Here is a 55,821-nt window from a genome sequence, read left to right as displayed (position 1 = left end):
TGGAGTCGATCTTCAACTATCCGGGGCTCGCGAGCCTGATGGTCGACGCCGTGACGAACCGCGACATGCCGCTCGTGCAGGGCTGCGTGATGGTGTTCTGCGCCGCGTATCTGGTGCTCGTGCTGATCGCGGACCTCTGTCAAATCGTTTCCAACCCGAGGCTGCGTCAACGATGATCCGACCCGCCACTTCCCACGCCACCACCGTGCTCTACGCTGCCGCCGAGGGCGAAGAGCGGTCCGTGGCCGACCCCGTCAAGGACGCGCCGTGCGCGGCGCCCACGCCGCCGCGCGGGCCGTTGCGCAAGCTACTCGGACGTCTTTCCGTGCTTGGCCTGATCGGTCTCTCGATCGTCGTGTTCTGGCTCGGCGTCGCGTTCATCGGGCCGCTCGTGGCGCCCTACAAGGGCGGCGCCATCACCTCCACGGAGATCTTCGGCTCGTATAGCGCGGCGCACCTGCTCGGCACCGACTTCCTCGGCCGCGACATGCTGAGCCGCGTGCTCTACGGCACGCAGTACACGGTGGGCCTCGCGCTCGCCGCCACGCTGCTCGCGAGCGGCATCGGTACGTTCTTCGGACTCCTTGCGGCTGTCTCGGCGCGCTGGATCGACGAGGTGCTGTGCCGTCTGTTCGACGCGCTCATCTCGATCCCGAGCAAGGTGCTCGCACTCGTCGTGATCGCGGCGTTCGGCTCCTCGGTGCCCATGCTCATCACCGTCGCGGCGCTCGCCTATATTCCCGGCGCGTTTCGCATCTCGCGCTCGCTCGCCGTCAACCTGATGACGCTCGAATACGTGCAGGTCGCGAGGGCGCGCGGCGAAGGGCTCTTCTATATCGCCCGCGTGGAAGTGCTGCCGAACATGATCCATCCGATGCTCGCCGACTTCGGCCTGCGCTTCGTGTTCATCGTGCTGCTGCTCTCCGGCCTCTCGTTTCTCGGCCTCGGCGTGCAGCCGCCGGATGCGGACTGGGGCTCGCTCGTGCGCGAGAACATCGGCGGCCTCGCCGAAGGTGCGCCCGCTGTGCTGATGCCGGCCGTCGCGATCGCGACGCTCACCGTCGGCGTGAACCTGCTGATCGACAGTCTGCGCCGTCACGGCGGCGGCAAGCGTGGAGGCGGACAATGAGCATGATCGAAGTGGCGGGCCTGCGCGTGGTCGCGGGCACGGCGCCGGACCCGGTCGTCGAGATCGTCAAGGGCGTCGACTTCACGGTGAACCAGGGCGAGGTGCTCGCGCTGATCGGCGAGTCGGGCTCGGGCAAGACCACCATCGCGCTCGCGCTGCTCGGCCATGCGCGCAACGGCTGCACGATTGCGGGCGGCAGCGTGAAGATCGGCGGCACCGACGTGCTCGCGCTCGACGAGCGCGCACGCCGCGCACTGCGCGCGCGCACCGTCGCCTATGTCGCGCAGAGCGCGGCGGCCGGCTTCAACCCGGCGCGCACGATCATGGACCAGGTGTGCGAGCCTGCGCTGCTGCACCGGCTGATGTCGCCCGCGGCGGCGCGCGAGAAGGCGGTTGGCCTGTTTCGTGCGCTCGCGCTGCCTTCGCCCGAGACGATCGGCGCGCGCTATCCGCATCAGGTGTCGGGCGGCCAGTTGCAGCGGCTGATGGCCGCGATGGCGCTGATCACCGACCCCGCCGTGGTGGTGTTCGACGAGCCCACCACGGCGCTCGACGTGACCACGCAGATCGAGGTGCTCGCGGCCTTTCGCAAGGTGGTGCGCGAGCTGGGCACGACCGCGGTGTACGTCTCGCACGATCTTGCGGTGGTCGCGCAGATGGCCGATCGCATCGTTGTCCTGAATGGTGGTGAAGTGCGCGAGAACGGCACGACGCTCCAGGTGCTCGATGCGCCCGTGGATGACTACACGCGCGCGTTGCTGGCCGCGCGCCGCCACCCCGAGGCCGAACCGCCCGTGGCGAGCGCGGCCGCCGGGGTGCCGCTGCTCGAAGTGCGCCACCTCAACGCGGGCTACGGGCGCGTCGATGCGCACGGCGTGCCCGCCGTGCGCGTGCTGGAGGACGTGAGCCTGCGCATCGCGCGCGGCGGCGCGCTGGGCGTGATCGGCGAATCGGGGTCGGGCAAGACGACGCTCGCGCGCGTCGTGGCCGGGCTCAACGACCGCGCGCGCGGCGAGGTCCTGCTCGACGGCAAGCCGCTGCCCGCCACGCTCGGCGCGCGCACGCCCGAGCAGTACCGCCGCATCCAGATCGTGTTTCAGAACGCCGATACGGCGCTCAACCCGAGCCACACCATCGCCGACATTCTCGCGCGCCCGATGCGCTTCTATCACGGCCTGCGGGGCGCGGCCGCGCAAAAGCGCATGCTCGAATTGCTGGACCTCGTGAAGCTGCCCGCGGCGCTCGCGAAGCGTCAGCCCGGCGGCCTCTCGGGCGGACAGAAGCAGCGCGTGAACCTCGCCCGCGCGCTCGCCGCCGATCCTGCGCTGATTCTTTGCGACGAAGTGACCTCGGCGCTCGACACGGTGGTGGGGGCGGCCATTCTCGAGCTGCTCGCGGAGCTGCGGCGCGAGCTGGGCCTCTCGTACCTGTTCATCAGCCACGACATATCGACTGTGAAGGCGATATGCGACGACGTCGTCGTGCTGTACGCGGGCCAGTGCGTGGAAGCGGGGCAGCGCGAGGTGCTGGCGGCGCCGCCGCATCACCCTTACACAGGACTGCTCGTCGATTCGGTGCCGGCGTTGCAGCCGGGCTGGCTCGACGCGCGCCGCGCCGCCACGCTTGCCGCGTTGCCGCCGCTCGGACCGTCGGCGGACGTGCGCGAGCTGTGCGCGTTCCGCTCGCGCTGCCCGGTGCGCATCGACGGCGCCTGCAACGTCACGCCGCCCGCGCTGAAGCAGTTGCCTTCCGGCGCCCAGATTCTCTGCCATCACACCGTAGCGGAGCTGGAGCGCTTGCAGGCGGGCGCGGCAACCACGAGGGCCGCAGCATGAGCGCGCGCTTCGTGAGAGTGGCGGAGGCGGGGCGCCCGACCTTCGAGATCGTGATCGACGGCTGCGTCGCGCAAGCCGCCGAGGGCGACACGCTGATGGTCGCGCTGCTGGCGGCGCAGGACGCGCTGCGCGACTCGGAATTCGACGCGAGCCGGCGCGCGGGCTTCTGCCTGATGGGCGCCTGCCAGGACTGCTGGGTGTGGACCGTGCAGGGCGAGCGGCTGCGCGCCTGCACGACGGTGGCGGTGCCGGGCATGTCGATCGTCACGCGCACTGCGCTTGCCGGGGAGGGCGTATGGCCGCGCGCAAAGAGCTGAATGTGGGCGTGAGTGTGAGCATGAACGCGGACAGGCGCGTGATCGTCGTGGGCGCGGGGCCGGCGGGCGTGCGCGCGGCGCAGGCGCTGGTGCAGGCGGGGCTGCGCCCCACCGTCATCGACGAAGGGCGGCGCGACGGCGGACAGATCTACCGGCGTCAGCCCGAGGGCTTCAAGCGCAGCTACGAGACGCTCTACGGCACCGAGGCTGCGCGCGCGGCGGCGCTGCACCGCGACTTCGATGCGCTGCGCCCGCACATCGACTATCTGCCCGATACGCTGGTCTGGAACATCGGCCCGAAGGCCGTGCATCTCGCCAGCGGCACGCGCTACCGCGAGCTCGCCTTCGATGCGCTGATCGTGTGCAGCGGCGCGACCGACCGGCTCATGCCCGTGCCGGGCTGGGATTTCGCGGGCGCCTATAGCCTGGGCGGCGCGCAGGTCGCGCTGAAATCGCAGGGCTGCGCCATCGGCGCGCGCACCGTCATGATGGGGACCGGGCCGCTGCTCTATCTCGTCGCCGCGCAGTACGTGAAGGCCGGTGCGAGCGTGAGCGCGGTGCTCGATACGTCCACTTTCGGCCAGCGCGTGCGCGCGTTGCCGGACCTGCTGCAGATGCCGTCGACGCTGCGCAAGGGCGTCGCGCTGATGGGCGTGCTGCGCCGCGCCGGCGTGCCGGTGCATCGCGGCGTCACGCCGCTCGCCATCGAAGGCACGCCCGAGCACGGCGTGACGGGCGTGCGCGCGACGCTCGCCGACGGCAGCGCTTACCGCGCCGAATGCGATGCCGTGGCACTCGGCTATCACCTGCGCGCCGAGACGCAGCTGGCCGACCTCGCGGGCTGTGCGTTCGAGTTCGATCAGGCCGCCCGGCAATGGCTGCCCCAGGTCGACGAGGACGGCCGCAGCAGTGTGGCGGGCGTCTATCTGGCCGGCGACGGCGCGCGCGTGCGCGGCGCCGATGCGGCCGAGCGCGCGGGGCGCCTCGCGGCGCTGGCGGCGCTGCGGGATGCGGGTGTGGTGCTGTCCGGTGCGCGCGACGAGGCCGCGCGGCTGCGCCGCGAGCTCGCGCGCTACACGCGTTTCGCACAGGGCTTGCGCACGGCGTTTCCGTGGCCCGCGCAATTCGCGGCCACGTTGCCGGACCACGCGGTCGTGTGCCGTTGCGAGGCGATCACGGCGGGCGAGCTGCGCCGCGTCGTGCGCCAGATGGGCGCGTGCGAAGCCAATCGTGCGAAGGCGTTTTCGCGCGTGGGCATGGGACGCTGCCAGGGGCGTTTCTGCGCTCACGCCGGCGCCGAAGTGATCGCCGCCGAGGCGCGCGTGCCGCTCGAGGCCGTAGGCAGGCTGCGCGGGCAGGCGCCGGTCAAGCCGCTCACGATGGCGCTGGCCGACGCGGCGTGCGGCACGGACCCAACGCCTGGCTGTGCCAGCGAGACCGAACCGAGCGCTCGAACGCAAGCAGCGCCAACGCAACCACAGACGCAGACGCAAACGCCGCAATCGGGCAACTGCCGCGCACAGGAGTTCAGCGAATGACTGACCGGGCCGATGTGATCGTGATAGGAGGCGGCATCGTCGGGACCTCGGCGGCGTTCTTTCTGCGCCGCCGGCAACGCTCGGTGATCCTGCTCGAACGCGGCTTGACGGGGCAGCAGGCGAGCGGCGTGAACTTCGGCGGCGTCCGCCGCCAGGGGCGCGCGCTCTCGCAGCTCGCCATGTCCAATCGCGCGCTCGATGTCTGGTATCGCGCGCAAGCGCTGCTCGGCGAGGACGTCGAGTTCCTCCCTTCGGGCCATACGCGGGTTTGCTACCACGCACACGACGCGGAGTACTTTCATCGCTACGCCGCCGACGCGCGCGCGTATGGACTCGATCTCGAAGTGCTCGACGGCGCCGCGATGTTCCGGCGTCTGCCGTTCCTCGGCCCCGAGGTGCTGGCGGCCTCGATCTCGCCGCGCGACGGCCATGCCAACCCGCGTCTCGCCGCGCCCGCGTTCGGACGCGCCGCCGCGCGGCTCGGCGCGAGCCTCGTCGAGAATACCGAGATCGTGCGCGTCGAGAAGGAGGCGGGCGGCTTTCGCGTGGAGAGCGCGGCAGGCGCCGTCTGGCGCGCGGAGCAACTGCTCGTCTGCGCGGGGGCGTGGGCCGGCGCCTTGTCGGCGCAGTTCGGCGAACCGGTGCCGCTCGTGGCGCGCGGCCCGCAGATGGCCGTGACCGAGCCCGTGCCGTACCGCTTTGGCTCGTCGATGGGCGTCTACACCTCGATCAAGGAAGAGAGCGTGTACTTCCGGCAAGTCGCGCGTGGCAATCTCGTGCTCGGCGGCGGGCTCTCGGGTCCCGCCGACGTGAGCACGCGGCGGGCGAGCGTGCTGCCTGCGAACACGGTCGGGCAGCTTGCGCAGTTCCGGCGTTTCGTGCCGGCGCTGGCCACGCTGAACGTGATCCGCGTGTGGAGCGGCGTGGAGGGCTACCTGCCCGACGCGGAGCCCGTGATCGGCCCGAGCGTGACCACGCCGGGCCTCTTCTATGCGTTCGGCTTCAGCGGCTCGGGGTTCCAGATTGGCCCGGGGGTGGGCGAAACGCTGGCGGAACTGCTCGCTGTGGGCCGCACCGAGATCGCGCTCGACCCGTTCTCGATCGCGCGGTTCGGGCGCATGGCGCACCACGCGGTACCCGAAGCGGGCGTGAGCGCGTCGACGGCGAGCGAGGCTTGATCATGCGTGCCGCCAATGTCCCTGCTTCCACGCTGCGCGACGCGCTGGCGTATATCGAAGCGAATTTCGACAAGTCGCTGAGCCTGGCCGAGCTGGCCGAGGTGTCGGCGCTCAGCGTTTCCCGGTTTGCGACGGTCTTTCGCCAGCAGATCGGCCTGTCGCCGTACAAATACCTGTGTGGCGTACGCGTGCGCCGCGCGCAGTCGCTGTTGCTCGCGGGCGTGCCGGGCGCCGTGGTCGCCACCGAGGTGGGCTTCTTCGACCAGAGCCACCTCGCGCGCCATTTCAAGCGGGTTTGCGGCGTCACGCCCAGCACCTTTCTGCAGCAGGCGCGGATGCTCGAAGCCGCTTGAGCGGGCAAGCCGCGCTGCGCCAGTTCGTCTTGAACACGCTCCTTGGGCCGATGACCCGTCATGGAAGTTGCGCTAAGCTGTGGGCGCGACAACAGAAGGTCGCATTCCAGGCTCTCGCCGTCGCAATCTGGCAACAGCGCTTTCAAGGCGCCTGTTCAGATTCAGGCATTGCAGCAGTACGTCTTGCACTTATCCGGTAATCGTGAGGTCAACTGGTCAGGAGTGTGTCGTGAAGACAGCGAATATCAAAGACGTCGTCAATATCAGGGGCGAATTATTCGAGGGAGCGTACAGGAAACGCAAAATGAAGTCAGAAAACCTGTACTGCTGGTTCAATGAAAGAATGGTGCATTATCCGCACGCAAGTATTGAAATTTCCCAGCAGCATGAAGAGTGGGTGGACTTTCATGTCACGTTTTCGCTGACGAAGGAGAAGGGCGGCTGGGAGACCGGAACTGAAACCGCGTCCTATAGCGTATACGTGGTCATTGATAAAGAAACCGATCAGATTACGGTATCGCGAACCACCGATGTGAGCCGATGGAAGTTGAGTGGCGTGAATCCGGGCTTCAAGAGTTTTGCGGATTCCGAACGCAAAGCCCTGGAATTTGCCAAAGCGTTTTATAGCGCCGCTTTTCTGGGAACATAAACCGCACGGTTTTATCCATTCATCCCGTGCGCTTCGCTTTGCCGGACGCCAGACGTAATCGCCGGGCCGGGCGAGCATGCGGCAATACCGCATCGAAACGGGCAACGCGAGGCCGCGCAAGCGGCCTCGCCATTGGGATCAGCGCGCATTGTCCAGACGCTGCTCGATCTTGCCGAGGCGCACCACGGTCACGCCAGGGCGCAGTTGCCGCAGCGAGGGCATCACGAGGATGCAGTCGTCGTAGGGCGTGGTTACCGGCTCGCCGTCCGACCAGCCGATCACGGCCCCTGCCTTGGGGAACACTTCGAGGCCCGTGTACTCGCCCGCAAAACGGAAGTCCATGCTCTTCGCCACCACGGGCTCGGTCACGCGCACCACACACATTTGCGGCGGCAGCGGCTGACACCAGCCCGCGGGCAGGTCGGCTTCATCCACCACGCCCGAGAGCAGCAGAAAACGCGCGGTGGCGTCGCGCGCCACGGTCACGGCGCGCGCCTCCCAGTGCTGCCCGCATTCGATCAGGAGTGCGTTCTTTTCGCTCGACGGCTCGCCGAACCCTTCATAGTCGCGCATGCGCCGGCCTTCGGGATGGCCTTCGTCGCAAATGACGGTGGCTGGCGTGCCAAGCCGCGTGGACAGCTCGACGCCCTTGGCGAGCGGCCCCGCGACGATCAGCGGCGCGCTCTTCTCGTGCATCGAGTGCAGATCGAGCAGCAGGTCGACCTCGTCGATCACGCGACGCATCGCGCGGGCGCGGCGCAGTTCGCTCGAATCGCGTGAAAGGTCGTCGAGCGCCTGCGCGGTCCACACGCGGTTGAAGTCCTGATCGACGAAGCGCGCCGCATCGGGCTGCGCCGGGTCGAAGCGGCGATACGCATCCACGTTCGCGAACGCGAGCGTGAGCTTGCCGCGCCGCGCCCGCAGCCCCGCGCGCAACAGCGCATCGACAACGATGGCCCCGCATACCTCGTTGCCATGTGTGAGCGCGTTGATCATCACATGCGGCCCGGCTACGCCCGAGTCGAACGTATGCACGTAGGGAATGCCCGTCTCGCTGCGCTCGTGCACGGCGATGTCGGGAAACGCAATTTCGATCGGATAGTGGCTCATGCAAGTCCTCCCTGGCAGAGGTATTTGATGGACAGGTAGTCGTCGAGCCCGTACTTCGAGCCCTCGCGCCCGTAGCCCGATTCTTTCACACCGCCGAACGGCGCGGCCTCGCTCGCGAACGCGCCCTCGTTGATGCCGACGATGCCCGCTTCGAGCAGTCGCGCGACGCGCTCGATGCGGCGCATGTCCTCACTATAGAAGTACGCGGCAAGACCGTACGGGGTGTCGTTGGCGGCGCGAATCACCTCGGCTTCGTCATCGAAGCGAAAGAGCGGCACGACGGGGCCGAAGGTTTCCTCGCAACTCAGCATCATGGCGGAAGTCGCGTGCGCGAGCACGGTGGGCGCGTACCAGTTGGCGCCCAGCTCGCTCAAGCGCTTGCCGCCTGTGAGCACGCGGGCGCCGCGGCTCACGGCGTCGTCCACGTGGCGGGCGATCTTCTCGACCGCGCGCGCGTTGATCATCGGGCCGATCTGCGCGGCGGGGTCGGTGGCGGGCGCGACCTTGAGCGCGGCGACGCGCGTGGCGAGCCGGTCGGCGAAACGTTCGTAGACGCCCGACTGCACGTACACACGATTGGGGCACACGCAGGTTTGGCCGCCGTTGCGGAACTTCGCGGCCATGAGGCCCGCGACGGCCGCATCGAGATCGGCGTCGTCGAACACGATGAACGGCGCGTTGCCGCCCAGTTCGAGCGAGAGCTTCTTGAGCGTGGCCGCCGATTCCTTCGCGAGATATTTGCCCACGGGCGTCGATCCCGTGAAGGTGATCTTGCGCACGCGGCTGTCGGCGAGCCAGTCGGCGACGGCCGGCACCGTGCGCTCGCGCGACGCGCAGATGAGATTGAGCACGCCGGGCGGCACGCCCGCCTCGTGCGCGAGCAGGGCGAGCGCGAGCGCGGTGAGCGGCGTGTCCTCGGCGGGCTTGGCGACGACCGTGCAGCCTGCCGCGAGCGCCGGCGCGATCTTGCGCGCGATCATCGCGAGCGGGAAGTTCCAGGGCGTGATGGCCGCGACGATGCCGATGGGCTCCTTCACCGCGCTCATGCGTTTGCCGCGTTGCTGCTGCGGGATGAGGTCGCCGTAGATGCGCGTGGCCTCGTCGGCGAACCACGCGACATAGGACGCGCCATACAGCGCTTCGCCGCGGCCTTCGGGGACCGGCTTGCCCTGTTCGAGCGCGATCAGGCGGCCCAGTTCGCCGGCGTTCGCGACGATCAGCGCATGCCAGCGGCGCAGCACCGCGGCGCGATCGGCCGGGAGCGTGTCGCGCCAGGCGGGAAACGCGCGGGCCGCGGCATCGGTGGCGGCGCGCGCGTCGGCGGCGTCGCTGTCGGGCACCTCGGCGATCGTTGCGCCCGTGGCGGGATCGGTGACCGCAAAACGCCTGCCGTCCGCGGCGGCCACCCATTGTCCGTCGATGAAGTTGTCGTGGCGGATCAGTTCGGATAACTGATAAAGCGGGGTCATGTATCGGTTCCTTTCCGGCGCTGCCGGTGACGGGACGTGCGCAAGCCGGCGAGCGCAATGCATGCGCTCGGCCCGGCTGCGCAACGGCTGATCAGGAATGCGGGTGCTGCGAGAACAGCGTCTCGAGCGGATAGTGCGTCTTGATGAACGACGTCTTGATGATCACGTAGCTGAAGTACTTCTCGATGCCGATGTCGCGCTCGAGCAACCCCTCGACGATGCTCTGATAGTGGCTCACGCTGCGCGCGACGAACTTGAGCAGATAGTCGTAGCCGCCGCTCGCCAGATGGCATTCGAGCACCTCGTCCACTTCGCGGATCGCTTTCTCGAACTTGATGAAGTCCTCGCGCCGATGGTCGGCGAGCGTGACCTCGGTGAAGACCACCTGCACGTCGCCGAGCTTCTCCAGCTGGATATGCGCGCCGTAGCCGACGATATATCCCGCTTTCTCCAGACGCTTCACGCGGATCAGGCACGGGCTCGGCGAGAGCCCGACCGCGTCGGCCAGTTCGACATTCGTGATGCGCCCCCGCTTTTGCAGCTGCGAGAGGATGCGCAGATCGATTCGATCCAGCTTGAAGTCGTTGCTCATCGTGATGGGGGTGGCCCTGCATGTCGAGTGATCGAATGATGTTATCACGCGGCAACACGGATGCTGGCCCCATTCTTTGCGTTCAGCGCGGCGCGCACCTCGGCTTGGGCGAGCACCTCGTCGAGCGTCCGTTCGAGGCGCTCGAACAGCAGGTCGAACTCGCTCTCGGTGAACGACAGCGCGGGCGCGAAGCCGAGCACCCCGTCGCCGAACGCGCGAAACACGAGGCCGTTGCGATACGCGGCTGAGGCGATACGCTCGGGCAGGCCGAGCGATGCGTCGAAACGCTGCTTGCTCGCTTTGTCGGCCACGAGTTCGAGCGCGCCAAGGAGCCCGCGATGGCGCGCGTCGCCCACGAGCGGATGCGCCCGCAGCGCGTCGAGGCCCTGGGCGAAGCGCGGCGCACGCGCCACGCCGTTGGCGAGCAGGCCGCCTTCGTGATAGAGGCGCATCACTTCGAGACCGATCGCGGCGCTCACCGGGTGCGCCGAATACGTGTAGCCATGGCCGATCACGGCGGCCGGGTCGCCATCGGCGATGCCCTGATAGACGGCGTCGGACATCAGCACGGCGCCCATCGGCGCATAGCCTGCCGTGAGGCCCTTGGCGACGGTCATCAGATCCGGCTCGACCTGTTCCGCTGCGCAGGCGAACAGCGGGCCCGTGCGGCCGAAGCCCGTGATGACCTCGTCGGCGACGAACAGGATGTCGAGCTTGCGGCAGGTTTCGCGCATCGCTTTCAGCCAGCCGACGGGCGGCACGATCACGCCGCCCGAGCCCTGGATCGGTTCGCAGAAAAACGCGGCGACACGCTCGGCGCCGAGCTCATCCACTTTCGCAACGAGTGCCGCGACCGAGGCGGCGATCAGCGCCGCATCGTCTGCATACTCGCTGCGATACGCGTACGGCGAGGGAATGTGATGCTGCGTCGCGAGCGGCAGGTCGAAGTGCCGGTGGAACGCGGGCAGCGCCGTGAGCCCGGCGCCGCTGGACGACGAGCCGTGATAGCCGCGCTCCAGCGCGATGATGTGCTTCTTCGCGGGGCGCCCGCTTGCGTTGTAGTAGTGCGTGATGAAGCGCAGCGCGGAATCGACAGCGTCCGAGCCGCCGAGCGTGAAGTACACATGCTGCAGCGAGGCGGGGGAACGCTCGACGAGTTGCGCGGCTAGTTCGATCGCGGGCTCCGAGCCGAAGTGGAAGTAGCCGGTGGCGTAGGGCAGGCGGGCCATCTGGCGCGTGGCGGCCTCCACGATGCTGGCGTGCCCATAGCCGGTGTTCACGCACCAGAGGCCGGAAAACGCGTCGAGCAGTTCATGACCGTTGGCGTCGCGCAGGAAGACGCCCTGTGCGGTGTCGAGCACGGTCACGCCGCGCGCTTCGTGTGCGCGGTAGCTGACGACGGGATGGATCAGATGTTTGCGGTCGGCTTCGATGAGCGCGGCGTTATTCATGGTTCGATTCCCGGTGAAGGAAGGGCTTGAGGCGGTTCAGACCACTTAAGACCGTTTCATGCTACCGGGCGAGGGCCGCTGGAGGCTTCGTCAAATGCAGCGCCAAATAGCGCGATTGTGGCGTTTTGGCCGGCGGCCGCAGCATATTGTGCTGCGGTGTGGGCGGGCTTGATCGGCAAGCGGGCAATGCCGCGGGCAGCGCCCCGGTTCCGCGTGGGGCGCTTGCTCAGTAGCCGCGGGCGCGGTCGATCTGACCCAGCATCGGCAGACCGTCGCGATGGCGCCGGATGTTGTCGAGCACGACGTCGACAGCCGTTTCGGGCCGCGTCGCGCTCGCGATGTGCGGCGTGAGGCGCACGCGCGGATGCGTCCAGAACGGATGCGCCGGCGGCAGCGGTTCGGGGTCCGTGACGTCGAGGATCGCGTTGGCAATGTGGCCGCGCTCGAGCGCGTCGAGCAGCGCCTGCTGGTCGAGTTGCGAGCCGCGCCCGACGTTGATGAGCGATGCACCCCTGGGCAGCTTCGCGAGGCAGGCCGCGTCGATGAAGCCGCGCGTGGCGCTGGTGAGCGGCAACAGGCAAATGAGCATATCGGTGCGGGCGAGGAATGCGTCGAGCGATGCGGCCCCTGCGTAGCATTCGACACCCGGCAGGGTATGCGCCGAGCGGCTCCATCCGGCGCACGCGAAGCCGAACAGGCGCAGCCGTTCGAGCACGGCACTGCCCAGCATGCCGAGCCCCAGCACGCCCACGCGGCGCGACGCGGCGCTGCGCACCGGCAGTTCGCGCCAGACGCGCTGCTGCTGTTGCAGGGCGTAATCGAACAGGTCGCGGTGGATCGTCAGCACGGCTTGCGTCACATACTCGAGCATGCCTTCGACGATGCCGGGCTCGATCATGCGCACGACCGCGATGTGCTCCGGCACGCCCGAGAGATCGAACTGGTCGATGCCGGCGCCCACCGAGAAGATCACTTCGAGATTGGGCAGCGTGCGCGCGAGGTCCTCGGGCGGCTGCCATGCCGCGAGATAGCGCACGGCCGCGGGGTCGCCGATATCGGGCCACAGCCGCAACGGGATTGCCGGTGCCTTGTGCGCGAAAAGCTGCGCCCATTGCTTGCCGCGCTCGGGGTCGGCCTTATAGAGGAGTGTCATGACAGGGCGCCCCCAATCAGCCGAGTGCCTGGTTGACGATGGCGAACTGGAGCACGTCCGGGTCGCGCGCGGGTTCGCCGTTGCGCGCCATCTTCACGACGGTGTCCACGCGCGCGAGGCCGAGCGATTCGAGCCAGGGGCCGAGGCCCTGCTCGTCGGGCGTATCGATGCGCGTGAACGCGCCCGCGTTGGCCGCGAGCCGGTCGGCGATCAGCGCCTGGGCCCGCTGCGTTTGCAAGCCGCCTGCGCTGCTAACGGCGACAGGACCGATCGCGTGGCCGCGGCCGAACGGGCGCAGCAGCGCAAAGCCGAGCAGGGCTTCGGCATGCTCGCCGTCGCCGCCAGTGACCAGCGCGACGCCCTGCGCAATGTCGAGCAGCGGCAGCAGCAGCGTGCCGCGCTCCAGCCCGCTCGCACGCGAGGCGAGTGCGATGAGGCGCGGCGTATCGCGCGGTTCGAGCGGGCGCAGACGCTCGCCTGGTGGCGGCTCGACGCGCGGCGCGCGAAAATCGCTGTCTTGATGCTGGTGCAGCAGGCCGATTTTCCTGAAGCCGAGTTTTTCGTAGAGCGGCTGGCCGGCGGGCGTCGCGTGCAGCACGGTCATGCGCGGGCCGATTGCGTCGAGCAGGCGCTCCATCAGCATCCGGCCGATTCCGCGCCCTTGCTGGTCGGGCGCGACGATGACGAGGCCGAGCGTGGCGCCCTGGTCGCTCCAGGGCCAGTACAGCGCCGTGCCGACGAGGCGCTCGCCGTCCTTGACCACGAACCCCGCGCCCGTGCGGGCGGCAAGGCGCCAGTCGTCGGCGCGATGCGGCCAGCGGACTTCCAGGGACAACGCATGGGCGCCCTCGATATCGGCATCGGAGAAGGGCAGGCAGACAAGATTCGAAGACGCGGGCAGGGTGGACACGAAAGGGCTCCCAGGTCGAAGTTCGAAGGCTACTTTGACAGAGGGGCCTGGGCGTGGATAGGACGATCCTGTTGCGGAAAACGAAAGTGGCTCAGCGTGCCAATGTCCGTTTCAGGATTGCGAAAGATCGGCGCGCGTCCCATTTCCCTTCCACCGGGCACGGAGATCGCGTGCCTCGGGCCCGGGAAATAGCGCGTCCTCGCCGGACAGGATGGCCTCGACAATCATGTTGGCCACATCGTGCGGAGAAACCTTGGCGATGGGGAGCCCGGCGCTCATCGGGGTGTCCATGGGGCCGGGATACACGCCGATGACACGCACGCTGGACGGCCGCAATTCCTCGCGCATGCCTTCCGTGAGAGAGTGGGCCGCTGCCTTGGATACCGAGTACGACCCGCACGCGACCAGGTGGTCAATCGAAAGCACACTGAGGACATTGACGAACAGGCCTTCCTGCCGCGCTCTCATGAACGGTGCGAGCGCACGAGCGAGGCGCAAAGGGCCGAAGTAGTTGACTTCCATTTCCTCGCGCGCCGCGTGCTCGTCGCGGCAAAATAAAACGCTATCCGCACGGTTGACGCCGGCATTGTTGATCACGATGCTGGTGTCGCGAAGGCGCGGTATCGATGCATCGATACTGGCTGGATTGGCCAGATCCATCGATACCGGCACGACCGTGGAAGGCAGACCTTGTTCGGAGAGGCGACCCGGCGTTCGGGCAGCCGCATAGACCGTGCAGCCGAATCGGGCGAAGCTGCGGATCAGTTCCAACCCAAGCCCACCCGTGGCGCCGGTGACCAGGACGCTTCTGCCTTTGAAGAAGTTCAAATCTCGCGGGTCCATCCCATATCCTCTCAAGATCGTGCCTTACGGCCCTGCTGGCGGTGTCACGGTCACGCCCGCGTGACTCGGCGCCAATGTCAATCGACAGGTGACAGCGCCTAGCCCTTCACCGGTCGAGCCTCCTTTCTGGCCGCGCTCGTGCGGGAGAGCGCCTGGCCGGTCGTGTCCTCGAGGCTCCCACCGATAATGGCCTCCTGCGTGGTGTAGTAGAACGTCGCTGCGAGGCGCAGGCTGGCCGTGGTCTTCGCTTTCGCGGCTTCGGCATCCGCGTGCATGAAGGCCTCCAGGATGGCCCGATTGTTCTCGAGCGCAGCCTTCTGGACCTCCCTGTCGCGCAGCGTCGCCAGCCGAACCGCTTCGACATGGTCGCGAAGCCGGTCGATGGTCTGAACGAGGTGCGGATTCGGGACCATGCCGATCCACGCCGTGCGAAACGCCTCCGACGCCTCGATGAACCGAGCCGCGTCGTCTGACGCGTAGGCCTGCTCGGCCGCCGATATCGCGGAGCGCATCCGGCCCAGTCCTTCGAGCGTGGTGTGCCTGCAAGCCTCACTGGCGGCAGTGGGCTCGAGAAGCAGGCGGGTCTCGAAGATGTTCGCGATGTCGGTGGGCGTGAAGCGCCTCAAGATGAAGCCGCGGGCCGTGCCTTCCAGCAGGCCCTCGCTTTTCATCTGCAACAGCGCTTCCCGCACGGGCATGCGGGAGACGCCCAGCAAGGCCGCAATTTCATGGTCCACGAGTTTGTGCTCGAACGAGACCTCACCCTTACGGATCTGGTTGCGAACGTAGTGATAGACGCGTTCGCGGATGTTCTGCTTGGGTTCTTGACTCGCGGAGTCGACGGGGGTTTTCGTTGCCATAGTCAAAGGTGCATGGGTCGACGTTTTCGAAATTCTATCATGAGTGATCGTCAAATAGTATTCTATTTTTATATGCGTAACTTATTGATTTATAACGATAAAAACGCGTATATCAAAAATTTCTTGTGGGATGTCACGTAAACAGTATACTGTTCTCAACGGTGCCGCTGCCTCAGACCGCGAAGTGTGAGAACCATTGAATGGTCGTGTCCTCGCGAACTGTGCGGCGCCTGGGAGTGGACAAGCCTGGAGGAGTCAGTGATGAGTGGTACGACGATCAGCATTTCTGAACATGGCAACACAAGCTTTACCGGATACCTGGCGTTGCCGCCGTCCGGCAGCGGCCCCGGCCTGATCCTTTGTCAGGAGATTTTCGGCGTCAACGCGCACATCCGTGAAGTCGCCGAGCTCTACGCGCAAGAGGGTTATGTCGTGCTGGCCCCGGACTTCTTCTGGCGCCAGGCCGAGGGATGCGAGCTCGAAGCGGACGAAGCGGGCATGCTGAAGGCGATGGCGCTGGTGGAGGCGTTTCGCGACGACGAGGCGGTGGAGGATCTGCATGCGGCACTGGCCGTGCTGCGCGCAAGGCCCGAGGTCACGGGCGACTGTGGCGTGGTGGGCTTTTGTCTCGGAGGCAAGCTCGCGTATCTGGCCGCGGCGCACACGGACGCCGCCGTTTGCGTGGGATATTACGGCGTCGGCATCGAGCACCTCGTCGATCGCGCGCACGCGCTGCGCGGCAGGCTCGTGCTCCATTTCGCCGGCAACGACGCGCACTGTAACGAGGCCGCCCGTGCCACGATCTTCGCTGCGCTCGGACAGCGCGACAACGTCAGCCTGTATGTCTATCACGGCGTGGACCACGCCTTCGCGCGCTTCGGCAGTCCCCATTTCAACAAATCGGCCAGCACGCTTGCGCACGATCGCACCATCGGCGCATTACGGCGGGTGCTGGGACCGCACTATGATCTCGAAGCGCTGTGGGAACGGCATCTGCAACTCGAGTTCGAAACGCGCGACGCCGACGCGACGATGCAGACCATGGTCGCCGAGCCCTACGTCAATCATGTGCCAACCATGACGGGAGGCGTGGGCTACGCGTCGCTGCGGCGCTTCTACCAGCATCACTTCATTCACGCCAATCCGCCCGACACGCGGCAGATCCCGGTCTCGCGCACGGTCGGCGCGACGCAGATCGTCGACGAGATCCTGTTCTGTTTTACCCACACGCGCGAGATCGACTGGCTGCTGCCCGGTATCGCGCCGACTGGCCGCCAGGTCGAGATTCCGCTCGTGGGGATCGTGAAGTTTCGCGGCGACAAGCTTTGCCATGAACACATTTACTGGGACCAGGCGAGTGTGCTGGTGCAAATCGGGTTGATCGACGCGGGCGAGTTGCCGGTCGCCGGCATGGAAGCCGCGCGCAAGGTGATGGACGAAACGCTGCCCAGCAATACCCTGATGAATCGTTGGTCCGAAAGCGAAATGCTTTCGTCGTGATCTGATACCTGTCTTTTCGGACGTTCGGCGTTTCGTGCCTTGAATTCGTCCGAATTCATCTATTCATTTATTTAGTCATGCAAATGAAAATTTCAACGGACCCGACCCGGCCCGGTTTTTCCGACGTGGCGCCAGGATTACATGTACCGGCTTCACATCGCACGGTGCCCGCCTTGTTGAAGGCGCGTGCCTCGGCCATGGGCGAAGCACCGCTGTTTTCCGACAGGGCGACACAATGGTCCGGCGCCGACGCGCTCGAAGCGGCATCGCGCAGGGCTGGCGCATTGCAGGCGGCTGGCATCCGGCAGGGCGATCGCGTTGCGTTGATGTGCTCGAACCGGGTCGAATTTATGGAAATCGTGCTCGGCTGCGGGTGGCTCGGCGCAGTGGTCGTTCCGATCAATACCGCGTCGCGCGGCATGCAGTTGCAGCACATTCTTGCGAACTCGGGAGCCCGGCTGCTGGTCGCCGAATCGTCGTTGACCGGAGCGCTCGCCACCCTGGAACTGTCGGCGCTCGCCCTGGAGAACGTGTGGCTGATCGACGACGGCAAGGCCGCGGCATCGCTGCCGCTCGCCTGCGAGCCCATGCCGCCTCTCGCCGATGCGGTGGAGGCGTCGAACATCGGACCGGGCGATACGCTTGCGATCCTTTACACCTCCGGGACGTCCGGCCTCTCGAAGGGCGTGGTTTGTCCGCACGCACAGTTTTACTGGTGGGGTGTGTATGCGGCGTTGCACATTGGCATTACGCGCGCGGACATCCTCTACACCGTGCTTCCGCTGTTCCATACCAACGCATTGAACAGCTTCTTTCAGGCGCTGGTTTCGGGCGCTTCTCTGATTGTCGATACACGGTTTTCGGCGAGCCGATTTTTCTCCTCGCTGATCGAGACAGGCGCAACGGTGACCTATCTGCTTGGCGCGATGGTTCCCATCCTGCTTTCGAAGCCGCCGACTGACGCGGAGCGCGCGCACAAAGTCAGGATCGCATTGGCGCCAGGCGTCCCGGAGCAGTTTCTCAGCGACTTCACCGCGCGCAGCGGCATCGAGCTGCTTGAAGGATTTGGCTCCACGGAGACCAACTGTGTGCTGGGGCGTGGCCTCGCGGACCAGCGCCCGGGATGGATGGGGCGCGTCGCGGAGGGCTTCGAGGCGCTCGTCGTCGATGAACATGACCAGCCCGTTGCGGACGGGCAGCCGGGCGAACTGCTGTTGCGCGCGACCGAGCCTTACGCGTTTGCGACTGGTTATTTCGGCATGCCCGAGAAGACGGTCGAGGCGTGGAAAAACCTCTGGTTCCACACCGGCGATCGGGTCGTTCGCGATGCCGACGGATATTACAGGTTCGTGGACCGGCTAAAGGACGCGATCCGGCGCCGCGGCGAGAACATTTCGTCGTACGAGGTCGAACAGACCCTGCTCAGCCATCCGGACATCGAGACCGCCGCGGTGTACGCCGTGCGCTCGGAACTGGCAGAAGACGAAGTCATGGCCGCCGTCGTATTGAGAGCGGGTTCAACGTTGACTCCGGAGATGCTCGTAGCGCACTGCGAGCCGCGTCTCGCGTATTTCGCGATCCCGCGCTTCATCGAGTTCATGGTGGATTTGCCGAAGACGGAAAACGGCAAGATCCAGAAATACCGGTTGCGTGAGCGGGGTACCGGAATCGATACCTGGGACCGCGAGGCGGCGGGCTATCAATTGAAGCGGGCCTGATCGGGTGAGTCCAATCTGATGTCGGAACATTACAATGAGTAAGCCAAAAAACTTCGATGGCGCCGTGATTTCCGCCGCTGTCGAGATTCCGTACCGGCGGCGTCCCGAAGGTGTGACGACCGGCGGCCTGCTCGCTCAGGCCGTCGCGAAGGCGCTGGCGCAACTGGGCCTGCGGGCGTCGGACGTCGACGGGCTCGGTGTTGCTTCGTTTACGCTGGCTCCCGATCACGCCATCGACCTTGCGTGGCGCCTTGGCATCAGCCCGCGCTGGACGATGGACGACTGTCATGGTGGGGCAAGCGGGATCAATCTGCTTCAGCATGCGGTGCGAGCCGTGCAATCCGGCGATGCCTCTGTCGTGGTCCTCGTAGCGGGCGATCATTTCGGCCCCGGGGATTTCGCACAACTGACCGAGAACTACAACGCAACGACACGAAAGTACCTGCGTCCGCTGAATTTTTCGGGCCCCAACGCGGTCTTTGCGATGCTGACGTCGCGCCACATGCAGCGCCACGGTCTTGCCCGTCACGACTATGCGGAGATCGCGGTGGCGCAGCGTGCATGGGCGTCCGGGAATCCCGAAGCGGTGTATCGCGCGCCGCTCACGCTCGATGACTACCTGGGCGCACCGGTCGTCGCCGAGCCGCTATGCCGCTTCGACTGCGTTCCGGTGGTCTCCGGCGCGAATGCAATAGTCGTCATGGCGTCGGACGACCGGCGCACGCCGTTGAACGGGGTTCGCGTGACTGCCCTGGAAGCACGGCACAACCCCGACCATCAGCAGGCGGACGGCCTCACGACGGGCCTTGCCAATGTCGCCGGGCGACTGTGGGAGACGGCTGGGTTTGGCCCGGACGAAGTCGATGTGGTGTCTGTCTACGACGATTACCCGGCAATGGTCCTCATCCAGCTGGCAGACCTCGGATTCGCGCCATCCGGCGACATACGCGACTTGATCGAGCGGATCACCGGGCGAAAGCTGGCCGTGAATACATCGGGCGGTCAGCTCTCCGCGGGACAGGCGGGCGCCGCTGGCGGCATGCATGGTCTCGTAGAGGCAATCAGGCAGCTTCGCGGCGAGGCGGCGGGGCGCCAGATCGAAGGCGCGCGCTCGGCCGTGGTGAGTGGCTACGGGATGGTCGAATATCGCTACGGCATGTGCGCGAATGCCGTCGTCATGGAGCGCATCCAATGACTTTTCACGTTTATCAATGCGCCGATTGTCAATTGACGCTCTTTCCCGAGCGCTACATGTGCCCGGCGTGCGGCGGAATGCATTGGCGCGATATAGAAGCCGGTGTCGGGACGATCGAACAGATCACGCGCCTCTTCAGTCGCGCTGAAACACCGGGAAACGAGCCGCTCGTACTGGCCACGGTACGCACCGAACCCGAAGCCTGGGTTGTCGCGCAGCTCGAAGGGACGATGGCACGAGGCGAACGTGTTCGCTTGCGGGTGCTCGACGACGGAAAAGTGATGGCTGTGCGGGCCTGACCTGCGGATTTCACCGCACCGCCGATATCGGGCCGACGAGGCTCACGCAATTCACTACGGTTGAGAAATGGGATCGATCGACGATCCGAAGGACTGTCATATGATTAGTACTCCATCATTCATAGCCGCGGCGATCCAGGCTGCGCCGGTGTATTTGAACACGCAGGCGACCATCGAAAAGGCGGTCAGGCTCATTCATGAGGCGGCCGCTAATGGGGCGCGTCTGATCGCGTTTCCGGAGGTGTTCGTTCCCGGCTACCCCTACTGGAGCTGGATGATGTCTCCAGTCAAGGGCAGCGCGTGGTTCGAGCGACTGGTGCGGCAGTCGATCACGGTGCCGGGTCCGGAAGTCGACGCGCTTTGCGAGGCGGCACGGCAAGCGAACGCGTACGTTGTCATCGGGGTCAACGAGCGCCCGTCGCACAGCCTGGGCACGCTGTACAACACCATTCTGACCATTGGTTCGGACGGCCGGCTGCTGGGGCGGCACCGCAAGCTCGTCCCGACCTGGGCCGAGAAGCTCACGTGGGGGAACGGCGACGCGAGCGGCCTGACGGTGCATCAAACGGAGATTGGCCCGCTCGGCGCGCTCGCATGCGGCGAAAACACCAATACGCTCGCCCGCTTCAGCCTGCTGGCACAGGGCGAACTGATTCATGTCGCCAGCTATATCGCGCTGCCGGTCGCGCCGCCCGACTATGACATGGCCGAGGCCATCAAGGTACGGGCGATGGCGCATAGCTTCGAAGGGAAAGTCTTCACGATTGTCTCGTGCTCGACCGTGTCGGAAGAGATCGTTGCTGCGATGGAAGCCGAATGCGATGAGGCCAGGTCGCTTCTCACGCGCCGCAATAGCGCGTTTTCGGGCGTGATCGGGCCCGACGGGCGCGTCGTCGGAAACCCGCTGATCGACGAAGAGGGCATCGTCTATGCCGAAGTGGACCTGGCGCGCTGCATCCAGCCAAAGCAGATGCACGACATCGTCGGGCACTACAACCGCTTCGATATTTTCGATCTGCGTGTCAATGCGAGCGAGCAGCCGCCCCTGCAAATCAGCAGGCCGTCGCAGGCACGCGCTGACCAGCCGGCTTCGAAAACCGAGGACACCACGGCCGCGGGTTTGCGCTGCACGGATCCATCCTTTTGACGATCGAGGAGACCTTCATGCGAGACGACGTTATTGGCCGCGCGAACGTACAGGACACGCCTGAGATCGTGCAGTACTACGCGGAACTGGCGCAGTACGACGCGGGTGCGCTGTGGACGGTGGCAAACGACATCGAGCCTTGGGAGCCGCGCTCGTCCTCCGTGCCGACGCTGTGGCGGTACCGGGATCTGCGCGATCTCGTGATCCGCTCGGCCGAACTCGTGACACCCGAAAAGGCAGGGCGGCGGGTCGTGATGCTGACCAATCCCAACCGGAAGGACGTGAGCGCATGCGTCGGATGGCTTTACTCGGGCCTGCAGGTGATGCGCCCCGGGGAGGAGGCGTCGGCACACCGTCATTCGGCTTCCGCGCTGCGCTTCATCATGGAAGGCAGCGGTGCCTATACCGTGGTCGACGGGCACAAGATTCCGCTCGGCGCGCGAGATTTCGTGCTCACGCCGAACGGCACCTGGCACCAGCACGGTGTGCGCGCGGACGGGGGCTGGTGCATCTGGCAGGACGGCCTCGACATCCCCTTGATCAATGCCCTCGAAGCGAACTTCTACGAAGTCCATCCGCAGCGCTTTCAGGAGGTGACGAAGCCCATCGACGACTCGGCCAAGACCTATGGCGGCCCAGGCGTGTTGCCCGTGAATCAGGTATGGGCAAAGCCCTACTCGCCGTTGTTCAAGTATCAGTGGGACGCCACCTACGAAGCCTTGCAACGGTACGCGAGTGTTAGCGACGCTTCGCCTTTTGACGGCGCGATGCTGCAATTCGTGAACCCCGTCACCGGCAAAGACGTCATGCCGACAATCGGCGCGGCGATGCAGATGCTGCGTCCTGGCGAGAAGACCCAGGCTCACCGGCATACCGGAAGTGTGATGTATCAGGTGGCGAAAGGACGAGGCCACTCGATCATCGCGGGGCGCCGTTTCGACTGGGAGGAGCGCGACATATTCTGCGTGCCTTCGTGGGCGCTGCACGAGCATGCGAACGCGTCGGATACCGAGGACGCCTGTCTCTTTTCGTTCAACGACTTGCCGGTCATCCGTTCGCTGGGCCTCTATCGCGAGGAAGCATACACGGACAACGGCGGACATCAGGCCGAGTGCTGACCACCAGCGTGGCAGACAAATACCGAGTCCTCAAAGGACCACGCAACCGTAATCGGAGAGCAATGTGAAGTTGATCACCTATCGTAATCGGGACCTCGAGACGCGCCTCGGCGCGATTGTGGGGAATCTGGCCATTGATCTCGAAAAGCTGGGCGAGGCTCACGGCCTGGCGATACCGGGCAGCATGCTGGCGTTTATCGACGCATCGCCCACTGCGTTGAAGCAATGCGCCGCCTTGATCGCCGAGACGGGCGATGCGTGGCCGTTGGGTGTGGCGACGCCGCTCGAGAATGTGAAGTTGCTGGCACCCATTCCGCGTCCTCGCAAGAACATTTTCGGCATCGGTCTGAACTACGTGGAGCACGTGGCAGAGTCGTCGCGTTCGCTCGATACGTCCTCCGATTTGCCCAAACAGCCCGTCATTTTCTCGAAGCCGCCGACGACGGTGATCGGCTATGGCGACGCGATCCAGCACAACGCCAAGATCACGAAGCAGCTCGATTGGGAGGCGGAACTCGCGGTCGTCATCGGCAAGACTGCTACGCGGATCGACGAGGACGACGCAATGTCCCATGTGTTCGGCTACTGCGTCCTGAACGACATCAGCGCGCGCGATTGCCGCCGTGCAGGGCAGTGGATTTTCTCGAAAGGTCAGGATACCTATGCGCCGATGGGGCCGTGCATCGTGACAGCCGACGAGATTCCCGATCCCCACAACCTGGCGATCTGGTTGAGCGTCAACGGCGTGGAAAAGCAGAAGTCCAACACGCGCCACATGCTGTTCAAGGTGCCTCAGCTGATCGCGGATATCAGTTCTGGCATCACGCTGGAACCGGGCGACATCATCGCCACGGGGACACCGTCAGGGGTGGGCGCCGGAAGAACGCCTCAGGAATGGTTGAAGCCAGGCGATGTGGTGGAGCTGGGTGTCGAGGGGATTGGCACGTTGCGCAACCCCGTTGTCGCGATCTGAGAGGTTTGACATGTCTATCACAGAGAAGCCGCGCGCAATGCGCATCGGTCAGATCGTGCCGAGCTCGAATACGACGATGGAAACCGAAATTCCCGCCATGTTGCGTGCGCGGGAGTCGATCCTTCCGGAGCGCTTCACGTTTCACTCGAGCCGGATGCGGATGAAGCATGTCACGAAGGCGGAGCTGGAGCGCATGGATGCGGATTCGGACCGCTGCGCGGATGAGCTCTCCGATGCACGCATGGACGTGATCGGCTATGCGTGTCTCGTCGCGATCATGAGCATGGGCCATGGCTATCACCGCCAATCCGAACAGCGGCTTCAGCAGCGCACCGTTCTGAATGGTGGACCCGCTCCGCTCGTCACCAGTGCAGGGGCGCTCATCGACGGACTCACGGCGATGAAGGCGCGGCGCATCTCGATCATCTGTCCGTACATGAAGCCGCTGACCAGACTGGTGGTCGACTACATCGAAAACGAGGGCTTCGAAGTCCACGACTATTGCGCGCTGGAAATTCCGGACAACCTGGAAGTCGGTGCGCGCGATCCCATGGCACTTGTCGAGATCTACAAAAAGGTTTCCCTGTCGAATATCGACGCGCTCGTCTTGTCCGCATGCGTACAGATGCCGTCTCTGGCGGCGATCCCGGTCGTGCAGGGCGCCTCGGGCATACCGGTGGTGTCGGCTGCGGCCTGTACGACCTGGCAAATGCTCAAGAAACTGGGGCTCGCAACGAAAGTCCCCGGCGCCGGAGCGTTGTTATCCGGAGACTATTGACAGCACGCATCGAGCAACGCGCGAAGACATCCGAAAAGCGAGCAGGTCAATCGAATGATCGATGCTCGCATTCAACCACCTCGTCTGCGACATCGAGGAGACAACCTTGAACTCAAGTACATCTATTTCGGCCGCGGGTAGCGATGCCGAAGTATCGGAATCGACTTTACGGCGCACGGTCATCACTTCCGTAGTGGGACAGGCACTGGAGTGGTACGACTTCTTCCTCTACGGCACAGCCTCGGCACTGGTGTTCGGGGAATTCTTCTTTCCAATCGGCAAGGATCCCCTTATTGGCACGATGCTGTCATTCGGCGGATTCCTCGTGGGCTTCATGGCGAGGCCGATTGGCGGGATTGTCTGTGGGCACCTCGGCGACCGCATCGGCCGCAAGCGGGTTCTGATCCTGACGCTGCTCATCATGGGCACCGCGACGTTTCTCATGGGCCTGCTGCCGACTTACAACCACATTGGCATCTGGGCGCCGGTGCTGCTGCTCGCGTTGCGCGTCGTTCAGGGCCTGGCTGCGGGAGGCGAGTGGAGCGGCAGCATCCTCATCATCAGCGAGAGCGTGGCGCCTTCGCGGCGTGGCTTCCTCTCCGCATGGAGCCCCGGTGGGGCGACGACGGGGTTCGTGCTGTCGTCGGCCGCGTTCCTGCTGGCAAGGATGCTGCCCCATGACGATTTCGTGCAGTGGGGCTGGCGGCTGCCGTTTCTTGGCAGTGTCGTCATTGTCGGGCTCGGGTACTACGTGCGCCGGCGGATTCCGGAAAGCGCCGAGTTCGTCAAGCTCGAAAGTTCGAACGCCCGGGTCCGGATGCCGGTGCTCGAAGTGCTGCGTCACCATCCCAAAGAATTGCTGATGGTATTCGGCCTGCGCTTCGGCGAAGGTGGCGCTTCTTATGTGCTCTTTGCGTTCTCGCTGGCGTATGGAAAGTTCATGGGCCTGCCGGGCAACCTGTTGCTGATGGCCTTGACGGTCTCGATGGTGTTGATGATTCCGTTTTCGCTGTGGTTCGGTTACTTGTCGGACCGGGTCGGGCGACGCCCCATTTATCTGGTGGGCGCAATCGGCATCATGGCCGTGGCGTTTCCGTTCTTCTTCATGCTGCAGTCCGGGAATACAGCGTTGATCGTGACGGCCTATGTGCTCTCGACGAGTGTTGCGATCGGCGCGCTCGAAGGCGCTCAGCCCGCCTATATGTCGGAGCTCTTCGCAGCAGATGTGCGCTACTCGGGCTTGGGGGTGGGACGTGAAATCGCGTCGGTGCTGGGTGCCGGCCTCGCGCCGATGCTGTCGACAGGATTGCTTGCCCACTATCGGAGCCCGTGGCCGGTTGCTGCGTATCTGTTCCTGCTGGGCTTGAGCATTGTTATCGCGTTGAGGTTCACGCCGGAAACCTTGCCTCGGCACCTGCGCGCCGGTGGAGCACGGCGATGAACGACATCGTTTCGCGCCTCGAACACGATCTGGAGCAGGGCGAAATCCTGGACGGGAATCGCCGCTACCTGCTGATGCGCCCGGACGTGCTGATGGGGATGCTTCGTGGTCTCGACGAGACGACCCGTGCAGCGGTCTTGAAGAGCTTCACGCGCGCCGCGTATGAAAACGGCGGCCGGAGCATCGAGGCCTACGCGAGGGACGCCGATGGGCGGGCCCTGCTTGACGTGGTCTGCGAGACTTCCGCGGGCCTTGGGTGGGGAAAGTGGGACGCCGAACTCGAGCGCGACGGCCTGCGGCTGACGGTGCGCAACAGCCCGTTTGCCTGGGGGTATGGCGTGGCGTCGTGTCCGGTGTGTGCGCCTGTCGTAGGCATAGTGCAGTCAGTGGCGAAGCAGATCCTGGGCAGTCCCGTCGTGGCCGAAGAGGTCGCGTGTGGCGCGATGTCGGGACGGGCCTGCGAATTCGTTGCGTACCGGGAAGACCGGAGTCTGGAGGGCAATCTGAAATGAGACCGTCATTTTCATTCCGTCATGATCCGGAGGCGATCCGGACGCTGTTCGACGACGATCGCGTCCATCGCGACGTCTATCTCAACGACGAACTCTTTCAGCTCGAATGCGAACGCCTGTTCGCGCGGTCATGGGTCTATGTCGGACACGAGAGCCAGGTGCCGGGCGCCGGAGACTTCATCACCACGTCGGTTGCCGGCCAGCCGCTGGTCATGATCAGACAGGCCGACGGCACGGTCCGCACACTGCTCAATCGCTGCGCACACAAAGGCGCGATGCTGGTATCCGCGCCTTCAGGCAATGTCGGGAAATTTTTCAAGTGCCCCTATCACGCATGGACCTACCGCACGGATGGCAAACCGCTCGCGGTGCCATTGCGCGCAGGCTATGAGGGGACCCGGCTCGCCGCGTGCGAGAACTCACGTGGACTCGAAAGCGTCGCCACGGCAACGTATCGTGGCTTTGTATTTGCCCGGCTGGCGCGCGATGGCATCGCTTTCGAGGATTACTTCGGCGATATGCTGGGCGTGCTCGACAATCTCGCTGACCGGTCGCCAAGCGGCGAACTGCGAATTGCCGGTGGCGTCTTTCGCAGCGTGATGAACTGCAACTGGAAGATGTACCTCGAGAATGTGATCGACGCGGTGCATCCGATCTCGACGCATGCGTCGGCCTGGCAGACCGCGCGCGACATCGCGCAGGAGTGGGCGCACGACGAGCCGAAGCCTATGGAACTGGAGCAACTGCTCCCGTTCGGATCGAGCTATGACTTCTATCAGCAGGCGGGTGCGCGCATCTTTCCAAACGGCCACTGCATTCTGGGCACGCGATCCAGCATCCATACCGGGCAGGGCATGCCCGCGGACTACCGCGACGCGTTGGTGAAGGCACACGGAGAATCGCGCGTATCGGAGATCCTCGCCTTTACACCCCAGAATTCCGTGCTGTTCCCGACGCTCGCGATCAAGAGCACGCCGCAAACCATGCGGGTGATCCGGCCGCTCGCGGTCAACCGCACGCTGGTCGAGATCTTCGCGCTGGAACCGGTTGGCGCGCCGGCGGAGCTATTGCAACGCACCCTGTCATACAACCGGCTCGTCTTCTCGCCGATGTCGGTTGTGGCCCACGACGACATTCAGGTATTCGAAACGATGCAGGCGGCGTTGGCGGCGCGAGGCAATCCCTGGGTCAGTCTGCATCGGGAATGCCGGGGGGACGAGAGCCGGGGTGCGCCCGCGGACGTCAGCGGCAACGACGAGGTCTTGATGCGCAATCTCTATCGTTCGTGGGTCGAATTGATGGGACAGCGGACGGGTGAAGAAGACGAAACGGCGCGGGAGCAATGCGATGAACTGTCATGACGAAGCGACACTCGAGCTGATCGTAGAGGAAATCCGGTCGTTGACGCCCGAAATCCAGTCCTACCGGCTGGTGCTGCCGGACCGTTCTGCGCTCCCACCGTTTGCGGCCGGTGCGCACATCCGGGTGCGTGTCTTTCCAGACGGCTGCGCGCAGTGGCGACACTATTCGCTCGTGAACTTCGAGACCGATCCCACGGCAACGACAGACCCGCGAAGTTATGACATCGCCGTGAAGCGGGAAGACGGCGGGAAAGGCGGATCGCGATGGATGCATGAGCGGGTCCAGGAGGGGGACCGGCTGGTGGTCGCGCCGCCCGTCAACGGGTTTGGTCTCGATCCAGAGGGGGAGGCCGTTCTGATCGCGGGCGGAATTGGCATCACGCCTATCGCTTCGATGACTGCCGCACTGGCAGGCGCAGGGCGGAAGTTTCAGTTGCACTACAGCGGACGCAGCCGATCGAGCATGCCATTTATCGACGAACTGTCCGCATTGGCAGACACGCGGCTCGCGCTCCAGTACGACGACGTTCCAGAGACGCGCCTGGATCTCGCACGCGTACTGGACGCGACAAATCCGGCCGCATCGCTGTATGTCTGCGGCCCGAAGGGCATGGTCGACGCGGCCATCGGCTTCGCGATCCAGCGTGGCTGGGCGCGCAGTCGAATTCATGTCGAGCTGTTTTCGGAAACCGGGCCAGACGCAGCCGACACGGCATTCGAAGTGGAACTGCGCCAATCGAACCGGGTGCTGCAGGTCCGGCCCGACAAGACGATTCTGGACACGCTGCTCGAAGCGGGACTGGACCCCCTCTATGACTGCAGGCGAGGTGAGTGCGGGGTTTGCCAGACAGCGGTCATTGAGGGTGACGTCGATCACCGGGACTACTGCCTGAGTGAGGCCGAAAGGCGCTCAGGGCGTGTCATGCAGATTTGCGTCTCAAGGGCGCGTCAAGGCCGGCTGGTCCTTGACCTGTAGAGTCGTTGCGCGACGCGGCGCATCTCCGATGGCGCGGCAGTCGCGGCACACGAGGGGCATGATTAGTTTGAGGATACAAGCATGAAAAGTATCGATTCGATGCGCGATGCGGTGATTGAATTCATCTACGAAGAGGCGCGGCTGCTGGATGAGAAGCGCTTTGACGAGTGGTACGAGCGCTTTGCGACGGGTGGCGTGTACTGGATGCCGATGGTGCCGGGGCAATCGGATGCGGCCAACCACGCCGCGCTCATGTACGAAGATCTTGTGATGCTAAGGCTTCGGATTGAGCGGTTGAAGCAGCCTCATGCCCATTCACAACAGCCGGCGAGCCGCTGTCTGCATGTCATGCAGCGGCCCTTCGTCAACCTGCCCGAAGAGGGCGGCGAGGGAATCTATCGGGCGCATACCCCGATGATCTACAGCGAGACGCGTGGTGGCGAGCAGTGGATATACGCGGCCACGGCGAGTCATGAACTGATTCTGGAAAACGGGGGCTTGAGGATCCTTGCGAAGCGGGTCGAACTGCTCAATTGTGATGCCCCTCTGCCTGCCATTCAGCTATTTCCGTGATCACAGCTGCCTCGCCGCCCGACGTTTCGGGGTGAAAGACTCGATCTGTCGAGCTCATCCCGATTCTATAAAGTTAGGATAACGATATTTATTCAACGGTTTAAGCATAAGGAGACATGGCAATGAACTATAAACTGGCAAGCCTGATTGTCCTTTCGACCATCACGGCGGAAGCACACGCTCAAAGCTCCGTCACGCTATACGGCATCATCGCGACGGGCATCGAGTATGTCAGCAATGAAGGCGGCCATAGCGCCGTAGCCATGGTGTCGGGGGCGAACCAGAACAATCGCTGGGGATTGCGTATTGTTGAAGACCTGGGCGGGGGATTGAAGGCGGTCGCGACACTGGAGAACGGTTTCAGCAGCACGACCGGCGAGTTGGGGCAAGGCGGGCGGATGTTTGGGCGTCAGGCGTTCGTCGGTCTGTCCAGCACCCAATACGGTACCTTGACGGCCGGCCGCCAGTATGACGTGCTGTTCGACTACCTGGACCGGATTGAACCGCAGGCATTGGGGCCCGGCCTTGGAACGAGCGTCGGGAGCAACGACAATGTCGAAGGCAACTTCAGGTACAACAATTCGATCAAGTACCGCTCGCCCAACTTCTTTGGCCTGGAATTCGAGGCCCTGTATGCCTTTTCCAACAAGGCCGGCGCCTTCCAGCAAAACCGGGCGTTCAGCACCGGAATCAACTATGCCAAAGGCCCCGTGCAGTTCGCGGTGGCTTATCTGGACCTCGACTATCCGGGTGACGTTCTCAACGCATCGGGGGCCGTCACCGACGACTATTCGGGCGCACCCTTTGCGCTCTTCCATTCGAGTCCGTTGAACAGTCAGGTGGGGGTCCGGCGTCAACGGGTCCTCGCAACCGGGGGCGAATACGATTTTGGCCGCGTGCAACTCGCTGGCATGTATTCAAATGTCCAATATTCGTATCTGGATCACACCAGCCTGCACCTGAATAACGCGGACGCAATCGCGGTCTACGACGTGACGCCCGCGTTGTTCGTTTCCGCTGCTTATCTTTATACGAACGGCGTGTATGGCGGGATCGTCGCCAGTTCACACTGGAATACGGTGCAGGCAGCGATCGACTATTTCCTGAGCAAGCGAACCGATGTCTATCTGTACGCGGACTATATCCGCGCCTCGGGACCGCTGGCGGAGGCGGTAACGTTCCTGAACGCGCCGTCGAGTTCGAATAACCAGACGGCGGTCCTGGCGGGTATACGGCATAAGTTTTAAGGTCCGGCCCATGCGCAGACCGACGTGGACCAGGGTTCCTGTTTTACAGGAGCATTGCCGTTCATTGCTCGATTTGCCGGTTCCAGCGCGAATCCCACTGCGCGCGATGCTCGTTGATCACGTTCCAGTCCACCACCGTCACCTTCTTCACGAGCTGGTCGAGATTGCCGAGGCTCTTTTGCATGTCCGGCGGCATCGTGGCGTTCTGGTTGGTGGGGATCTGCTTGCCGGCGGAAGCGGCCTTGCTCTGCGCGGGCGCGGAGAGCAAGAACTGCGCGAGCTTTTGCGCGAGCTGCGGATCGGGATTGTTCTTCACGACGCACAGATCGACGAGCAGCAGCACGGCGCCCTCTTTCGGGTTCGCGTAAGCGACGGGCAAGCCCTTGTCCTTCAGGTCGCCAACGGCCGTGGGCGTGAGCGGGAAGAGTCCGGCCTCGCCGGTCTGGATCATCTCCGAGAGCTTGGCCGAGTTCGGAATGTATTCGACGACGTTCGGCCCCACCGTGCTCGCCCATTTGGTGAAGCCGGGCTCGACATTGTTCTCGCTGCCGCCCATCAGGCGGTTGATGGCGAGAAAGCCGTGCAGCCCGAAGGTGCTGCTGGAGGCCGACTGGAACACCACCTTGCCCTTGTACTTCGGGTTCGTGAAATCGAGCCACGAGGTCGGCGGCGCCCAGCCTTTCTCGGCGAACAGCTTCGTGTTGTAGCCAATGCCGGTCATGCCGAGCTGCACGCCCGCGCCGATGTCGCCCTTCATGCGCGCGAACGGATACAGCTCCTTGAGCACCGGCGAATCGTCGAGCTTTTCGCACACGCCCATGTTCACCGCGCGTGCCATCACGCCGTCGTCGAGGAAGACTACGTGCAGCTGTGGGCTGTTGCGGTTGGCGAGCAGCTTCGCGAGCACGTCGGAGGATGTGCCCGGCACGACCACCACCTTGACGTTGTTGGCTTTCTCGAAGTCGGGCAGGACCTGGCTCGTGTAAGCCTTCTCCATCGGGCCGCCGTTCATGCCGATATAGATCGTTTTCGTTTGCGCCGAGGCGCACGCGGAGAAGCCGAGGGCGACGAGTGCAGCCAGCGAGGCCAAAGTGCGGGTGAATTTCATCGTATGGACTCCTTTATTTGATTGAGACGGCGGCATGAACAGGGGACTGGGTGAAGCGGCCGATCGAAAATGCTTCGATGGGCGTGCTCGTCGCGCCTTCCGTGACGAGCTCGGCGAGGACTTCGCCCACACCCGGTGCAAGCAGAAATCCGCCACCTGAAAAGCCGAAAGCGTGCACGAGGCGCGGCGTGGTATGGCTGGGACCGATGATGGGGTTGCTGTCCGGCGTTTCGCCTTCCACACCGCTCCACGTGCGAATGAGCAGGGCATCGCGCAATCCGGGCAACAGCGCACAGGCATCGCGCATGACGGCGCGCGTGGTATCGGTGGAGGGCTGCGCGTATTCGCCGTCGCCGTGTCCACGGCCGCCGCCGATCACGCAGTTTCCGCGCTCGACCTGGCGCGCGTAGACGCCGCCGCCATACACGCCCAGGTTGTGCTCGATGAAGCGCGGCAGGGGCTCGGTCACCCACATGTTCGGATAGATCGGCTTCATCGGCACGGTCTCGCCAAAGCTGCGCGCAACCGTGTCGGCCCAGGCGCCCGCGGAATTGATGAGCCAGTCGGCGCTGATACGCTCGTGGCCCGCGCGCATCTGGAAGCGGCGGCCGTCGAAGCTCAGGTCGGCGAGCTCGGTCTGCTCCTGCACGTGCGCGCCCGCGCGCCGCGCCGCCGCCGCGAAGCCGGGTGAGACGAGGCGCGGATTCGCATGGCCATCGCTCGCGCAGAGCGACCCGCCTATCGCGGCCTTGCCGAGCCACGGGTAGCGGCGGCGAAACGCGTCGCCGCTCATGACCTGGGACTCGACGCCGTATTCGCGCGCCATCTTCGACCATGCGTGAAGCGCCTCGATGTCGCTGTCACGGCGCGCGAGCCGCAAATGCCCCGAAACGACGAATTCCCCGTCGATGCCAATGAGCTCGGGCAGCCGGCTCCAGACGCGCCGCGCCCGCACCGCGAGCGGCAGCTGCTCCGCGGGACGGCCCTGGGTGCGCACCCCGCCGTAGTTCACGCCGCTCGCCTGGGCACCGCAAAAGCGCCGCTCGAACAGGCCGACGCTCAGGCCCTTGCGCGCGAGCGCGAGCGCCGCCGATGCGCCAACGAGCCCGCCGCCCGCAATCACAACCTGAAAGTGGCGCGTGTCACTCATCGTGGGCTTCCTCTTCGATGACCTGAACGCCGTCTTCGAACAGCATCGGCGAAATTGGAATCGGCTTGATGGGCGCCTGGCTGCGCAGGCGTCCCACCTCGTGCAGCGGCTTGCCGGTTTCCTCACTCAGCAGCGCCATGGCCGCTTCGCCGCACATGCGCCCCTGGCAGCGCCCCATGCCGATGCGCGTGAGCGCCTTCAGGCGATTGACTTCGCTCGCCAGGCCACTGCGGATGCAACTGCGCAAGGTGCCGGCGTTGACTTCCTCGCAGCGGCAAACGGTCAGTTCGTCGGGCCAACTGGCGGCACAGTGGGCGGGCGGCGCGAACGCCTGCTCAATGCCCTCGCGAAAGCGCGCGATGCGCGCGAGCCGTTTCTCGATCGTCGCGGCGTCGGGCGCATGGCCCGGATAGGCCGAATGGACATCGTGCGGCGGCGCAGCGATCCCGAGGTCTTCGAGCACCGCGAGCGCGGCACGGCGGCCCGCGAGCTCGGCGGCGTCGGCGCCCGCGATGCCCGCGCCGTCGCCCGCGAGATAGACGCCTTCGACCGAACTGCGCCCCGCCGCGTCGCGCTCGGGCAGCCAGCAGCGGTTGAGCGCGTCGAAGGCGAAGCGGCAGCCCGCGAGATCGGCGAGCTGCGTTTCGGGCCGCAAGCCATAACCGAGAGCCACGGCATCGCACGCGAGGGTCTGTTCGATACCGTCGTCCGGGCGCCAGCGTAGGGCTTGCACGGCATGGTCGCCTTCGATCGCCGCGAGCGACACGCCGCGCTCGATGCGTACCCCATGCGCCTTGAGCCAGGCGACGTAGTAGACGCCCTTGGCGAAGGTGCCCGGCTGATTGAGCAGCTTTGGCGCGGCGGCGGCCTGGCGCGCGAAAGGGCTCGTATCCAGCACGGCCGCCACCTGCGCGCCCGCTTTCGCGTACTGGTAAGCGACGAGATAGAGCAGCGGCCCGGTGCCTGCGAGCACGGTGCGCTGACCGATTGCGCAGCCCTGCGCCTTCAGCGCGACCTGCGCGCCGCCGAGGGTGTAGACGCCGGGCAGCGTCCAGCCGGGCAGCGGCACGATGCGATCCGTCGCGCCGCTCGCAATGATCAGCTGCGACCACCGCACGCTGGCCTCGCGGCCCTCGCGCAGGGTGTCGAGCCGCCCGGCCTCGCACGACCAGGCGAGCGTGTCGGGGCGATAGTCGATCTTCGGCACGAGTTCGGCCATGGCCTTGTGGACCGCATCGGCTTTGCTGGCTTCGAAGCCGTAGAGCTCGGCCTTCGTGCGTGAGAAGCCGGCGCCGGCGGCGGGCTGGCGATAGATCTGGCCGCCCCAGCGGGCGTTTTCGTCGATCACGGTGGGGCGCAGCCCCGCGGCCACGAGCGTTTGCGCGGCGCGAATGCCGGCCGGTCCCGCGCCAACGATGACGATGCAAGGAGGCTTCGTGCTCATCGGGCATCTCCGCCGGTAGCTTCGGCATCCTGACTGAATCGGGTCAGTACGCGCATGCCCTCGCGCAGCGGCGTCGAACAGGCGCGCAGCCGGGTGCCGCCCTCGCTTTGGACCCAGCAGTCCTGGCACGCGCCGATCAGGCAGAAGCCCGCGCGCGGCGCGCCGCTGAATTCGCTGTGACGCACGTGCCGCTGGTGGGTGAGGATCGCGGTGAGCAGCGAGTCGCCCGCAAGCGCTTCGACCTCGACGCCATCGAGCACGAAGCAAACGCGTGCGCGTGCGGTTTCGGCAACGCGGACGAACTGGGCAGGGGGAGGCGGCGTGAAGGTGCTCATGACGGGGCGGCAAAGAATCGGGGCTGAATTCAGGAGGATTGCGGGCGGCGTTCAGTGCTGCCCGATCAGGATGCGGTTGAGCCCGTAGACGCGATCGAGCAGCAGCATCGCGCCTGCGGTGATGAAGATGACGAGCGCGGAGACGGACGCCATCATCGGATCGATCGATTCGGTCGCGTACATGTACATGCGCACGGGCAGCGTGACGGTTTGCGGCGAGGTGATGAAGATCGACATCGTCAGTTCATCGAAACTGTTGATGAAGGCGAGCAGCCAGCCGCCCGTGATGCCCGGCACGATCATCGGCAGCGTGATGCGGCGAAACGTGGTCCACGCGTTTGCGCCGAGCGAGGAAGCCGCATGCTCGATGCTGCGGTCGAGCCCGCTCACCGAAGCGAGCACGAGCCGCATCACGAAAGGCGTGATGATGATCATGTGCGCGAGGATCAGCCATGCGAACGAACCCGTTGCGCCGATCAGCGCGAAGAAGCGCAGCAGCGCGATGCCGAGCACGAGCCCCGGAATCACGAGGGGGGACAGCAGCAGCGCGTTCAGGAAGCCGCGCCCGGGAAAGCGTGCGCGGCCAATCGCGAGACCCGCGGGCAGCGCGACGACGAGCGAGAGCGTGGCGGAAGCGAAGGCGAGCTTCAGGCTGTTGAAGAACGCGGTGATGAAGTCCGGATAATCGAGGATCGCGCGGAACCAGCGCAGCGAGAAGCCGTGCGTGGGCAGCGTCAAGGTTTCGTCGGGCGTGAAGGCCACCAGAACGACGATGACGAGCGGCGCCAGCACGAACAGGATGACGAGACTATGGAACGTAAGGGCGAGCAGTCCGTTTTTGCGCATGATGAATGACCTGACGAATTCCTGGGGCCGGGCGATGCAAAGGGGCGCGTGGCCTTAGCCCATGCTGCGGGCGTAGCGCCGTTCGAGCACGCGGTAGTAGGTGAGCATCACCACGAGATTGGCGACGAGCAGCAGCACCGCGATCGTCGCGCCGAGCGGCCAGTTCATCGAGCTCAGGAACTGGTCGTAGACGGCGGTGGCCGCCACCTTCAGGCGCCGCCCGCCGAGCAGGCCGGGAATCGCGAACGCGCTCGCCGAGAGGCCGAACACCATGAGGCTGCCCGAGAGAATGCCTGGCATCAGTTGCGGCAGCACGATGCGGCGCAGGGTGGTGAAGGGCGATGCCATGAGCGAGAGTGCGGCGTTTTCGGTTTGCGGATCGAGCCGCTGCAGCGCGGTCCACACCGGAATCACCATGAACGGCAGCATCACGTGCACGAGCGCGATGACGATGGCGAAGGTCGTGTATTCGAGCTTGAAGGGGCCCGCGCCGAACAGGCCAAAGAACTGGTTCACGAGGCCGTTCATGTTGAGCAGCATGCTCCAGCCAAACGCGCGCACCACGACCGAGACGAGCAGCGGCGCGAGGATCGCGAGCAGGAAGAGCGAGCGCCACGGGTCGCGCATGCGCGAGAGGATATAGGCCTCGGGCGTGCCGATCACGACGCACAGCAACGTGGTGAGCGCCGCAATGCCAAAGGTGCGCAGGAAGATCGTATGAAAGTACGAGGAGCCGAGCACCTCTATGTAGTTGTGCAGATCGAAGGCGGCGATGGGGCCGCTCATGGGATCGAAGCGGTAGAACGTGAGCGCGAACGTCATCGCGAGCGGCACGAGCACGAGCGCGGAGAACAGCAGCAGCGCGGGCGCGCTCATGAGCCACAGCGGGACATAGCCGTGCCAGCCGGCGCGCACCGTGGCGCGCGGCGCATGCTGCGAAGCGGGGAGCGTGCTAGACACGGGCGGCCTCCCGCTGAATGAAGCGGATGGCGTCGCTATGCCAGTCGATGCCCACCTGGTCGCCCTCGGCAAGCGGCTCCTTGCCCTCGTTCTGGCAGCACACGAGCATCTCGCCGGCGCGGCTGTCGAGCCGGTAGAGCCACTGGCTGCCGAGGAAGAAACGGCTCGTCACGCGGCCCGAGAGACGCCCGGAGCCGTTTGCGCACAGCTTGAGCTTTTCCGGGCGGATACACAGCGTGATGGCGTCCCCCACGCCGGCCGCGCGCCCGCGCTCGGGCAACTGCGCCGTCGTGCCGGTTTCCGCGAGGTCGTTGCCGAGATCGACGCGTATCGTATCGCCCTCGCGCGCGACGATGCGGCCCGCGAGCATGTTGGCCTTGCCGATGAACTGCGAAACGAAGTCGTTCTCAGGACGCTCGTAGGCACGATACGGTGTATCGACCTGGGTAATGCGGCCGTTTTCCATGACGACGACACGGTCGCTGATCGAAAGGGCTTCGGACTGGTCGTGCGTGACCATCAGCGTGGTCGTGCCGATCTTGCGCTGGATCGCACGCAACTCGAACTGCATGTCTTCGCGCAGCTTGGCGTCGAGATTCGACATCGGTTCGTCGAGCAGCAGCACGGGCGGCGCAATCACGATCGCGCGCGCGATGGCCACGCGCTGGCGCTGGCCGCCTGACAGCTCGCGCGGGAAGCGGTGCGCGTAAGCGTCGAGGCGTACGAGCGAAAGTGCCTCGCGAATGCGCTCCCGGCGCTGCGCCTTGCCGATGCCACGCATCTCGAGGCCGAAGCTCACGTTCTGCTCGACGCTCATGTGCGGGAAGAGCGCATAGCTCTGGAACACGATGCCGAGGCCGCGCTTGTTCGGGGGCATGTGCGTGATGTCGCGGCCGTCGAGCGTGATGCGGCCGCGCGTGGTTTCCACGAAGCCCGCAATCATCTGCAGCGTCGTGGTTTTGCCGCAGCCCGAGGGGCCGAGCAGCGAGACGAACTCGCCTTGCTCCACCGACAGGTTGATCCCGGTGACCGCCTGCAGGTCGCCGAACGATTTCGAAACATCGGTCAAGGTGAGGAACGACATGGTCTGGCCTTCCAGTGCTTTGAGTGCCTGGGGTGCGCGGGCACCCGCTGAATCGCTTGCCTTGCATGGCATGAGGGCGACTCTAGCCAACCAAATTTTTGGTCGTCAATTTAAAATTCCATCAAGCGAGAGAAATTTGGCATATATTCCGTCAAATGGAATCCTTTGATGTCTTCGAGCCGGAATCATTTCATCAGGTGATCTTGGGGAAACCCCTGAATACGCCGATCCGACCACGCCGGCTTGCGCCTCTGCGTCGATCCGGGCGGCAGAGGCATCCATCTGAGGATTCGTCAGGTATTCCGCTGAATGGAATAAATTGAGGGAAACGTGAGCGTTATGGAAGAGAAAAACGGAACGCAGGGAGACGAAGCGCGCGGCGCTGGCGTATTGCAGCGCGCATTCGCGGTCATCCGGGCGCTGAGCGAGGGCGAGGCGCAAGGCAGCCGCGTGACGACGCTCGCCAAGGCCGTGGGTCTCACGCAGGCTACGGTGCATCGCCTGCTGCAGGGACTGATTGCCGAGGGCGTGGTCGAGCAGGACGAGGGCACGAAGCGGTACCGCCTGAGCGTGGACTTCTTTGCGCTGGCGGCGCAGGCAGGCAACCCGAGCGGCATGCGCTCGCTGTGCCGCCCCGCGCTGCTGCGCCTGTGCGCGAGCCTCGGCGACACGATCTTTCTGCTCGTGAAGAGCAGCTTCGACGCGGTATGCCTCGACATGTGCGAAGGGCCGTTTCCGATCCGCTCGTTCACGGGAGACATCGGCGGGCGCGTGGCGCTGGGCGTGGGCCAGGGCAGCCTCGCGATCCTCGCGTTCCAGCCCGAGGCGGAGCGCGAGGAGATCATCCGGTTCAACGTGCCGCGCCTGCGCGGCTATGGCGTGCTCGACGAGGTCTATCTGCGCACGGAGATCGAGCGCGTGCGCAAGCTCGGTTATGCGGGGCGCAATACCGGCGTGCTCGAGGGCATGGCGGGCGTGGCGGTGCCGATTTTCGACCGCAATGGCTGCGCAGTCGCGGCGCTGAGCGTCGGCACGCTGGCGGCGCGCCTGACCGAGGACCGCTTGCCGACGGTGGTCGAACTGCTCAAGCGTCAAGCGGAGCTCATCGGCCCGCAGACCAATCCATTCGACGTGGCGGTGCGCCGTCCCATGCACGGGCTCACGCGCGCCATGACGACGCAGCCGTTGGCGTAAGGGTCACTGGGACGAACCTGGTTGATGTGACCGGATTGCTCGCGCGATCTTTCGCGCAGGTTGCACATCAGCGCGGAAGCTGTTTGAGTTCCGGGCATAACGTGGCGATGCGCGCGTCCAGGCTTGCGCGCGACGGCACGGGGCGTCCGGCGCCGGCGAACTGCTGCTGGATCTGCGCCGCGTGCTGGCTCACGGACCAGCAGGCCGCGACACGCAGCAATTCGACCTGACATGCGTCGTCGAGCACGTAGTCGGTCGGCAGGTTGCGCACGTCCTTCAGCAGATCGGCGTGCGTCCAGGTCTTCTGGCACGTGCCGCCTCGCGCAACCGGATCGGGGGTGGTGACGTTGATGCTCAAGCTGTCCGCATCGAGGTCCGTGTGGCTCATCGAAACGATCGTGACGCGCGAGAGCAGGTCGTTTGTGGGCGGCGCGGCGACCTTCTTGTTCTTTTCCGGCGTCGCGCGGCGCTGCGCGAGACTCCACAGGTCGCGCCGATACAGGTTCGCGCGCACCTCCTGGATGTCCGGGAGGCGTCCGGGATCGGCGGCAAGCGTCGTGAGCGGACGGCGGCTATCGGCGATCGTGTCGCCGTCGGCGTTGAAGGGCTTGCTCGCGTCGATCTCGACGATCAGCGCGCGACGTTGCGGCCTGTCCGGCGCCACGATCAGCTTGTGCAGGAAGAGCTGCATGATCGATTCGATGCCGCTGTTGTCCGTGATGCCGCCGTCGATGAAATGCAGATAGCCCTTTTCGCCGCTCACCCGATACGCCACGGGTCCCACTACGACGGGAAAGGCACCCGAGAGCGCGACCGCTTGCGCAAGATGGATCGTGCCGGATTCGACCGTCTTCACGCCGCCGGCGATGGCGATCCAGTCGAAGCCTTCGGGCGTCAAGGGATCGGAGGCATCGCAGCTGGTGAGCGAGGCGAGCTCGCTGGCGCGCATATGCTCGCCCTCGGGCGCGAGCACGTCGCGGATCAGCTTCTCGGTGTCGACGCAGAAGCTGCTGCGCGGGATCGTCGTCATCACGAAGCGGTGGCCCGTGTCGTAGTGCGTCGTGTTGAAAATCAGGTAGGGGTGGTGCTGGCGGGATTCCAGCTCGTTCAGATCGGCAAACGTGATGTCGTGCAGAAAGGCCGCGTCGATCGCACTCGATAGCCGCTGGGCGTTCGAGGCGCTGAACGCCGATCCCTCGCCGCCTACCAGCGCGTCGCGCCGCCAGTCGTGATTCATCATCACGTGCCAGGCCGTGAAGAAGGCGTTTATCTGCTGCGCGGTTTGCCGGTCCGTCTCGTTGGGTGGGGACTTCACGAGCACATCGAAATCTTGTGGCGCGGCAACGGGATACCCGACGCCGAAGTACGCGTTAGCGAAGCTCCCGCCCGAGACGCTGGAAAGATAGCCGATGGTCCCGAGAAAGCTGCTGACGCCGGTGCCGGACGGCGCGTCGACCGGCAGCGATCCAAACAGGTCGAGGACATACGACGCGAAGATCGCCGACCGGTTGCCCCCGCCCGAGAGTCCCACGCCAACGAGGGGATCGCTCGCGGCCAATGCGTGTGCGTGGACGGTATCGCTGGTTGCCTCGTACTGCGTGAGGCCCGGCGTGAGCTCCGGCGTGCCGCATCCGGAGACAAGCGCGATCACGATGCCCGCAAGTCCCGCCCATTGTTGCAGCCGACGGTACGCGTTCATGGTTGCTCTCCATTGGCCTGCACGCTCGCGGATGGCGCGCCGCCGCAGAACGTCATCACCTGTTGCGCGAGGGCCTGGGTCGTATTGCCGACCGTATCGATGCGGGCCAGCTTGCCATCGAGTTGCGGCGCTGATATGCATGCGCTGGCTGGATATAGCTCGCTCACGCACGCGGTCGACGTGCTTTCCGGAGTATTGCTTCGGATGGCTAATTTAATATGTTTGATGACGTTGTTGAAACGAAGACTTAAAGAATTAAGGAATCTGCTTTCCTCATTCTTTTTATCTGCGGAATTTCGCCGACGCAAATCCCCTTTGTGCGTTTGCGCACATACGCAGCCTTGCGCCCGGATTTGACCGCTATTTCGACTACTTCGCGTAGATGGGCATCGACACGGCCGCCGCCGAGCCGGACGGCGGGCGACAACGTCGCCGCCCCGGCGGTTGCGATGGACGCCGAAGCGCCCGTGGAAGGAGAGGGGTGATGCCTTACTGCGGCAAAGTTTCGGGGAAAACCGGTTCGCCGAGGTTGAGCATCAGCCGGTTCGCCCATGCGAAGATCGACACCGAGTGGATCAGGTCGAGGATCTCCGCGTCGTCGAGACCGGCATCGCGCAGCGCGCGAAGCTGCGTGGCGTCGACCGTCCCCGGTTGCTCGGTAAGCGCGATCGAGAATGCTACGATCGCGCGTTCGCGTTCAGTCGTGCCGGCGCTGCGCGGCTCGTCGAACACCTGCCGGATCACGTCGTTGCGCTTCGCGAGTTGCTCGAAGCGCTGCGCGTGCACCGAGGCACAGTACACACACCCGTTGATACGCGAAACGACCGTGGTCGACAGCTCGCGCTCCGCGCGCGGCAGCCCGCCGGGTGCATACATGATCGCGTTGAATGCGGCCGAGCGCTGCCTGAGAATTTCGGGCTGATGCACGAGAAACAGGTAGTAGTCCGAGACTTTGGCCTTGGGGTGGCTTTCCTCGAGCACGGCGATCTGCTCCGGCGTCGCGTGTTCGAGGTCGACCACGTCGAGCCAGGCATCCCAATCGAGCGATTCGTTGGTGAAGCCGTGCGAGCGGATAAGGTCGGTCATGTCGTCGTCTCCAGTTGATGCAACGCCTGCAGGCCCGCGACGACGCGCGTCTGGTAGGAGAGAAATGCAATCAGCTGCGCGAGCACGACCACGGCGGGCGTCGTCAGCCCGGCGGCGGGCAGCGTTTGCAGCGCGGCCTGGTCGCCGGCCACCGGGTTCTCGATCAGCGTGCGCGTGAACGTGAGGATCGCGCGCAGCCGCCTGTCGGCGATAGTGGCGATATCGTCGGGCGTGCCGGTTTCGACCGCCGCGCGCGCAGCGGCGTCGACGCCATGCCGTTCGAGCGCTTCGCGATAGTGCGCGAAGAGTGTGGCCGACGGCGTGAGCCGGCTCGCGTAGCACGCAACGAGCAGCCGTTCCGCGAGTGTCAGCCCTTCGATTGCGGGGTCGAATAGCGCGTCATGGCTCTGCTGGGTCGCCACCGCGACTTTGTCGCGCCGCTGCCGCAGCGCGTGCGTGGCCGAGCCGGGCGTGAGCCCGGCAAGGCGATCGATCAGATCGGCGCTCTCGCCGTCAACGGTCTGTGTCATGAGTATCCCCGGAACGTGAATCGGAAGAGGGCGCGCAGGCCGCTGGCACGTCCCGCGCGGCACGCGCGGCTTGCGTGGCGACGGCGCGCGCAAGAAAGGCCTGCACCGCGGCCCATGACTGTTCGTCGGCGCGCGCGTTCGCAGCGGGCTCGCCGCCGCCGGTGCTGACCCGGCCCGACACGGGATGCGCGTAGACGAGCTGGGTGGTCGGCACATAGGGGAACACGATTGCATGCCCCGCGTGCTCGAAATCGAGATGCTCGACCGGATGCGGATGACCGTGCGCCGCGAGCCGCTCGGCGACCATGCGCGAGTAGCGGCTCGACGGCCACGACCCGTCGTCCCCGGCCGAGAGCAGCATCACCGGCCCGCGAATGCGCTCGACGCGGATGCGCGCGCGCTCGACCGCGTCCGGATCGTCGAGCGCGGTGAGCATCGCGCGGGCGTGCCGGTGGGGCGGGGGGCCTTCGTCGTACGGCGCCCAGCTCGCGGTGCGGTTGTTCTCCCAGATGTGTGGCAGCGGCTTGCCGTTCAGCAGCCAGGTCGGGCCTTCGCGGCCGGTGGCCGGATCGGCCGCGTTCTGCGCGCTGTGCACGAGCGCGCTCGGCACGTAGCCGACAACGGCCGACACGAGGTCCGGGAAAGTCGCGCCGAGCAGCAGCACGAGTTCGCCGCCGCGCGATTGTCCGGACAGCGCGACGAAATCGTGCGCGGGACGCACCGTGTCGCGCAGCCAGCGCAGGCCGTGCTCGAAATATTCGAGCGGCGTGTTCGAGATGTAGTCCGGCAGGCCCGGCGCCTTGAAGTAGCCGAGCGCGAAGGCCGCATAGCCGCGCGAGGCATAGAGCGCCGCGCGCGGCTCGTTGATGCCGCCGCCCGAGCCGTTGAGCACCATGACGGCAGGATGCGGTCCCTCGCCGGGCGGCAGATAGAGCGTGCCGACGAGACCCTGCTCGCGGATCTCGCGGCGCGTCACGCCCTCGGCCGCGAGCCGCTGCGTGAATCGTGCGGACACCGAAGCGTCGCCGACGCTCGCGCTCAGCGTCGTCACGAGCGGGGCGGTGACCGGCGCCGGGAACACGTCGCGGCTCTTGCCGTCGACGGGCGTCTGCGACCACACGAGTCCGAGCGCCGAGACCTCCGCGTAGCTGCCCGATACCGGCGCGTCGCGCGACAGGTCGACCACGCCGTCCGCGTCGGCGACAAAGGTCGCGTCGGCATGCCAGAGCGCGCCGTGCGCGCGCTCGGTGCGGCTCGCGATCGTCACGCGCGCGCCGGCGGGCGCACCGTGCAGCACGATGCGGCGCGGCACGTCGATCAACGCGTCGGCGGGCATGACGCTGAGCGAGAGTGCGGGTGCGCCGCTCATTGGCCGACCTGCGTGACCTGCATCGCGACGGTGCGGTCGCTCGTGTACGGCGACACCTTCAGGCCTTTGCGCGCGGCCCACACGTTCTGATAGTGAAACAGCGGAATCACGCCGACGTCGTTCGTCACGAGCTCGACCGAGTGGCGCAGGATCGCCTCACGCTTGCCCGGGTCGAACTCTTCGGTCGCCGCGTCGAGCGCCTGATCGACGGCCGGATTGCTGTAATGCCCCCAGTTCGACGCGCCGAGTCCCTTCTTTGCGTCGACGGTGGCGAGCACGTTCACGAGCGCATAGCTGGCCTCGCCGGTGCCGTTGCCCCATGCGAGCATCGACATCGCATACTCGTTCTTGTCCGCGCGGCTCGCGTAGATCGACCACGGCACCACATCCACCTGCGTCTTCACGCCGATGCGCATCCAGAACTGCGCGACCGCCTGAGCGGTTTCCGGCCCTTGCGGATAGCGGTCGTTCGGCACGTGCATCACGAGCTTGAAGCCGTTCGGGTAGCCCGCCTCGGCAAGCAGCTTTTTGGCCTGCGCCGCGTCGAACGGAATGTCCTTCACGGCCGGGTCATAGCCGAACGTGTTCTTCGGCATCCACTGGTTCGCGACGCTCGCCGTGCCCTGCATGATGCGCGTGACGATCGCGTCGCGGTTGATCGCGAGCGACAGCGCGCGGCGCACGCGCACGTCGAGCAGCGGGTTTTTCGGCAACGGCTTGCCGTCGTTGTCGGTGATGTCGGGATTCGGGCCGTCGCGGAAGCTCGGCTGCAGCAGCATCACGCGCAGGCCCGGATACGGATAGACGGTCACGTTCGGCGCCTGCTTCAGGCGCGCAATATCGAGCGCCGAGACCTTGTCGATCACGTCGACGTCGCCCGCGAGCAGCGCGGCCGTGCGCGCGGCCGCGTTGTTCACGTAGCGGTAGTCGACCTTTGCCCAGAGCGGCTTGCCGTCCCAGTACTGGTCGTTGCGGATCATCTCGACGCGGTCGCCCGGCGTGTACGACACGAACTTGTACGGCCCGGTGCCGATCATCGCGCGGCCCGAGTTGTAGTCGTCGGTCGTCGACTTCTCGCCGATGTGCTTGCTGACGATATGGACCGACGCGAGGTTCAGCGGCAGGTCGGGGTTCGGGATAGTCGTCTTGATGACGAGCGTGAGCGGATCGGGCGCGCTGATCGAGTCGATCGTGCGCAGATAGCCGGCGAACGTCGCGACGCTGCCCGGCACATTGCGCGCGCGCTGGTAGGAGAAGATCACGTCGGCGGCGGTGAACGGCGTGCCGTCCTGCCATTTCACGTTCGGGCGCAGCTTGAACTCCCAGGTCTTCGCGTCGAGCGGCTTCCAGCTCACCGCGAGGCCGGGCTGCAGCTTGTTCCACTTGTTCTCGACGAGCAGGTCCCAGAAGTGCAGATCGTCCGAGCGGTCGCCTGCATGGTTGTTGAGCTGCGGGTCGAGCGACGACAGCGGGTCGGCGAATGCGATGCGCAGCGTCTGCGCATCGGCGGCCATGCCGGCCGACAGCAGCACCGCGGCGACGGATGACAGCAGGAGACGTTTCATGTCGGAGGATCCTGTGAAAGGGGAGTGCCGGTTTGTCGAAAAGGGGGAGATCAAGCTGCGTCGTTCAGATGGCATGCGCTCAGGTGGCGGACCGCGATGCCGCGCAGCGTCGGCGCCTCGGTCTTGCAGCGCGGCATCGCGTGCGGGCAGCGTGGATGGAAATGGCAGCCGGACGGCGGCGCGAGCGGGCTCGGCAACTCGCCGTTCAGGGCGGCGAAGGTCTTGTGGCGCACGTCGATGCGTGGAATCTCGGCGAGCAGCGCCCGCGTATACGGATGATTCGGGTGCCGAAATATTTCGTCGGCAGGCGCGCTCTCGACAATGCGCCCGAGATACATGATGACGACACGATCGGACAGATGCTCGACCACGCCGAGATCGTGGCTGATGAAGACGTAAGTGAGATTGAGCTGCTCGCGCAGATCCATGAAGAGATTCAGGATCTGCGCCTGGATCGACACGTCGAGCGCGGCGACGGCTTCGTCGCACACGAGCAGCTCGGGCTGCACCGCGAGCGCGCGGGCGATGCCGATGCGCTGCCGCTGCCCGCCGCTGAACTGGTGCGGATAGCGGTCGCGCAGCGCGGGATCGAGCCCGGCGCGCTCGAGTTGCGCGCTCACGTAGTCGTCGAAGCCCGCGCGGTCGGTGAGGCCGTGCACGCGCGCGCCTTCGCCGACGATGCGATCGATGCGCAGGCGTGGATTGAGGCTCGCATAGGGGTCCTGAAAGATCATCTGGGTCTTCAGGCGCGCGGCCCGCCGCTCGGCGGCGGACAGCGTCTCGGCGCGGCGGCCCGCCAGCCGGACCTCGCCTTCCGAGGGGGCGAGCAGGCCTGCGAGCAGCCGGCCGAGCGTCGATTTTCCGCACCCCGATTCGCCGACGAGGCCGATCACTTCGCCGCGCTGCACGGCGAGATCGACCTGGTCGATCGCGTGCACGACGGCGGGCGGGTGGGCGAGCCCCACGCGTTCGAGCAGCCGCGCCGCGGGGTTCGTGCGGCGCTCGCCGAAGCGCTTGCTCACGCGGTTCAGCGCGACGAGCGGCGGTGCCGCGTCGGCCGCATGGCCGCGAGGCGTCGCCGGGACAGCGGGCGCGGGGGAGGCGAGGGGCGCGCCGGAATGGCCGCGGGGCGTGCTCATGCGGCCTCCCTGGCGAGCTGGGCGGCGCCCGGATGGAAGCAGCGGACGAAGCGGCCAGGCTGCGTCTCGGTCAATTCGGGGCGCACGCCGCAGGCCGCGCTCGCATGCGCGCAGCGCGGCGCGAACGCGCAGCCGGCCGGCATCGCGAGCAGGTTCGGCGTCATCCCGGGAATCTGGCGCAGCCGTTCGCCGCGCTGGTTCAGACTCGGCAGGCTCGCGATCAACCCGACCGTATACGGGTGCTGTGGCGCGTCGAGGACCGCATCGACAGCACCGTGCTCGACGATCCGGCCCGCGTACATCACCGCGAGCTCATCGGCGAGCCCGGCGACGACGGACAGGTCGTGCGTGATCCAGATCAGCGCGGTGCGATGCTCGCGCACGAGCTTCTGCACCTCGCAGAGGATCTGCGCCTGGATCGTCACGTCGAGCGCGGTGGTCGGCTCGTCCGCGATGATGAGATCGGGGCGGTGCAGCATGGCAATCGCGATCGCCACGCGCTGCCGCATGCCGCCCGACAGTTGATGCGGATACGCGCGCAGCCGCTCGTCCGGGCTCGGAATGCCCATGGCGGCCAGCGCGTCGCGCGCGAGCTCGCGCGCCTGCGCGCCCGACACGCGCCGATGCGCGCGCACGGCCTCGGTCATCTGCGCGTCGATGCGCAGCACCGGGTTCAGCGTCATCATCGGGTCCTGGAAGATCATCGCGATGCGGTTGCCCTGCAGATGCCGCCGCTCGCGGGCCGGCAGCCCGACGATATCGCGCCCCTGGAACAGGATCTCGCCGCCGGCGATGCGGCCCGGCGCGTCGACCAGACCCATGATCGAGAAGCCCGTGACCGACTTGCCGGAGCCCGATTCGCCGACGAGCCCCATGATGCGGCCGGGCGCGAGCGTGAACGACACGTCGTCGACGGCCGTGAGCGTGCCGGCGCGCGTGTCGAACTGCGTACGCAGATGGCGGACCTCGAGTGTCGGGGGCGAGGACGGTAACGAGGACTGCGGCGCGCTCATTTCTGGCTCCTCGGGTTGAACAGGTCGCGCAGGCGGTCGCCGACAAGATTGATCGCGACGATCGTCACCAGCAGCGCGAGGCCCGGATAGAGGCTGATCCAGTACTCGCCGGAGAGCATCGTCTGGTAGCCGTTGGCGATCAGCAGGCCGAGCGACGGCTCGGTGACGGGCACGCCGAGCCCGAGGAACGACAGCGTCGCCTCCAGCGTGATCGCGCGCGCGACCTGCAGCGAGGCGACCACGATGAGCGGCGGCAGGCAGTTCGGCAGGATGTGTCCCACCACGATGCGCCAGCCCGGAATCGCCTGGCAGCGCGCCGCCTCGACGTAGTCGCGGCGCGTCTCGACGAGCGCCTGCGCGCGCGCCGTGCGCGCGAAATAGGCCCACTCGAGCACGATCAGCGTGAGCACGACGTTGCCGATGCCCTTGCCGATGTACGCGAGGATCATCATCGCGACGAAAATCGACGGGAACGACAGCAGCAGATCGACCATGCGCATCATGAGCGCGTCGACCTTGCCGCCCGCATACGCGGCCACGAGCCCGAGCAGCGTGCCGATGATGCCGGCCGCGAGCGCCGAGCCGACGCCCACGCCGAGGCTGATGCGCAGTCCGTAGACGATGGCCGAGAGCAGGTCGCGGCCCTGGCCGTCGGTGCCTAGCCAGTAGGTGAACGTCGCCGCGCCGTTCGCGGAGCCCGGCGGCAGCCGCGCGTCCATGACGTCCAATTGCATCAGGTCATAGGGGTTTTGCGGGGTGATCCACGGCGCGGCGAGCGCGGCGGCGACCAGCACGACGAGCAACGCGAGTCCGAACAGCGCGCTTTTCGAGCGCGCGAACTCGCGCATGGCCCGGCGCCACGGCGATTCGCGCCGCGCCGGCGCGGCAGCCGCGCGCGCGGCCGGTACGGGAGCTTGTGGAGCGGACATACTCATGCGGCAGCCTCCAGGCGCACGCGCGGATCGAGCCAGCGGTACAGCAGATCCACGATCAGGTTCAGCGTCACGAACATGGACACCACGACGATCAGATACGCGACGATGACGGGCCGGTCGAGCGCGTTGATGCTGTCGAGAATCAGCTTGCCGGCGCCCGGCCACGAAAACACGCTTTCGGTGACGACCGAGAACGCGATCGTCGAGCCGAACTCGATGCCGAGCACCGTGACGAGCGGAATCAGCGTGTTGCGCAGCACGTGGACGAGCACGAGGCGCAGCGGCGAGAGCCCCTTGGCGCGCGCGAAGCGGACGAAATCCTGCGGCAGCACCTCGGTCACGCCCGCGCGCGTCAGGCGCAGCACGAGCGAGATATTGAAGAGGGCGAGGTTGAGCGCGGGCAGGATCAGATGGCGCAGCCCGTCGAGCGTCAGGAACGACCACGCGACGCCGAACACGGGCACCGTCGCGCCGCGCCCGCTCGCCGGCAACCAGCCCAGATGGACCGAGAAGGTCATGATCAGCATCAGCCCGACCCAGAAGGTCGGCAGCGAGAAGCCGACGATGCTGCCCGCCGTCAGCAGCCGCGCGAGCGGATGCTGCGGGCGCAGTCCCGCGAAGAGCCCGAGCGGAATGCCAATCGCGATCGCGATCAGGAGCGCCGCGCACGCCAGTTCGAGCGTCGCGGGCAGGCGTTCGAGGATCAGCCGGATCGCGGGCACGTTGTACACGAAGCTGTTGCCGAGATCGCCGTGCAGCGCGCCGTTCACGAAGGCGAGGTACTGACGCCACAGCGGCTGGTCGAGGCCGAGCCGCGCGATGATGCGGGCGCGGTCGATCTGGTCGACGTCGTCGCCGATCAGGATGTCGACCGGGTTGCCGATCGCGTGCAGGCCCACGAATACGACGACGGTCATCAGCCACAGGACGACGACCGCCTGCAGCATGCGGCGCAGGATCCACGCGCTCATGGCAGGCGCTCCGGCTCGGGGAGTGCGGCGGGTTCGGCGGGCGCAGCGGGTGCGGCGGGTGCTCCAGCCGGCGTCCATTCGTCGCCGAACACTTCGGGCTCGGCGAACGCTTCGAGATTCGCGTAGTGCAACTCGATGTCGTCGCGATAGAGCGCGGCCGCGAGCCCGAGCGAGAGGCGCTTCGCGCCGTCGCTGACGGCCGGAATGTCGCCGGAGAGCGCACCGTGCGAGAGCGTCGCCGGCGCGCAGAAGCAGTGGATGCGCTCGAGCCCTGGGCACGCGCCCGGGGTCTTTTCGCGGAATTCGAACGCCGGGCCGAGGTCGGGCGAATCGGCAAGCTCGCGGTCCTCGTCGCCGGCGGCCGGCGTGTAGCGATCGCTCCAGGTGCGGATGTGATGCGCGAACGGCGCGAATTCGGGGCGGCTGGCCGGATCGATGCTGAAGCCGGTCGCGAACACGAGGAAATCCAGCTCGAACAGGCCGTTCGGCGTGCGCACGTGCAGCGCGTCGCCGGCGACGGCCGCGTCGAGGATCGGCGAGCCCAGATTGAAGCGCGCGTTCGCGTGGCGCGACACGCGCAGCGTGCTGCCGCGCGGCGGCGGCACCTGCTGCACGTTGATGTAGTGGCGGATGCGCCATTTCCACGTGTCGGGCAGCGCGGCATGGCCGTGCGTGAGCCCGGGGTTGCCCGCGCCCTTGCCCTTGTTCACGCGCGGGATGTCCGCGCGGCGAATCAGCAGGTCGACCGAAGCGGCGCCGGCCTCGAGCGCGGTTGCGGCGCTGTCCATGGCCGATGCCCCCGCGCCGACCACGCCAACGCGCTTGCCGCGCAGTGCGGCGTAATCCATCTCGTCCGACGAATGCGCCCAGAAGCGCCGCGGCAGCGCCTGTGCGAAGGCCGGCACGCTCGGGCCGCCGAGGCCGTCGCGTCCGGTCGCGAGCACCACGTGGCGCGCGTACACGACGTCGTCGCGGCCCGCGTGCGATACCGACAGCGCGACGACGCCATCGTCATGCGGCACGATCGACGTGATGCGGTGATCGTTGCGCACGTCGAGGCCGAGCACGTCGCGATACCAGCGCAAGTAGTCCATCCACTGCAGACGCGGGATCTTGTCGAGCGCGCTCCAGGCCTCGCCGCCGAACTGCGCCTCGAACCACGCGCGGAACGTGAGCGCGGGCAGACCGAGCGCCGGACCGGTCAGTTGCTTGGGCGAGCGCAGCGTCTCCATGCGCGCGGTCGTCGCCCACGGGCCTTCGAAGCCTTGCGGCGACTGGTCGAAGATCACCGCGTCGACGCCGAGATGCACGAGCGACGCGGCGGCCGCCAGCCCCGCCATGCCGCCGCCGACGATCGCGACGCTGACGACGGGCCGGCCGTCGTGCGTGCGCGGCGGCACCCACGATCTGGCGGGCAATTCGAGCCAGGCGAGGTCCTCGCGCAGGCGCGCTTCGAGCGCCGCGAGGCCTGCGGGGCGGTCGGTCGGGCGGTCGGTCGGACGGTCGATCGGCGGGTTCATGGTGACGGGGTTTCCTTCGGATCGGGCAGGTCGCCGTAGAGCGACTGCAGGACTTGGGCATGTTCGCCGGGCGCATGCCGGACGAAATCGGGGAGCAGCGCGCGCGCGGCGTCGGCGAGCGCATCGACGAACGCGGCCGCGACAGCCGACAGCACTTTCGTGTCGCGCGTGACGACCCCGAAGAAGAACGGGATGCCGGCGTCGATCGGGCGCACGGCGACATCGGGGAGCGGCAGGCCGTAAGCGGTCACGGGCTCGAGCACCGAGAGGCCGAGCCCGGCCCGCACGGCGGCGAGCGCATTCAGCGACGAGTTGGTTTCGATCAGCGCCGCCGGCGCGATGCCCGCGCTCGTGAACGCGTGATCGAGCCGGCGGCGCAGCCGGTACGGGTTCTGCATCGTGACGATGCGGCGGCCGGCGAACGCAGCGAGTGGCACGCGCGCGTGGGCGGCGAGCGGATCGTCATGGCGCAGCACGGCGACGCAGGCGGATTCGCCGATCCAGTGCACGGCAAGCCCGCGATGCTCGAGCGGCAGGCTGGTCACGCCAATGTCGGCGGCGCCCGTCAGCACCTCGTGAACGACCTGTTCGGGCGACATGCTGCGCAGCTGGATCTTCGGCGCGTCATGCGCGGGACCGGGCAGGGCGAGCGCCGCGGGCAGGAGACCGGCCGCGAGCGCCGACGTCGCCGCGATATGCAGCGGGCGCGTGTCGCCACGCGCGATCTCGCTCACGCGGTCACGAACCTGCTTCATGCCGGCAAGCATCCGCTCGACGTCCTCATACAGCAGGAAACCCTGCTCGGTGGGCGAGACACGCGGGCCGTTACGCGTCAGCAGCGAATAGCCGATCTCGGCCTCCAGATCCTGGATCAGCCGCGTGATCGCGGGCTGTGAACGCCCGAGCAGGCGGCCGGCCGCGGTGATGCTGCCCGTAGTCATCACGGCAGCGAAGGCTTCGAGCTGGCGAAGTTCCATGAGTCAGTTGGGGAGGCGGGCCCGCTCTTGAATGCGATTTATGCATTCTTAACCTTCAAGAATGCAAAACACAAATACTAAATCTGCATGTTGATATATCGCAACGTGAAAACAGATAGGTGGCCTTGACTCGCAAACGCAGCGTTCGCGCGGACAGCTACCGATATTTAATCGGAATTAGCGGATAAATATTCGCGATAGTGCGATGGATGTTATTAAAAAAGCGCGCTCAAATGGCGTCATTCGACCCAACGGAGAACACCATGGAACTCACGCTCGCCGACACGCTTGCCGCCACGCGCCAGCCGTCGTTTCGTCTGTCGCCGCACCCGCATCATCATCGAATCGTCCACGTGAGCGCCGAGCGCGATGCGCTTGCCGCCTTCCTCGAAGACGCCCGGCTTGTCGACGTCCAGAACCTCGAGTACGTGCCGTACATGCGCTATCACCTGGCGGACCTGCTGATCAAGCGCGTCGGCAACGCGTTTGCGCGAACCCTGGTCGACCTGGTCAAGAACCGCGACCACGGCGGTTTCACCATCGGCCTTCAGGGGCTGTCGCAGGACGCTGCCGACTACGTGAGGTTCGGCACGGCGGTCGGCCACATCCTGGGGCCGAGCAATCACGATTCGATGTCCGGCACTTACTACGCGCGCTTCGTCGTCAGGCATACCGACGACAGCGACTCCTATCTGCGCCAGGCCTACCGCCTGTTCACGATGCACACCGACGGCACGTTCGTCACCGAGGCAACCGACTGGCTGCTGATGATGAAGTTTGCCGAGCAGAACGCGATTGGCGGCGAGTCGCGCTTCCTGCATCTCGATGACTGGGAGGAACGCGAGCGCTTCGTGAACCACAGGTTCGCCACCCGGCCGTTCCTGTACAAGGCGCCGGGTTCCAAGAACGTCAGCGACAGGGTCGAGCGTCCGGTCTTCTTCCAGAGCGAATTCGGTTTGTCACTGTCGTTCATCGACCAGTTCGTGCAACCCGCGAACCGGGAAGAGGCCGCTTATTTGCACGATCTTTCGGCATCGATGGAGGCTTCGGCGGGCACGAAGGAAGTCGTCCTGCCGGCCGGGGACCTGGTTGTCCTGAACAACTATTTTTATCTCCACGGCCGCGCGCCGTTCGAACGCAACGAAGCGCTCTTTCGCGAATTGATGCGGCAGCGAGGCACCTTCGCTCAATGACGCAGGCGCCGCCCGATCCGGCAGGCAGCCTGCGTGCCAGGGTGCGGGCGCGCGCGTTCAGCCTTTTGAAGCATCAGATTGTGGAGAGACAGATGGAAGATCACCTCGGCGCCGCGGACCTGCAGCCGCTCCCGCGTGCCGCGCAGAATGGCCAGGCCGCGTACGGTGTGAAGCAGGATGCGCCGGCGCGGCTTCGCAAGATCCTTTCGTTGGCCGATTTCGAGGGGGCGGCGCGAGGCTTCCTGCCGCGCCCGCTGTTCGGCTACATTTCCGGCGCCGCCGAGGACGAGCTGTCTCTCGGAGCGAACCGGACCGCCTTCGAGCGCCTGAAGTTCCGCCCGAAGGTGCTGGTCGACGTCGCACGCCGCTCGCAGGAAACCACGCTCTTCGGCCGCCGCTACGCGTCGCCGTTCGGGATCGCCCCGATCGGGATCAGCGCGCTCTCCGCGTATCGCGGCGACATCGCGCTGGCGCAGGCCGCACAGGGCGAGAACATCCCCGCGATCATGAGCGGCACCTCGCTGATTCCGATGGAAACCGTCCATGCGGCCGCGCCGGACACGTGGTTTCAGGCGTATCTGCCAGGCGATGCCGCACGCCGCGATGCGCTGATCGACCGGATCCAGGCTGCGGGCTTCGCGACCCTCGTCGTCACGGTCGACATCCCCGTATGGGCGAACCGCGAGAACAACGTCCGCACCGGCTTTTCTTTGCCGCTGCGGCCGTCGCCGCGCCTGGCGATGGACGGCCTCGTGCGGCCCCGGTGGCTATGCGGCACGTTCCTGAGGACGCTGATCAGGCACGGCATGCCGCATTTCGAAAACTCGTTCGCCACGCGCGGCGCGCCGATGCTGTCCGCGTCGGCGATCCGCGACACCACGGGCCGCGATCACCTGTGCTGGGCGGACATCGCCCGGATCCGCGCGCGCTGGCGCGGCAACCTGGTGATCAAGGGCATCCTGCACGTCGACGATGCACGTCGCGCGGCGTCCATCGGTGCGGACGGCATCATCGTCTCGAACCACGGCGGACGCCAGCTCGATGGCGCGGTCGAACCCTTGCAGGTGCTGCCGGAGATCGGCGATGCCGTCGGCAACGACCTGGTCGTGATGATGGACAGCGGCGTGCGGCGTGGCGCCGATGTGCTCAAGGCGCTCGCGCTCGGCGCCCGCTTCGTGTTCCTCGGGCGCCCGTTCATGTATGCGGCGGCCATTGGCGGCGCAGCGGGTGTGCGGCACGCGATCGGCCTCCTGCGCGACGAGGTCGACAGGAACATGGCGATGCTCGGCACGCGCTCAGTGGGTGAGATCACCCGCGACGCGCTCGCCTGAGGACACGGATCAAGCCGCTGCGTGGCTGGAGCGTGCGAGCGGCGCTCTCACGAAAGCGCGTACGGCGGGGGAGAGTTCCCGCCGTCTGCTTGCCAATGCGAGGTGGACGGGAAACGCGAAGTCCTCGATGGGCTTGTAGCAAAGGCCGGGCTGCGTGATACAGGACATCGATTCGGGCACCACGGCGACGCCATAGCCGGCGGACGCCAGACTGAGCCCGGAGATGAAGTCCCGGACGCGATAGTCGAGGAAGGCCGAGAAACCGCCCGCGGCGCCCAGCGCGGAGAGCACCTCGCCGAATCCTTCGTCCTCGTCGAATTGGGGCGAAATGAAACTCTGGTCCTTCAGGTCGCGCGCAGTCAGCTTGCGGCGTGCCGCTAGCGGATGCGTGTCGGCCATCGCCACCATCAGGTGCTCGGTATGGACGATCGTGGCCACAATGCCCGGCGGATATTGGCGCCTTGGCCGCACGATGCCGATATCGATTTCGCCGCCGTCGAGCGCCTGAAACTGGCGTGGCGTCTCCATCGGCACGACGTCGACGCGCACGTTCGGATGCGATAGACGGAAATCGCGCAGCATGCCGGACAGTGCGCCGCTGGAGACGCCCGACGCCACGTAGCCGATCCGGACAATGCCCGCCAGGCCTCTGGCCGCGAGCCGCCCTATCTGGTCCGCGCGTTCGATATGCCGCAATGCCGCTATGGCTTCGGCATGGAAGAGACGCCCGGCATCGGTCAGCGTGACGGGCTGGCGCTTGTTACGGTTGAGCAGGCGCACGCCGAGGTCTCGTTCGAGGCGCTGAATCTGGGCGCTCAAGGCGGACTGGGCGACATTCAGGCGATCGGCTGCACGTGCGAAGTGCAACTCCTCGACCACGGCAGTGAAGTATCTGAGTTGACGAGCGTCGATCATTTAATCGGAGACCGTGCTTAAAGATGGGCAAGCGCGGAAAAAATACTATCAAAAAAAAGCTGAGGGAGCCCAGCGTTGCCCGCACAGCGACTACCTGGTGCATCCCCCGATGCCTGCGATGCCACTGCGAACCTCTGTGTTCGTGGCATGGCTGCACGAGAAGCGCAGCGGCGGAGAGACGTCGATGCGACTGAGGCGTTCAGCGGCCTCGACGGTCGACGCGACTGCGTGCGCCTTCAACGCTCGTGTGGCGCGTTAAAGCGATCCACCAGCGCGGTGAGCAAATCGATTGGCAATGGGAACACGATGGTCGAGTTCTTGTCGGCGGCGATGGTGGTGAGCGTCTGCAAATAGCGCAGCTGCATGGCCTGCGGCTGCAGCGCGAGGCGCTGGGCGGCCTGCAGCAATTTTTCGGACGCCTGCAGTTCGCCTTCGGCATGGATCACCTTCGCGCGGCGCTCGCGCTCCGCCTCGGCCTGGCGCGCAATGGCGCGGATCATCGTCTCGTTGAGGTCCACGTGCTTGATCTCGACGGTGGAGACCTTGATGCCCCAGGCGTCGGTCTGCGCGTCGAGCGTCTTCTGGATATCGGCGTTGAGCTGGTCGCGCTCGGCGAGCAGCGTGTCGAGCTCATGCTTGCCGAGCACCGCGCGCAGCGTGGTCTGCGCGAGCTGGCTGGTTGCTTCGAAGAATTTGGCCACCTGAATCACGGCCTTTTCCGGATCGACCACGCGAAAGTAGACCACGGCGTTGACCTTCACGGAGACGTTGTCGCGTGTGATCACGTCCTGCGAGGGCACGTCGAAGACGACCGTGCGCAGGTCGATGCGCACCGCCTGCTGCACGACCGGGATGATGAGCACGAGCCCCGGCCCCTTGACCTTCCAGAAACGGCCGAGCATGAACACCACGCCGCGCTCGTACTCCCTGAAGATGCGGATGGCCGAGAAGGCGAGCAGGATGGCCGCCACCATCAAGATGCTCGTGAAGCCGAAGGTGTAGCCGATCATGGATGACCTCCCTGACGCGCTTCGCGCGCTTGTTGTTCGTTTGCGGTTTTTCTGCCCCATCGGCCGCGCTTGACCGGCAGCGGCGGCGCGTCCTCGAGCGGCGCGACGCTCAGCACGAGGCCCTCGCGTGCCGTCACGCGCACGCGGCTGCCCGCGGCGAGCGGCACGGCGCAGGCAACGTGCCAGCGCTCGCCGCGCACGAGCGCCCAGCCCGAGGCCAGA

56 protein-coding genes (1 of these 56 only partly in view) are annotated in these 55,821 nt (G+C 65.9%); 25 read left to right on the top strand and 31 right to left on the bottom strand.

What is annotated here, in order from left to right:
- The 8 genes from BO1_RS07280 to BO1_RS07245 all read left to right on the top strand — a co-directional run.
- Positions 1 to 176: the 3' end of an ABC transporter permease gene (locus BO1_RS07280; protein WP_028216999.1), read on the top strand. The gene continues 781 nt to the left of window position 1, outside the view; 176 of the gene's 957 nt are visible here — the last part of the coding sequence; its start codon lies off the left edge, out of view; it ends in the stop codon at positions 174 to 176.
- Positions 173 to 1,129 carry an ABC transporter permease gene (locus BO1_RS07275; protein WP_028216998.1) on the top strand — a complete coding sequence of 319 codons (957 nt, stop codon included), beginning with the start codon at positions 173 to 175 and terminating at the stop codon, positions 1,127 to 1,129. Before BO1_RS07280 ends, BO1_RS07275 begins: the two co-directional genes overlap by 4 nt.
- On the top strand, positions 1,126 to 2,964 hold the full coding sequence (locus BO1_RS07270; RefSeq protein WP_028216997.1) for an ABC transporter ATP-binding protein: 1,839 nt from the start codon (positions 1,126 to 1,128) through the stop codon (positions 2,962 to 2,964). Before BO1_RS07275 ends, BO1_RS07270 begins: the two co-directional genes overlap by 4 nt.
- Entirely contained in the window at positions 2,961 to 3,281 is a 321-nt protein-coding gene (locus tag BO1_RS07265) for a (2Fe-2S)-binding protein (RefSeq protein WP_028216996.1), read from the top strand. Before BO1_RS07270 ends, BO1_RS07265 begins: the two co-directional genes overlap by 4 nt.
- The gene (locus BO1_RS49995) at positions 3,260 to 4,819 is read left to right on the top strand and encodes an FAD/NAD(P)-dependent oxidoreductase (RefSeq protein ID WP_084687799.1); all 1,560 of its coding nucleotides are present in this window, start codon (positions 3,260 to 3,262) and stop codon (positions 4,817 to 4,819) included. Before BO1_RS07265 ends, BO1_RS49995 begins: the two co-directional genes overlap by 22 nt.
- Positions 4,816 to 5,997: an NAD(P)/FAD-dependent oxidoreductase gene (locus tag BO1_RS07255; protein ID WP_028216995.1), complete on the top strand. Its 1,182-nt coding sequence runs from the start codon at positions 4,816 to 4,818 to the stop codon at positions 5,995 to 5,997. The genes BO1_RS49995 and BO1_RS07255 overlap by 4 nt, the downstream gene beginning before the upstream one ends.
- A 2-nt stretch (positions 5,998 to 5,999) precedes the next feature.
- Entirely contained in the window at positions 6,000 to 6,350 is a 351-nt protein-coding gene (locus BO1_RS07250; RefSeq protein WP_028216994.1) for a helix-turn-helix domain-containing protein, read from the top strand.
- 304 nt (positions 6,351 to 6,654) lie between these two features.
- Positions 6,655 to 6,999 (top strand): hypothetical protein, encoded by a 345-nt coding sequence (locus BO1_RS07245; protein ID WP_028216993.1) that lies wholly within the window; start codon positions 6,655 to 6,657, stop codon positions 6,997 to 6,999.
- A 138-nt stretch (positions 7,000 to 7,137) separates the two neighbouring features.
- On the opposite strand, the gene BO1_RS07240 is transcribed toward BO1_RS07245, so the two are convergent.
- From BO1_RS07240 to BO1_RS49990, 8 genes are all read right to left on the bottom strand, one after another.
- Positions 7,138 to 8,109 (bottom strand): M14 family metallopeptidase, encoded by a 972-nt coding sequence (locus BO1_RS07240; RefSeq protein ID WP_028216992.1) that lies wholly within the window; start codon positions 8,107 to 8,109, stop codon positions 7,138 to 7,140.
- Positions 8,106 to 9,578 carry an NAD-dependent succinate-semialdehyde dehydrogenase gene (locus BO1_RS07235; protein ID WP_028216991.1) on the bottom strand — a complete coding sequence of 491 codons (1,473 nt, stop codon included), beginning with the start codon at positions 9,576 to 9,578 and terminating at the stop codon, positions 8,106 to 8,108. The genes BO1_RS07240 and BO1_RS07235 overlap by 4 nt, the downstream gene beginning before the upstream one ends.
- Positions 9,579 to 9,669: 91 nt before the next feature.
- A complete protein-coding gene (locus BO1_RS07230) occupies positions 9,670 to 10,170 on the bottom strand; it encodes an Lrp/AsnC family transcriptional regulator (RefSeq protein ID WP_028216990.1) in 501 nt (166 codons plus the stop codon).
- Positions 10,171 to 10,214: 44 nt separating this feature from the next.
- The gene (locus BO1_RS07225; protein WP_028216989.1) at positions 10,215 to 11,621 is read right to left on the bottom strand and encodes an aspartate aminotransferase family protein; all 1,407 of its coding nucleotides are present in this window, start codon (positions 11,619 to 11,621) and stop codon (positions 10,215 to 10,217) included.
- 226 nt (positions 11,622 to 11,847) lie between these two features.
- Positions 11,848 to 12,774, bottom strand: coding sequence for a 2-hydroxyacid dehydrogenase (locus tag BO1_RS07220; RefSeq protein WP_028216988.1), 927 nt, complete (start codon positions 12,772 to 12,774; stop codon positions 11,848 to 11,850).
- A 16-nt stretch (positions 12,775 to 12,790) separates the two neighbouring features.
- Positions 12,791 to 13,684, bottom strand: coding sequence for a GNAT family N-acetyltransferase (locus tag BO1_RS07215; RefSeq protein WP_043284033.1), 894 nt, complete (start codon positions 13,682 to 13,684; stop codon positions 12,791 to 12,793).
- 111 nt (positions 13,685 to 13,795) lie between these two features.
- Positions 13,796 to 14,527: an SDR family NAD(P)-dependent oxidoreductase gene (locus tag BO1_RS07210; protein WP_043284031.1), complete on the bottom strand. Its 732-nt coding sequence runs from the start codon at positions 14,525 to 14,527 to the stop codon at positions 13,796 to 13,798.
- A gap of 98 nt (positions 14,528 to 14,625) precedes the next feature.
- Positions 14,626 to 15,387, bottom strand: coding sequence for a GntR family transcriptional regulator (locus BO1_RS49990; RefSeq protein ID WP_063744668.1), 762 nt, complete (start codon positions 15,385 to 15,387; stop codon positions 14,626 to 14,628).
- 261 nt (positions 15,388 to 15,648) lie between these two features.
- On the opposite strand from BO1_RS49990, the gene BO1_RS07200 reads away from it, so the two are divergent.
- The 14 genes from BO1_RS07200 to BO1_RS07135 all read left to right on the top strand — a co-directional run bounded on the left by BO1_RS07200 (position 15,649) and on the right by BO1_RS07135 (position 30,225).
- Positions 15,649 to 16,887, top strand: coding sequence for a dienelactone hydrolase family protein (locus BO1_RS07200; RefSeq protein WP_028216985.1), 1,239 nt, complete (start codon positions 15,649 to 15,651; stop codon positions 16,885 to 16,887).
- 83 nt (positions 16,888 to 16,970) lie between these two features.
- On the top strand, positions 16,971 to 18,605 hold the full coding sequence (locus BO1_RS07195) for an ATP-dependent acyl-CoA ligase (RefSeq protein ID WP_156992168.1): 1,635 nt from the start codon (positions 16,971 to 16,973) through the stop codon (positions 18,603 to 18,605).
- 34 nt (positions 18,606 to 18,639) lie between these two features.
- Positions 18,640 to 19,800, top strand: coding sequence for a thiolase family protein (locus BO1_RS07190; protein ID WP_028216983.1), 1,161 nt, complete (start codon positions 18,640 to 18,642; stop codon positions 19,798 to 19,800).
- Positions 19,797 to 20,099: a zinc ribbon domain-containing protein gene (locus BO1_RS49985; protein WP_052409378.1), complete on the top strand. Its 303-nt coding sequence runs from the start codon at positions 19,797 to 19,799 to the stop codon at positions 20,097 to 20,099. The genes BO1_RS07190 and BO1_RS49985 overlap by 4 nt, the downstream gene beginning before the upstream one ends.
- A gap of 100 nt (positions 20,100 to 20,199) precedes the next feature.
- Positions 20,200 to 21,246 (top strand): carbon-nitrogen hydrolase family protein, encoded by a 1,047-nt coding sequence (locus BO1_RS49980; RefSeq protein WP_043284088.1) that lies wholly within the window; start codon positions 20,200 to 20,202, stop codon positions 21,244 to 21,246.
- 17 nt (positions 21,247 to 21,263) lie between these two features.
- Positions 21,264 to 22,364 (top strand): cupin domain-containing protein, encoded by a 1,101-nt coding sequence (locus BO1_RS07175; protein WP_028216982.1) that lies wholly within the window; start codon positions 21,264 to 21,266, stop codon positions 22,362 to 22,364.
- 64 nt (positions 22,365 to 22,428) lie between these two features.
- Complete coding sequence (locus BO1_RS07170) at positions 22,429 to 23,337, top strand: fumarylacetoacetate hydrolase family protein (RefSeq protein WP_028216981.1); 909 nt, start codon at positions 22,429 to 22,431, stop codon at positions 23,335 to 23,337.
- 10 nt (positions 23,338 to 23,347) lie between these two features.
- Positions 23,348 to 24,115: a maleate cis-trans isomerase family protein gene (locus BO1_RS07165; protein WP_028216980.1), complete on the top strand. Its 768-nt coding sequence runs from the start codon at positions 23,348 to 23,350 to the stop codon at positions 24,113 to 24,115.
- Between the two features lie 106 nt (positions 24,116 to 24,221).
- Complete coding sequence (locus tag BO1_RS07160; RefSeq protein ID WP_245643724.1) at positions 24,222 to 25,556, top strand: MFS transporter; 1,335 nt, start codon at positions 24,222 to 24,224, stop codon at positions 25,554 to 25,556.
- Positions 25,553 to 26,068 (top strand): V4R domain-containing protein, encoded by a 516-nt coding sequence (locus BO1_RS49975; RefSeq protein WP_052409377.1) that lies wholly within the window; start codon positions 25,553 to 25,555, stop codon positions 26,066 to 26,068. The genes BO1_RS07160 and BO1_RS49975 overlap by 4 nt, the downstream gene beginning before the upstream one ends.
- The gene (locus tag BO1_RS49970; protein ID WP_043284029.1) at positions 26,065 to 27,429 is read left to right on the top strand and encodes an aromatic ring-hydroxylating dioxygenase subunit alpha; all 1,365 of its coding nucleotides are present in this window, start codon (positions 26,065 to 26,067) and stop codon (positions 27,427 to 27,429) included. The genes BO1_RS49975 and BO1_RS49970 overlap by 4 nt, the downstream gene beginning before the upstream one ends.
- Complete coding sequence (locus BO1_RS07145; protein ID WP_245643723.1) at positions 27,383 to 28,405, top strand: PDR/VanB family oxidoreductase; 1,023 nt, start codon at positions 27,383 to 27,385, stop codon at positions 28,403 to 28,405. Before BO1_RS49970 ends, BO1_RS07145 begins: the two co-directional genes overlap by 47 nt.
- Positions 28,406 to 28,486: 81 nt before the next feature.
- On the top strand, positions 28,487 to 28,978 hold the full coding sequence (locus BO1_RS07140; RefSeq protein WP_028216977.1) for an aromatic-ring-hydroxylating dioxygenase subunit beta: 492 nt from the start codon (positions 28,487 to 28,489) through the stop codon (positions 28,976 to 28,978).
- A gap of 122 nt (positions 28,979 to 29,100) precedes the next feature.
- The gene (locus BO1_RS07135; protein WP_043284027.1) at positions 29,101 to 30,225 is read left to right on the top strand and encodes a porin; all 1,125 of its coding nucleotides are present in this window, start codon (positions 29,101 to 29,103) and stop codon (positions 30,223 to 30,225) included.
- Positions 30,226 to 30,286: 61 nt separating this feature from the next.
- On the opposite strand, the gene BO1_RS07130 is transcribed toward BO1_RS07135, so the two are convergent.
- The 8 genes from BO1_RS07130 to BO1_RS58870 form a co-directional block, all read right to left on the bottom strand.
- Positions 30,287 to 31,333: an ABC transporter substrate-binding protein gene (locus BO1_RS07130; protein ID WP_028216975.1), complete on the bottom strand. Its 1,047-nt coding sequence runs from the start codon at positions 31,331 to 31,333 to the stop codon at positions 30,287 to 30,289.
- Between the two features lie 13 nt (positions 31,334 to 31,346).
- Complete coding sequence (locus BO1_RS07125; RefSeq protein ID WP_028216974.1) at positions 31,347 to 32,483, bottom strand: NAD(P)/FAD-dependent oxidoreductase; 1,137 nt, start codon at positions 32,481 to 32,483, stop codon at positions 31,347 to 31,349.
- Positions 32,476 to 33,927 carry an FAD/NAD(P)-dependent oxidoreductase gene (locus BO1_RS07120; RefSeq protein ID WP_028216973.1) on the bottom strand — a complete coding sequence of 484 codons (1,452 nt, stop codon included), beginning with the start codon at positions 33,925 to 33,927 and terminating at the stop codon, positions 32,476 to 32,478. Before BO1_RS07120 ends, BO1_RS07125 begins: the two co-directional genes overlap by 8 nt.
- Positions 33,924 to 34,262, bottom strand: coding sequence for a (2Fe-2S)-binding protein (locus tag BO1_RS49965; RefSeq protein ID WP_043284026.1), 339 nt, complete (start codon positions 34,260 to 34,262; stop codon positions 33,924 to 33,926). The genes BO1_RS07120 and BO1_RS49965 overlap by 4 nt, the downstream gene beginning before the upstream one ends.
- 51 nt (positions 34,263 to 34,313) lie before the next feature.
- On the bottom strand, positions 34,314 to 35,108 hold the full coding sequence (locus BO1_RS07110) for an ABC transporter permease (protein WP_028216972.1): 795 nt from the start codon (positions 35,106 to 35,108) through the stop codon (positions 34,314 to 34,316).
- Between the two features lie 54 nt (positions 35,109 to 35,162).
- A complete protein-coding gene (locus tag BO1_RS07105; RefSeq protein ID WP_028216971.1) occupies positions 35,163 to 36,068 on the bottom strand; it encodes an ABC transporter permease in 906 nt (301 codons plus the stop codon).
- The gene (locus tag BO1_RS07100; RefSeq protein ID WP_028216970.1) at positions 36,061 to 37,152 is read right to left on the bottom strand and encodes an ABC transporter ATP-binding protein; all 1,092 of its coding nucleotides are present in this window, start codon (positions 37,150 to 37,152) and stop codon (positions 36,061 to 36,063) included. The genes BO1_RS07105 and BO1_RS07100 overlap by 8 nt, the downstream gene beginning before the upstream one ends.
- Before the next feature lie 105 nt (positions 37,153 to 37,257).
- Positions 37,258 to 37,434 (bottom strand): hypothetical protein, encoded by a 177-nt coding sequence (locus BO1_RS58870; protein WP_156992166.1) that lies wholly within the window; start codon positions 37,432 to 37,434, stop codon positions 37,258 to 37,260.
- A 57-nt stretch (positions 37,435 to 37,491) separates the two neighbouring features.
- Here BO1_RS58870 and BO1_RS07095 point away from each other — a divergent pair, with 57 nt between their 5' ends.
- Entirely contained in the window at positions 37,492 to 38,346 is an 855-nt protein-coding gene (locus tag BO1_RS07095; RefSeq protein ID WP_028216969.1) for an IclR family transcriptional regulator, read from the top strand.
- 67 nt (positions 38,347 to 38,413) lie between these two features.
- On the opposite strand, the gene BO1_RS07090 is transcribed toward BO1_RS07095, so the two are convergent.
- The 12 genes from BO1_RS07090 to BO1_RS07035 all read right to left on the bottom strand — a co-directional run bounded on the left by BO1_RS07090 (position 38,414) and on the right by BO1_RS07035 (position 51,150).
- Positions 38,414 to 40,045, bottom strand: coding sequence for a patatin-like phospholipase family protein (locus BO1_RS07090; protein WP_028216968.1), 1,632 nt, complete (start codon positions 40,043 to 40,045; stop codon positions 38,414 to 38,416).
- Entirely contained in the window at positions 40,042 to 40,212 is a 171-nt protein-coding gene (locus tag BO1_RS60135; RefSeq protein WP_167338317.1) for a hypothetical protein, read from the bottom strand. The genes BO1_RS07090 and BO1_RS60135 overlap by 4 nt, the downstream gene beginning before the upstream one ends.
- A gap of 322 nt (positions 40,213 to 40,534) precedes the next feature.
- A complete protein-coding gene (locus tag BO1_RS07080; RefSeq protein ID WP_028216967.1) occupies positions 40,535 to 41,131 on the bottom strand; it encodes a peroxidase-related enzyme in 597 nt (198 codons plus the stop codon).
- Positions 41,128 to 41,661 carry a CMD domain protein gene (locus tag BO1_RS60970; protein ID WP_028216966.1) on the bottom strand — a complete coding sequence of 178 codons (534 nt, stop codon included), beginning with the start codon at positions 41,659 to 41,661 and terminating at the stop codon, positions 41,128 to 41,130. Before BO1_RS60970 ends, BO1_RS07080 begins: the two co-directional genes overlap by 4 nt.
- Positions 41,645 to 43,030, bottom strand: a complete 1,386-nt coding sequence (locus BO1_RS49960; RefSeq protein WP_084687796.1) for an acyl-CoA thioesterase/bile acid-CoA:amino acid N-acyltransferase family protein — start codon at positions 43,028 to 43,030, stop codon at positions 41,645 to 41,647. Before BO1_RS49960 ends, BO1_RS60970 begins: the two co-directional genes overlap by 17 nt.
- The gene (locus BO1_RS07065; protein WP_028216965.1) at positions 43,027 to 44,595 is read right to left on the bottom strand and encodes an ABC transporter substrate-binding protein; all 1,569 of its coding nucleotides are present in this window, start codon (positions 44,593 to 44,595) and stop codon (positions 43,027 to 43,029) included. The genes BO1_RS49960 and BO1_RS07065 overlap by 4 nt, the downstream gene beginning before the upstream one ends.
- 50 nt (positions 44,596 to 44,645) lie before the next feature.
- The gene (locus BO1_RS07060) at positions 44,646 to 45,734 is read right to left on the bottom strand and encodes an ABC transporter ATP-binding protein (protein WP_084687795.1); all 1,089 of its coding nucleotides are present in this window, start codon (positions 45,732 to 45,734) and stop codon (positions 44,646 to 44,648) included.
- Positions 45,731 to 46,747, bottom strand: coding sequence for an ABC transporter ATP-binding protein (locus BO1_RS07055; protein ID WP_028216963.1), 1,017 nt, complete (start codon positions 46,745 to 46,747; stop codon positions 45,731 to 45,733). The genes BO1_RS07060 and BO1_RS07055 overlap by 4 nt, the downstream gene beginning before the upstream one ends.
- Positions 46,744 to 47,676, bottom strand: a complete 933-nt coding sequence (locus BO1_RS07050; protein WP_407669912.1) for an ABC transporter permease — start codon at positions 47,674 to 47,676, stop codon at positions 46,744 to 46,746. The genes BO1_RS07055 and BO1_RS07050 overlap by 4 nt, the downstream gene beginning before the upstream one ends.
- 2 nt (positions 47,677 to 47,678) lie before the next feature.
- Positions 47,679 to 48,653 (bottom strand): ABC transporter permease, encoded by a 975-nt coding sequence (locus tag BO1_RS07045; RefSeq protein WP_028216961.1) that lies wholly within the window; start codon positions 48,651 to 48,653, stop codon positions 47,679 to 47,681.
- Positions 48,650 to 50,173 carry a flavin-containing monooxygenase gene (locus BO1_RS07040; protein WP_043284023.1) on the bottom strand — a complete coding sequence of 508 codons (1,524 nt, stop codon included), beginning with the start codon at positions 50,171 to 50,173 and terminating at the stop codon, positions 48,650 to 48,652. Before BO1_RS07040 ends, BO1_RS07045 begins: the two co-directional genes overlap by 4 nt.
- On the bottom strand, positions 50,170 to 51,150 hold the full coding sequence (locus tag BO1_RS07035; RefSeq protein ID WP_028216959.1) for a LysR family transcriptional regulator: 981 nt from the start codon (positions 51,148 to 51,150) through the stop codon (positions 50,170 to 50,172). Before BO1_RS07035 ends, BO1_RS07040 begins: the two co-directional genes overlap by 4 nt.
- 263 nt (positions 51,151 to 51,413) lie before the next feature.
- Between BO1_RS07035 and glaH the strand changes: the two genes are divergently transcribed.
- On the top strand, positions 51,414 to 52,343 hold the full coding sequence (glaH, locus tag BO1_RS07030) for a glutarate dioxygenase GlaH (RefSeq protein ID WP_028216958.1): 930 nt from the start codon (positions 51,414 to 51,416) through the stop codon (positions 52,341 to 52,343).
- A gap of 92 nt (positions 52,344 to 52,435) precedes the next feature.
- Positions 52,436 to 53,674 carry an alpha-hydroxy acid oxidase gene (locus tag BO1_RS07025; RefSeq protein ID WP_043284081.1) on the top strand — a complete coding sequence of 413 codons (1,239 nt, stop codon included), beginning with the start codon at positions 52,436 to 52,438 and terminating at the stop codon, positions 53,672 to 53,674.
- 9 nt (positions 53,675 to 53,683) lie between these two features.
- Here BO1_RS07025 and BO1_RS07020 read toward each other — a convergent pair whose 3' ends face one another.
- From BO1_RS07020 to BO1_RS49955, 3 genes are all read right to left on the bottom strand, one after another.
- Positions 53,684 to 54,589 (bottom strand): LysR family transcriptional regulator, encoded by a 906-nt coding sequence (locus BO1_RS07020; RefSeq protein WP_028216956.1) that lies wholly within the window; start codon positions 54,587 to 54,589, stop codon positions 53,684 to 53,686.
- Between the two features lie 236 nt (positions 54,590 to 54,825).
- Positions 54,826 to 55,599, bottom strand: a complete 774-nt coding sequence (locus BO1_RS07015; RefSeq protein WP_028216955.1) for a slipin family protein — start codon at positions 55,597 to 55,599, stop codon at positions 54,826 to 54,828.
- On the bottom strand, positions 55,596 to 55,821 hold a 226-nt coding region (locus BO1_RS49955), incomplete at its 5' end, for an NfeD family protein (protein ID WP_043284022.1). The genes BO1_RS49955 and BO1_RS07015, both read right to left, overlap by 4 nt.

The organism is Paraburkholderia oxyphila NBRC 105797 (assembly GCF_000685075.1).
GTDB classification, from domain to species: domain Bacteria; phylum Pseudomonadota; class Gammaproteobacteria; order Burkholderiales; family Burkholderiaceae; genus Paraburkholderia; species Paraburkholderia oxyphila.
Note: the sequence above shows the minus strand (reverse complement) of the source record. Positions and strands in the feature narration are given on the sequence as shown.

Bases quoted from the DNA above. Each gene is read 5' to 3' on its own strand.
- BO1_RS07045 (WP_028216961.1), bottom strand. From the start codon at position 48,653: ATGAGCGCGTGGATCCTGCGCCGCATGCTGCAGGCGGTCGTCGTCCTG.
- BO1_RS60970 (WP_028216966.1), bottom strand. From the start codon at position 41,661: ATGACACAGACCGTTGACGGCGAGAGCGCCGATCTGATCGATCGCCTT.
- BO1_RS07235 (WP_028216991.1), bottom strand. From the start codon at position 9,578: ATGACCCCGCTTTATCAGTTATCCGAACTGATCCGCCACGACAACTTC.
- BO1_RS07165 (WP_028216980.1), top strand. From the start codon at position 23,348: ATGTCTATCACAGAGAAGCCGCGCGCAATGCGCATCGGTCAGATCGTG.
- BO1_RS07240 (WP_028216992.1), bottom strand. From the start codon at position 8,109: ATGAGCCACTATCCGATCGAAATTGCGTTTCCCGACATCGCCGTGCAC.
- BO1_RS49990 (WP_063744668.1), bottom strand. From the start codon at position 15,387: ATGGCAACGAAAACCCCCGTCGACTCCGCGAGTCAAGAACCCAAGCAG.
- BO1_RS58870 (WP_156992166.1), bottom strand. From the start codon at position 37,434: ATGGATGCCTCTGCCGCCCGGATCGACGCAGAGGCGCAAGCCGGCGTG.
- BO1_RS07040 (WP_043284023.1), bottom strand. From the start codon at position 50,173: ATGAACCCGCCGATCGACCGTCCGACCGACCGCCCGACCGACCGCCCC.
- BO1_RS07250 (WP_028216994.1), top strand. From the start codon at position 6,000: ATGCGTGCCGCCAATGTCCCTGCTTCCACGCTGCGCGACGCGCTGGCG.
- BO1_RS07060 (WP_084687795.1), bottom strand. From the start codon at position 45,734: ATGAGCACGCCCCGCGGCCATTCCGGCGCGCCCCTCGCCTCCCCCGCG.
- BO1_RS07210 (WP_043284031.1), bottom strand. From the start codon at position 14,527: ATGGACCCGCGAGATTTGAACTTCTTCAAAGGCAGAAGCGTCCTGGTC.
- BO1_RS07275 (WP_028216998.1), top strand. From the start codon at position 173: ATGATCCGACCCGCCACTTCCCACGCCACCACCGTGCTCTACGCTGCC.
- BO1_RS07140 (WP_028216977.1), top strand. From the start codon at position 28,487: ATGAAAAGTATCGATTCGATGCGCGATGCGGTGATTGAATTCATCTAC.
- BO1_RS49985 (WP_052409378.1), top strand. From the start codon at position 19,797: ATGACTTTTCACGTTTATCAATGCGCCGATTGTCAATTGACGCTCTTT.
- BO1_RS07025 (WP_043284081.1), top strand. From the start codon at position 52,436: ATGGAAGATCACCTCGGCGCCGCGGACCTGCAGCCGCTCCCGCGTGCC.
- BO1_RS49970 (WP_043284029.1), top strand. From the start codon at position 26,065: ATGAGACCGTCATTTTCATTCCGTCATGATCCGGAGGCGATCCGGACG.
- BO1_RS49960 (WP_084687796.1), bottom strand. From the start codon at position 43,030: ATGAGCGGCGCACCCGCACTCTCGCTCAGCGTCATGCCCGCCGACGCG.
- BO1_RS07100 (WP_028216970.1), bottom strand. From the start codon at position 37,152: ATGTCGTTCCTCACCTTGACCGATGTTTCGAAATCGTTCGGCGACCTG.
- BO1_RS07065 (WP_028216965.1), bottom strand. From the start codon at position 44,595: ATGAAACGTCTCCTGCTGTCATCCGTCGCCGCGGTGCTGCTGTCGGCC.
- BO1_RS07090 (WP_028216968.1), bottom strand. From the start codon at position 40,045: ATGAACGCGTACCGTCGGCTGCAACAATGGGCGGGACTTGCGGGCATC.
- BO1_RS07020 (WP_028216956.1), bottom strand. From the start codon at position 54,589: ATGATCGACGCTCGTCAACTCAGATACTTCACTGCCGTGGTCGAGGAG.
- BO1_RS07220 (WP_028216988.1), bottom strand. From the start codon at position 12,774: ATGACACTCCTCTATAAGGCCGACCCCGAGCGCGGCAAGCAATGGGCG.
- BO1_RS07270 (WP_028216997.1), top strand. From the start codon at position 1,126: ATGAGCATGATCGAAGTGGCGGGCCTGCGCGTGGTCGCGGGCACGGCG.
- BO1_RS07050 (WP_407669912.1), bottom strand. From the start codon at position 47,676: ATGTCCGCTCCACAAGCTCCCGTACCGGCCGCGCGCGCGGCTGCCGCG.
- BO1_RS07225 (WP_028216989.1), bottom strand. From the start codon at position 11,621: ATGAATAACGCCGCGCTCATCGAAGCCGACCGCAAACATCTGATCCAT.
- BO1_RS07080 (WP_028216967.1), bottom strand. From the start codon at position 41,131: ATGACCGACCTTATCCGCTCGCACGGCTTCACCAACGAATCGCTCGAT.
- BO1_RS07265 (WP_028216996.1), top strand. From the start codon at position 2,961: ATGAGCGCGCGCTTCGTGAGAGTGGCGGAGGCGGGGCGCCCGACCTTC.
- BO1_RS07255 (WP_028216995.1), top strand. From the start codon at position 4,816: ATGACTGACCGGGCCGATGTGATCGTGATAGGAGGCGGCATCGTCGGG.
- BO1_RS07175 (WP_028216982.1), top strand. From the start codon at position 21,264: ATGCGAGACGACGTTATTGGCCGCGCGAACGTACAGGACACGCCTGAG.
- BO1_RS07055 (WP_028216963.1), bottom strand. From the start codon at position 46,747: ATGAGCGCGCCGCAGTCCTCGTTACCGTCCTCGCCCCCGACACTCGAG.
- BO1_RS07120 (WP_028216973.1), bottom strand. From the start codon at position 33,927: ATGAGCACGAAGCCTCCTTGCATCGTCATCGTTGGCGCGGGACCGGCC.
- BO1_RS07230 (WP_028216990.1), bottom strand. From the start codon at position 10,170: ATGAGCAACGACTTCAAGCTGGATCGAATCGATCTGCGCATCCTCTCG.
- BO1_RS07035 (WP_028216959.1), bottom strand. From the start codon at position 51,150: ATGGAACTTCGCCAGCTCGAAGCCTTCGCTGCCGTGATGACTACGGGC.
- BO1_RS07200 (WP_028216985.1), top strand. From the start codon at position 15,649: ATGAGTGGTACGACGATCAGCATTTCTGAACATGGCAACACAAGCTTT.
- BO1_RS07135 (WP_043284027.1), top strand. From the start codon at position 29,101: ATGAACTATAAACTGGCAAGCCTGATTGTCCTTTCGACCATCACGGCG.
- BO1_RS49980 (WP_043284088.1), top strand. From the start codon at position 20,200: ATGATTAGTACTCCATCATTCATAGCCGCGGCGATCCAGGCTGCGCCG.
- BO1_RS49965 (WP_043284026.1), bottom strand. From the start codon at position 34,262: ATGAGCACCTTCACGCCGCCTCCCCCTGCCCAGTTCGTCCGCGTTGCC.
- glaH (WP_028216958.1), top strand. From the start codon at position 51,414: ATGGAACTCACGCTCGCCGACACGCTTGCCGCCACGCGCCAGCCGTCG.
- BO1_RS07110 (WP_028216972.1), bottom strand. From the start codon at position 35,108: ATGCGCAAAAACGGACTGCTCGCCCTTACGTTCCATAGTCTCGTCATC.
- BO1_RS07015 (WP_028216955.1), bottom strand. From the start codon at position 55,599: ATGATCGGCTACACCTTCGGCTTCACGAGCATCTTGATGGTGGCGGCC.
- BO1_RS49975 (WP_052409377.1), top strand. From the start codon at position 25,553: ATGAACGACATCGTTTCGCGCCTCGAACACGATCTGGAGCAGGGCGAA.
- BO1_RS07095 (WP_028216969.1), top strand. From the start codon at position 37,492: ATGGAAGAGAAAAACGGAACGCAGGGAGACGAAGCGCGCGGCGCTGGC.
- BO1_RS07190 (WP_028216983.1), top strand. From the start codon at position 18,640: ATGAGTAAGCCAAAAAACTTCGATGGCGCCGTGATTTCCGCCGCTGTC.
- BO1_RS07245 (WP_028216993.1), top strand. From the start codon at position 6,655: ATGAAGTCAGAAAACCTGTACTGCTGGTTCAATGAAAGAATGGTGCAT.
- BO1_RS07125 (WP_028216974.1), bottom strand. From the start codon at position 32,483: ATGAGTGACACGCGCCACTTTCAGGTTGTGATTGCGGGCGGCGGGCTC.
- BO1_RS07195 (WP_156992168.1), top strand. From the start codon at position 16,971: ATGAAAATTTCAACGGACCCGACCCGGCCCGGTTTTTCCGACGTGGCG.
- BO1_RS49995 (WP_084687799.1), top strand. From the start codon at position 3,260: ATGGCCGCGCGCAAAGAGCTGAATGTGGGCGTGAGTGTGAGCATGAAC.
- BO1_RS07130 (WP_028216975.1), bottom strand. From the start codon at position 31,333: ATGAAATTCACCCGCACTTTGGCCTCGCTGGCTGCACTCGTCGCCCTC.